At 30.8% G+C, this 43,975-nt stretch carries 33 protein-coding genes and 2 tRNA genes (1 of these 35 only partly in view); 25 read left to right on the top strand and 10 right to left on the bottom strand.

The features are described from left to right. Positions 1-152 precede the first annotated feature (152 nt). Entirely contained in the window at positions 153-2,588 is a 2,436-nt protein-coding gene (locus tag ITB9_RS07455) for a helix-turn-helix domain-containing protein (RefSeq protein WP_054851735.1), read from the top strand. A 56-nt stretch (positions 2,589-2,644) separates the two neighbouring features. Here the strand turns inward: ITB9_RS07455 and ITB9_RS07450 are convergent, their stop codons facing one another. After that, entirely contained in the window at positions 2,645-3,787 is a 1,143-nt protein-coding gene (locus ITB9_RS07450) for an acyl-CoA dehydrogenase (RefSeq protein ID WP_054851734.1), read from the bottom strand. A gap of 93 nt (positions 3,788-3,880) precedes the next feature. On the opposite strand from ITB9_RS07450, the gene ITB9_RS07445 reads away from it, so the two are divergent. The 9 genes from ITB9_RS07445 to ITB9_RS07405 all read left to right on the top strand — a co-directional run bounded on the left by ITB9_RS07445 (position 3,881) and on the right by ITB9_RS07405 (position 13,976). After that, a complete protein-coding gene (locus ITB9_RS07445; protein ID WP_054851733.1) occupies positions 3,881-4,951 on the top strand; it encodes an anhydro-N-acetylmuramic acid kinase in 1,071 nt (356 codons plus the stop codon). Between the two features lie 220 nt (positions 4,952-5,171). Next, positions 5,172-6,398 carry a Glu/Leu/Phe/Val dehydrogenase dimerization domain-containing protein gene (locus ITB9_RS07440; protein WP_054851732.1) on the top strand — a complete coding sequence of 409 codons (1,227 nt, stop codon included), beginning with the start codon at positions 5,172-5,174 and terminating at the stop codon, positions 6,396-6,398. A gap of 12 nt (positions 6,399-6,410) precedes the next feature. After that, complete coding sequence (gene nhaB / locus ITB9_RS07435) at positions 6,411-7,883, top strand: sodium/proton antiporter NhaB (RefSeq protein ID WP_054851731.1); 1,473 nt, start codon at positions 6,411-6,413, stop codon at positions 7,881-7,883. 44 nt (positions 7,884-7,927) lie between these two features. After that, complete coding sequence (locus ITB9_RS07430; protein ID WP_028289171.1) at positions 7,928-8,629, top strand: MotA/TolQ/ExbB proton channel family protein; 702 nt, start codon at positions 7,928-7,930, stop codon at positions 8,627-8,629. A gap of 1 nt (position 8,630) precedes the next feature. Continuing rightward, a complete protein-coding gene (locus ITB9_RS07425) occupies positions 8,631-9,023 on the top strand; it encodes a biopolymer transporter ExbD (protein WP_028289172.1) in 393 nt (130 codons plus the stop codon). Between the two features lies 1 nt (position 9,024). Next, the gene (locus ITB9_RS07420) at positions 9,025-9,912 is read left to right on the top strand and encodes a hypothetical protein (RefSeq protein WP_054851730.1); all 888 of its coding nucleotides are present in this window, start codon (positions 9,025-9,027) and stop codon (positions 9,910-9,912) included. A 6-nt stretch (positions 9,913-9,918) separates the two neighbouring features. Further along, positions 9,919-11,136, top strand: a complete 1,218-nt coding sequence (locus ITB9_RS07415; protein ID WP_054851729.1) for a folylpolyglutamate synthase/dihydrofolate synthase family protein — start codon at positions 9,919-9,921, stop codon at positions 11,134-11,136. Positions 11,137-11,183: 47 nt separating this feature from the next. Continuing rightward, positions 11,184-11,477: a hypothetical protein gene (locus ITB9_RS07410; RefSeq protein ID WP_028289175.1), complete on the top strand. Its 294-nt coding sequence runs from the start codon at positions 11,184-11,186 to the stop codon at positions 11,475-11,477. A gap of 6 nt (positions 11,478-11,483) precedes the next feature. Next, entirely contained in the window at positions 11,484-13,976 is a 2,493-nt protein-coding gene (locus ITB9_RS07405; protein WP_054851728.1) for an Hsp70 family protein, read from the top strand. Positions 13,977-13,980: 4 nt separating this feature from the next. On the opposite strand, the gene ITB9_RS07400 is transcribed toward ITB9_RS07405, so the two are convergent. After that, on the bottom strand, positions 13,981-15,672 hold the full coding sequence (locus tag ITB9_RS07400) for a hypothetical protein (protein WP_054851727.1): 1,692 nt from the start codon (positions 15,670-15,672) through the stop codon (positions 13,981-13,983). 168 nt (positions 15,673-15,840) lie between these two features. Between ITB9_RS07400 and ITB9_RS07395 the strand changes: the two genes are divergently transcribed. Further along, a tRNA-Val gene (locus tag ITB9_RS07395) sits at positions 15,841-15,915 on the top strand. Positions 15,916-15,999: 84 nt separating this feature from the next. Continuing rightward, positions 16,000-16,074, top strand: a tRNA-Val gene (locus tag ITB9_RS07390). 37 nt (positions 16,075-16,111) lie between these two features. Here ITB9_RS07390 and murF read toward each other — a convergent pair. Next, positions 16,112-17,389, bottom strand: coding sequence for a UDP-N-acetylmuramoyl-tripeptide--D-alanyl-D-alanine ligase (murF, locus tag ITB9_RS07385; RefSeq protein WP_054851726.1), 1,278 nt, complete (start codon positions 17,387-17,389; stop codon positions 16,112-16,114). A gap of 66 nt (positions 17,390-17,455) precedes the next feature. Continuing rightward, entirely contained in the window at positions 17,456-19,132 is a 1,677-nt protein-coding gene (gene gldJ, locus ITB9_RS07380; protein ID WP_054851739.1) for a gliding motility lipoprotein GldJ, read from the bottom strand. 274 nt (positions 19,133-19,406) lie between these two features. Here gldJ and porU point away from each other — a divergent pair, with 274 nt between their 5' ends. The 8 genes from porU (at position 19,407) to ctlX (ending at position 30,651) form a co-directional block, all read left to right on the top strand. Next, complete coding sequence (porU, locus tag ITB9_RS07375) at positions 19,407-23,297, top strand: type IX secretion system sortase PorU (protein ID WP_054851725.1); 3,891 nt, start codon at positions 19,407-19,409, stop codon at positions 23,295-23,297. Positions 23,298-23,330: 33 nt separating this feature from the next. Then, on the top strand, positions 23,331-24,569 hold the full coding sequence (gene porV, locus ITB9_RS07370) for a type IX secretion system outer membrane channel protein PorV (protein ID WP_028606910.1): 1,239 nt from the start codon (positions 23,331-23,333) through the stop codon (positions 24,567-24,569). A gap of 79 nt (positions 24,570-24,648) precedes the next feature. Next, positions 24,649-25,131, top strand: coding sequence for a cytidine deaminase (gene cdd / locus ITB9_RS07365; protein WP_028289182.1), 483 nt, complete (start codon positions 24,649-24,651; stop codon positions 25,129-25,131). A 98-nt stretch (positions 25,132-25,229) separates the two neighbouring features. Beyond that, positions 25,230-26,231 carry a pyruvate dehydrogenase (acetyl-transferring) E1 component subunit alpha gene (gene pdhA / locus ITB9_RS07360; protein WP_028289183.1) on the top strand — a complete coding sequence of 334 codons (1,002 nt, stop codon included), beginning with the start codon at positions 25,230-25,232 and terminating at the stop codon, positions 26,229-26,231. 3 nt (positions 26,232-26,234) lie between these two features. Next, positions 26,235-27,857, top strand: a complete 1,623-nt coding sequence (locus ITB9_RS07355) for a pyruvate dehydrogenase complex dihydrolipoamide acetyltransferase (RefSeq protein ID WP_054851724.1) — start codon at positions 26,235-26,237, stop codon at positions 27,855-27,857. Positions 27,858-27,950: 93 nt separating this feature from the next. Then, positions 27,951-28,910 (top strand): M28 family peptidase, encoded by a 960-nt coding sequence (locus ITB9_RS07350; protein ID WP_054851723.1) that lies wholly within the window; start codon positions 27,951-27,953, stop codon positions 28,908-28,910. Beyond that, complete coding sequence (locus ITB9_RS07345) at positions 28,900-29,586, top strand: SDR family oxidoreductase (RefSeq protein WP_054851722.1); 687 nt, start codon at positions 28,900-28,902, stop codon at positions 29,584-29,586. Before ITB9_RS07350 ends, ITB9_RS07345 begins: the two co-directional genes overlap by 11 nt. 132 nt (positions 29,587-29,718) lie before the next feature. Continuing rightward, a complete protein-coding gene (gene ctlX / locus ITB9_RS07340) occupies positions 29,719-30,651 on the top strand; it encodes a citrulline utilization hydrolase CtlX (RefSeq protein WP_054851721.1) in 933 nt (310 codons plus the stop codon). Here the strand turns inward: ctlX and ITB9_RS07335 are convergent. Further along, positions 30,584-32,716, bottom strand: a complete 2,133-nt coding sequence (locus ITB9_RS07335) for a tetratricopeptide repeat-containing sensor histidine kinase (protein ID WP_082396107.1) — start codon at positions 32,714-32,716, stop codon at positions 30,584-30,586. The two genes, ctlX and ITB9_RS07335, sit on opposite strands and share 68 nt — an antisense overlap. Positions 32,717-33,060: 344 nt before the next feature. Between ITB9_RS07335 and argS the strand changes: the two genes are divergently transcribed. Beyond that, positions 33,061-34,845, top strand: a complete 1,785-nt coding sequence (gene argS / locus ITB9_RS07330; RefSeq protein ID WP_054851720.1) for an arginine--tRNA ligase — start codon at positions 33,061-33,063, stop codon at positions 34,843-34,845. A gap of 84 nt (positions 34,846-34,929) precedes the next feature. Here the strand turns inward: argS and ITB9_RS07325 are convergent, their stop codons facing one another. The 5 genes from ITB9_RS07325 to ITB9_RS07305 all read right to left on the bottom strand — a co-directional run bounded on the left by ITB9_RS07325 (position 34,930) and on the right by ITB9_RS07305 (position 40,583). Next, the gene (locus ITB9_RS07325; protein WP_054851719.1) at positions 34,930-35,268 is read right to left on the bottom strand and encodes a hypothetical protein; all 339 of its coding nucleotides are present in this window, start codon (positions 35,266-35,268) and stop codon (positions 34,930-34,932) included. Between the two features lie 71 nt (positions 35,269-35,339). After that, on the bottom strand, positions 35,340-36,410 hold the full coding sequence (locus ITB9_RS07320) for a hypothetical protein (RefSeq protein ID WP_054851718.1): 1,071 nt from the start codon (positions 36,408-36,410) through the stop codon (positions 35,340-35,342). Positions 36,411-36,576: 166 nt separating this feature from the next. Next, positions 36,577-39,081 carry a TonB-dependent receptor gene (locus tag ITB9_RS07315; RefSeq protein ID WP_261975581.1) on the bottom strand — a complete coding sequence of 835 codons (2,505 nt, stop codon included), beginning with the start codon at positions 39,079-39,081 and terminating at the stop codon, positions 36,577-36,579. Between the two features lie 19 nt (positions 39,082-39,100). Beyond that, positions 39,101-40,015 (bottom strand): FecR family protein, encoded by a 915-nt coding sequence (locus ITB9_RS07310; protein ID WP_054851716.1) that lies wholly within the window; start codon positions 40,013-40,015, stop codon positions 39,101-39,103. A gap of 52 nt (positions 40,016-40,067) precedes the next feature. After that, complete coding sequence (locus ITB9_RS07305) at positions 40,068-40,583, bottom strand: RNA polymerase sigma factor (RefSeq protein ID WP_054851715.1); 516 nt, start codon at positions 40,581-40,583, stop codon at positions 40,068-40,070. Between the two features lie 347 nt (positions 40,584-40,930). Here ITB9_RS07305 and ITB9_RS07300 point away from each other — a divergent pair, with 347 nt between their 5' ends. The 4 genes from ITB9_RS07300 to ITB9_RS07285 all read left to right on the top strand — a co-directional run. Beyond that, the gene (locus ITB9_RS07300; RefSeq protein WP_054851714.1) at positions 40,931-41,989 is read left to right on the top strand and encodes a hypothetical protein; all 1,059 of its coding nucleotides are present in this window, start codon (positions 40,931-40,933) and stop codon (positions 41,987-41,989) included. 94 nt (positions 41,990-42,083) lie between these two features. Then, positions 42,084-42,851, top strand: coding sequence for a hypothetical protein (locus ITB9_RS07295; protein ID WP_054851713.1), 768 nt, complete (start codon positions 42,084-42,086; stop codon positions 42,849-42,851). A 43-nt stretch (positions 42,852-42,894) separates the two neighbouring features. Further along, positions 42,895-43,488: a porin family protein gene (locus tag ITB9_RS07290; protein ID WP_054851712.1), complete on the top strand. Its 594-nt coding sequence runs from the start codon at positions 42,895-42,897 to the stop codon at positions 43,486-43,488. 484 nt (positions 43,489-43,972) lie between these two features. Next, positions 43,973-43,975, top strand: the 5' portion of a protein-coding gene (locus ITB9_RS07285) for a glucan 1,4-alpha-maltotetraohydrolase domain-containing protein (protein ID WP_054851711.1). It continues 2,100 nt past the right edge of the window; the window shows 3 of its 2,103 coding nt (coding positions 1-3); the start codon lies at positions 43,973-43,975; the stop codon falls past the right edge of the window.

Below are 43,975 nucleotides of genomic sequence, written 5' to 3'. Positions count from 1 at the left end.
GTATACTTTATGGGAAGAGTCGGATAACTAGGTTTAATATATTAAGAACTCTTTTTTAGTGTGTTTTTTTTACTTGTCTGATTATAATTTAGTGTGTATCTCTTTATTTATAGAATAGCATTATTTATATTACCCTACATTATTAATCTTCAATGGAAATCAATAAAGACTTAATTCTAGCTAATAATTTTGTTAATAATACTGATAGAAATATTTTTCTAACAGGAAAAGCTGGTACTGGTAAAACAACTTTTCTTCATAAATTAAAACGTGATTCATTAAAAAGAATAGTGATTGTTGCCCCAACAGGTGTTGCAGCAATAAATGCTAAAGGTGTTACTATTTATTCATTTTTTCAATTACCTTTTGGACCTATATTACCTAATGATGATTTAAATACCCCTTCAGGTTTTAAAAGAAAGTTTAGTAAAACTAAAATCAATATTATTAAGTCTATGGATTTATTAATAATTGATGAAATTAGTATGGTTAGAGCTGATCTTCTTGATGGAATTGATAAAACCTTAAGACGGTTTAGAGATAGAAAAGTTGTATTTGGAGGTGTACAAGTTTTAATGATAGGAGATTTACAACAATTATCTCCTGTTGTAAAAGACAATGATTGGCATTTATTAAAACAATTTTATAAAAATCCTTTTTTCTTTAGTAGTTATGCTTATCAAGGATGTCAACCAATTTCTGTTGAACTAAAACATATTTATAGACAAGATAATCCTAAGTTTATTGATATCTTAAATGAAATAAGGACTAATACTTTATCAAAAGCTTCAACTGACGAATTAAATAAACGTTACAATCCTAATTTTATACCATCTGATAATGATGGTTATATTTCATTAACAACACATAATAACAAAGCTGAACAAGTTAATAATTCAGCTTTAGCTAATTTAAAAGGAAAAGAAAAAACCTATAATGCTAAAATAGAAGGTAAGTTTCCTGAATTCTCTTATCCTAATAAAGATAAATTAGTTTTAAAGGTCGGAGCTCAAGTCATGTTTGTTAAAAATGATAGCTCAATCGAAAAACGTTACTTTAATGGTAAAATAGGTAAAGTTATATTATTAGATAAGGATGAAGTTGTCATTAAATGTCCTGATGATGAATTTAATATAATTACAAAACCTGAAGTTTGGGATAACATTAATTATAATGTAGATCCAGAAACTAAAGCAATTACCGAAAACAAAATAGGTTCTTATACCCAAATGCCATTACGTTTAGCTTGGTCAATTACTATACATAAAAGTCAAGGTTTAACTTTTGATAAAGCTATCATTGATGCCGAAGGAGCTTTTGCACATGGTCAGACTTATGTTGCTTTAAGTAGATGTAAGTCATTAGAAGGCTTGGTACTAAAAAGTAAAATTACTTCTAACCAAATTATTAGTGATAATAACGTAATTCAATTTAACAAAGAAGCTGAAGCTAATCAGCCTACAGAGTTAATTTTAAATCAATCTAAATCTAGTTATCAATTAGGTTTAATTTCTGAGATTTTCAATTTTTACAAATTTTTATATCCTGTTAATCGAATTTTAGATATTTACTATAAAAACATTGGAAGTTTTCAAGGTAATATAGAAGCTCCTTTAATAACTATTAAGGATACTGTTGCTTCTTTATTAAAAGTCGCAAATGGTTTTAAAGCTCAATTGTCTGAGTTAACCTCTAAGGCTTTACTTCCAGAATCAAACGATCAAATCCAAGAAAGATTTATTAAAGCTATTAATTATTTTAAATCACAAACAGATTCTAAGATTATAGATACCTATAAAACATTTAATTTTTCAACTGATAATAAAAATTTAGAAAAAGATTTTAATAAACAATTAGATACGGTTGAAGAGTTAATTGCTATCAAAACGCTTTATTTTTCAAATTTTAATAAAGGCTTCAAAGTAAACACATTCTTGGAATTACGAGCTAAGTCTGTTTTCTTAACTAAAGAAAAACCAAAAAAATCAAGAACATCTGTTATTGATGGAACTACCAATGTCGAGTTATTTGAGCTTTTAAGAGAATTAAGAAACACAATAGCTGAGAGAGAAGATTTAATACATTTTCAAATTTTTACTCAAAAGTCATTATACGAAATGTGTGAAACCCTACCAACTAATAAAACAGAGTTACTTAATGTTAATGGTTTTGGAAAAACTAGAGTTGAAAAATACGGAAAAGAAATACTAAAAGTTATTATTGATTATTGTAATGAAAATGATATAGAAACTTCAAAAGCTATTGAAGTCTTTGACAAACCAAAACCTAAAAGAAAAAAAGGAGATACAATGTTGACTTCTTTACAGCTTTTTAAAGCTGGTAAATCAGTCGAGCAAATTGCTTTTGAGCGTGATTTAAATGTTAATACTATAATTGGTCATTTGGCTAGCTTTATAGCAACAGGTGAGGTTAAAATAACTGATTTAATATCAGAAAAACATTATAAAGAACTTAAAGCCATTATACCAAAGCATAAATTTGAGAATCTATCCGATTTAAAACATCAAATTGATGATAAGTATACTTATGGAGAAATAAGATTAGTTTTAGACGAAATTTCAAAATAAAAAAAGGCTTTAAATTTAATTTAAAGCCTTTTTAGTTTTCTAGTTATAATTAAAGATTACCCTTTAATAACACCTCTAGAAATCACTATTTTTTGTATTTCAGAAGTACCTTCATAAATCTGTGTGATTTTTGCATCACGCATTAAACGCTCTACATGGTATTCTTTTACAAAACCATTTCCACCATGTATTTGCACAGCTTCAACCGTTTGTTCCATTGCAACTTTACTAGCATATAATTTAGCCATAGCACTAGACATGTCATAGTTGTTACCTTGGTCTTTATCCCAAGCAGCTTTCATGACTAACATACGTGCAGCTTCAATTTCAGTATACATATCAGCTAATTTAAATGCAATAGCTTGATGGTTACAAATTTCTGTACCAAAAGCTTTACGCTCTTTACTGTATTTTAATGCTAACTCATATGCACCAGATGCAATACCTAAAGCTTGTGCAGCAATACCAATACGCCCACCAGATAAAGTTTTCATTGCAAATTTAAATCCAAATCCATCTTCACCAATACGGTTTTCTTTTGGTACTTTAACGTCGTTAAATTGTAAAGTATGTGTATCACTTCCTCTAATTCCTAATTTATCTTCTTTAGGTCCAATGTCAAAACCAGGAGTTCCTTTTTCAACAATAAAAGCATTAATACCTTTATGTCCTTTTTCCCTATCTGTTTGTGCAATTACTAAGTATACATCACTACGTCCACCATTAGTAATCCAGTTTTTTGTACCATTAATAATATAGTGATCACCTTTATCAATAGCAGTAGTTTTTTGTGATGTTGCATCACTACCAGCTTCAGGTTCACTTAAACAAAATGCTCCTATAGATTCTCCTGAAGCTAATTTTGTTAAATACTTTTGTTTTTGTTCTTCTGAACCAAAAGCTTCAAGACCATAGCAAACTAAAGAGTTATTAACTGACACCATTACAGAAGCTGAGGCATCAATTTTTGATAATTCTTCCATAATTAATACGTAAGAAATAGCATCCATACCACTTCCTCCATACTTAGGGTCTACCATAATTCCCATAAAACCTAGAGCTCCCATTTTTCGTACTAATTCGTCCGGAAACGTTTGTGCGTTATCACGCTCGATAACTCCTGGTAATAATTCTGTTTGTGCAAAATCGCGAGCTGCATCGCGAATCATGATATGTTCTTCAGTTAGGCTAAAATCCATAATTTATATAAGATTGTTGATTTAATAAAAATTGTACGCAAAGATAAGTTTTTATTAGCATTTTTTCAATCGATATAGTTATTTTTACAGGATATGATTAAAGACAAGTTTTGCGTAATTGGTGTGATGTCTGGTACCTCTTTAGATGGTATAGATCTAGCTTTAATTTCATTTAAAAAAGAAACCGACTGGAGCTTCAAAATCAATAAAGCAACAACCATTGCTTATTCTCAAGATTGGACTAATAGACTAAAAGGCTTAACAGATTTAGATCATTCAAAATTAGACAGTTTAGATCAAGAATATACTGCATATTTAGCTAACATAATTAATCAATTTATTCAAGAAAATAACATAAAAACTATAGATGCAGTATGCTCTCATGGTCATACAGCCTTGCATCAACCGGATTTAGGATATACGTTACAAATAGGAAACTTACCTAAGTTAGCAACATTAATTAAGCAAAATGTTGTGTGTGATTTTAGAGTTCAGGATGTTAAGTTAGGAGGTCAAGGTGCTCCTTTGGTACCTATTGGTGATCAATTATTATTTAATCAATACACTTGGTGTTTAAATTTGGGTGGATTTGCTAATATTTCCTGTCAAGCAGAAAACCAACGCATAGCATTTGATATTTGTCCAGTAAATATAGTACTTAATAAATACGTCAACAGTTTAGGTTTAAGTTTTGACAACAAAGGAAGCATTGCCAGAAACGGAAACATTTGTCAACCTCTGTTAGAACAGTTAAATGACTTACCATTTTATGCACAAAAGCATCCAAAATCTTTAGGATTGGAATGGGTAAAGACAAACATTTTTCCGTTAATAGATAGTTATAATTTAAAGACTGAAGACATTTTGCACACCTACGTTAAACACTGTGCACAACAAATAGCAGCAATAATAAACCAAACAGATAAAGCATCGGTATTAACAACAGGAGGTGGTGTTTTTAATTCGTTTTTAATAGAAGAAATTCAAGTATTAACATCAAATAAAATTGTTATACCTTCAACAAAAATAATAGAGTTTAAGGAAGCCTTAATTTTTGCCTTTCTTGGTGTATTACGCTTGTTAAATCAAAATAATTGTTTAAAATCCGTAACAGGAGCTTCAAAAGACCACTCCTCAGGTAATATTTATAAAATCAATCCATAATTATCATTAGTTATGCTATGTGTTTAGAGCTCAGAAGCCCTAAAATGTTAACATTAAATTATCATAATAAAAATGGTTTAACTATTAAAATGCATTTTTTGTTTTTTTATATTTGTTGAACTAATAAAATCTAATACTTCTTAAGATGAATCAACTTTAGCTACCTTAATATTATTCTCCGATTTAAAAGAAAATATTAAAGTTGAAACCAAAATCAATAATGAAAGACTTATTAAAAATTTACGAAAATAAAGAACCAGAAATTATATTTAACTGGAAAGATTCCGAAACTGAAGCAGAAGGATGGACTGTAATAAACTCGCTAAGAGGTGGAGCAGCAGGAGGAGGAACCAGAATGCGCAAAGGATTAGACATGAATGAAGTGTTGTCTTTAGCAAAAACAATGGAAGTTAAATTTACTGTTTCAGGACCAGCAATTGGAGGTGCAAAATCAGGAATAAATTTTGATCCAAAAGACCCAAGAAAAAAAGGCGTTTTAGAGCGTTGGTATAAAGCAGTATCACCATTACTTAAAAGTTATTATGGTACTGGAGGAGACTTAAATGTAGACGAAATACATGAAGTAATTCCAATTACAGAAGAATCTGGAGTTTGGCATCCACAAGAAGGTGTTTTTAACGGACACTTTAAACCAACAGAAGCAGATAAAATAAACCGTATCGGACAATTACGTCAAGGTGTTATAAAAGTGTTAGAAAACACTAATTTTTCTCCAGATGTTGCAAAAAAATATACTGTAGCAGACATGATTACAGGTTATGGTGTTGCAGAAGCTGTAAAACATTATTATGATATTTATGGAGGAAGTGTAAAAGGAAAACGTGCAGTTGTACAAGGTTTTGGAAACGTTGGATCTGCAGCAGCTTATTACTTAGCTCAAATGGGAGCAAAAGTAGTTGGTATTATTGATATCTCTGGAGGAGTTATTAATGAAGACGGATTTTCTTTTGAAGACATAAAAGATTTCTTCTTAACTAAAAACGGAAACACATTATCAACAGATAATATGATTCCTTTTGCCGAAATGAATGAGCGTGTTTGGTCATTAGAAACCGAAATTTTTGCACCTTGTGCAGCCTCAAGATTAATAACACAAGATCAAATAGATCAAATGATAAACACAGGTTTAGAAGTTGTATCATGTGGTGCAAATGTACCTTTTGCTGATAAAGAAATTTTCTTTGGATCAATTATGGAACAAACCGATGAGCGTGTAAGTCTTATACCAGATTTTATTTCAAACTGTGGTATGGCTCGTGTATTTGCCTACTTTATGGAACGTAAAGTACAAATGACAGATGAAGCTATCTTTAATGATACTTCTAATATTATCAAAAAAGCTATACAAAACGTACATGCTAAAAATACTTCTAAAAAAGAAATTAGCAAAACTGCTTTTGAAATAGCACTAAAACAACTTATTTAAAATATAATTAATATGTTCAAGAATTTTTTAGGGAATAGCCCAAAATGGTTTAAACTAACCATGATTAGTTTTTTAATTTTTAACATTTTTTCTTTTTTCGTATTAGGAAAAACTGTGACTTCATGGCTTTTTATTGCTGAGTTTATTTTTACTCTAGCTATGGCATTAAAATGTTATCCATTACAATCTGGTGGATTATTAGCAATAGAGGTTATTGCTTTAGGGTTAACATCTCCTGAAAATGCGTATCATGAAGTTGATCAAAATTTAGAAGTAATCCTACTTTTAGTATTCATGGTAGCTGGTATTTATTTCATGAAGCCATTACTGATGTTTATCTTTAGTAAAGTATTTACTAAAATAAAATCTAAAGTAGTTTTATCTCTATTATTTGTATTTCTATCAGCAGTTTTATCAGCCTTTTTAGATGCTTTAACAGTAACAGCAGTATTAATTAGTGTAGCTGTTGGGTTTTATGGTGTTTATCACAAAATTCATTCTAGTGAAGCAGATTATGACTCAAGTGGAGTAAAAGATAGAGAAGAATTAAGTGGAGAAACTCTAGAACAATTTAGAAGTTTTTTAAGAAGTTTAATCATGCATGGAGTTGTAGGTACAGCTTTAGGTGGTGTTTGTACTTTGGTTGGTGAGCCTCAAAACTTATTGATTGGAGAAAGATTAGGATGGGACTTTATTGAGTTTTTCATTCAAATGGCTCCAATAACTATTCCTGTATTAATTGCTGGTTTATTAACAACTATAATATTAGAGCTAACAGGATCTTTTGGTTTTGGTGAAAAATTACCTCCTGTTGTAGCTGGAATTATCGAAAATTATACAATTGAAGAAGACAGAAACAGAACAGATAAGCAAAAATATGCACTTATAGTTCAAGGTGTAGCAGCTGTATTATTAATCATGGGATTAGCATTACATATCGCTCCTGTTGGATTTATTGGATTAGCTTTAATTATTTTCCAAACTGCATTTATGGGTATTATTGATGAGCACCAATTAGGACATGCTTTTGAAGAAGCATTACCATTTACAGGTCTGCTTGTTGTGTTTTTTGTAATTGTAGCCATGATACATGACCAACATTTATTTAGTCCTATTATTAATTGGGCTTTAAAACAAGATCCAGCTGCACAACCAGGTTTATTTTATTTAGCTAACGGTTTCCTGTCTGCAATTAGTGATAATGTATTTGTTGCAACGGTATATATAGGAGAAGTTCAAGAAGCATTTAAAAGTGGAGCAATTGATAGAGAGCATTTCGAAAAATTAGCAATTGCTATTAACACAGGTACAAATCTACCAAGTGTAGCAACGCCAAACGGTCAAGCAGCATTCTTATTTTTATTAACTTCAGCATTAGCACCATTAATCAATTTATCTTACGGTAAAATGGTAAAAATGGCATTACCATATACAATTGTATTAGGTGTGTTAGGTTATATAATGGTAAAAATTGTTTTAGTATAATTTAATTAAAAGATTAGCGTTAGATATTTAAGTAAAAACATAATATGATAAGCACATTAATTCAAGACACTGCTCAAGCGGTAGATCCATTAACAGAAGGAGAACCAGTTGAAAAAACATTATCAATAATCGAGTTAATAACAACAGGTGGTACTGCAGGTATGATTATTATCGCATTACTATTTGTGTTATTAGTCATGGCAGTTTACATTTATTTTGAAAGAATCTTTGCTATAAAGGATGCTTCAAAAATTGATTCTAATTTTATGAATCAAATTAAAGATTACGTTAGTAATGGTAAAATCGAGTCAGCTCAAAATTTATGCACAACTGTAGATTCACCTGTATCTAGATTAATTAGCAAAGGGGTTTCTAGAATTGGAAAACCTTTAGACGATATTAATACAGCTATTGAAAATGCAGGACGACTAGAAATTTATAGTTTAGAAAAAAATGTAAGTGTACTAGCAACTATATCTGGAGCTGCACCAATGATTGGTTTCCTTGGGACAGTAATAGGTATGATTTTATCTATTTTTGAAATTGCTAATTCTGGTGGTTCTATAGACATAAAGACACTAGCAGATGGTTTATATACAGCAATGACAACAACTGTTGGTGGTTTAATTGTAGGTATTGTAGCTTACATTGCATACAACCATTTAGTTGTTAAAACAGATAAAGTTGTATATCAAATGGAAGCTAACTCGCTTGAATTTTTAGATTTATTAAACGAACCTAGTTAATATGCGTTTAAGAGGAAGAAATAAAGTAACACCAGAATTTAACATGTCGTCTATGACAGACATCGTGTTCTTACTGCTTATCTTTTTTATGATTGCATCAACTTTAGTCTCGGCAGAAGCTATTGATTTATTATTACCTAAATCATCAAGCAAAACCACACAGACTAAAAACGTATCTGTAAGCGTTGATAAAAACGTTAACTATTATGTAGATATGAAGCAAGTATCTAAAGATAAATTAGAAGCAGAAGTACTAGCAAAAGTTGGTAATGTAGACTCTCCAACTATTACTATAAGATCAGATGAAAGTGTAGAAATGCAACATGTCGTGTTTATCATGGATATTGCAAACCGAAATAAAATCAAATCGTCATTGGCAGTAAAAGCACAATAAGATGAAATATTTAAAAACCAAACACGAAAAGAACTCAGCAAAAATAACAGCATTAATTATGTTGATATTACTATTGCTTCTATTTGTAGTTGGTCAAAATTATATGGATCCACCAGAAGAATATGGTGTTGCCATTAACTTTGGAGGTTCTTCTGGAGGTGGAGGAGGTGCGCCAGCTCAAGCAGCTGCACCAACTAAAACACAACCAGAAGAGACTAAACCTCAAGAAGAAGTACAGCAACAGGAAGCTGCTGCTGCACCAACGTCAAAAGAAGACGTCATTACACAAGAAGATGAAGACGCTGTTGCAATTAAAAAACAGCAAGAACAAGCTAAAAAGGAAAACGATGCTATAGCCAAAGCTAAAGCAGACCAATTAGCTAAAGAACAAGCTGCAAAAGCAGCTAAAGCTGCTGCAGAAGCTGCAGAAAAAAAGAGACAAGATGAGATTAGAAAAGCTAATGACGCTTTAATTAACGGAATTAGTAATTCAGAAAATGCATCTGATTCTAATAATAACGGTCCAGGAAATGGACCAGGAAATGGTTCAGGATCAGGTAACTCTTATGGACCAAGTAAATTTGGTGATGGTACAGGAAAAGGAAGTGGTAATGGTGTAGGTTATGGTTTAAATGGAAGAGGTAAGCCTAGATTTAACACTATTGTTCAGGACTGTAACGAGTCTGGACTTGTAGTAGTGCAAATTGAAGTTGACCGTTCCGGTAAAGTAGTAAAAGCAGTTCCAGGAGTTAAAGGAACCAAAAACACTGCTGCTTGTTTATTAGAACCTGCTCGTAAAATAGCATTAACTCATAAATGGGCTCCAGACAGTAATGCTCCAGAACGTCAAATAGGATTTGTAAGTATCAATTTTAAATTAGGTCAATAAACTATCATGACTTATTTAGAGACTGTAAATTGGATGTTTTCTCAACTTCCAATGTATCAAAAGCAAGGTCAAACAGCATTTAAAAAAGACTTATCTAACACTATTAATTTAGCTAATCACCTTAATAATCCACAACATAAGTTTAAATCTTTACATGTAGCTGGTACTAATGGTAAAGGCTCTAGTAGTCACCTGTTAGCATCTGTACTTCAGGAAGCTGGTTATAAAGTTGGATTATATACTTCACCACATTTAAAAGATTTTAGAGAGCGCATTAAAATTAATGGCAAAGAAGTTAGCAAGCAATTTGTTATTGATTTTATAGAAGAAAACAAATCTTTTTTTGAAGATAATTCATTGTCTTTTTTTGAAATGACAGTAGGTATGGCTTTTGACTATTTTGCAAAACAAAAAGTTGATTTTGCAGTTATTGAAGTCGGTTTAGGAGGTCGTTTAGATTCAACAAATATTATTATTCCTGAGGTCTCATTAATAACTAATATAGGATTAGATCATGTGCAGTTTTTGGGTGATACTTTAAGTTTAATAGCTTCAGAAAAAGCAGGTATTATAAAATCAAATATCCCTGTTGTTATTAGCGAAACACAACCAGAAACTCAAGATGTTTTTAACGCTTTCGCGGAAAAAAATAGCAGTCCAATCTATTTTGCAGATCAATTAATTACCAAAACGTTTACAACAGATTTAAAAGGAAGCTATCAATCCAAGAATATAAAAGGTGTTGTACAAACCGTAAACCTACTAAATAAAAAAGGATATAAAATATCTGAAGATAACATTGTTAACGGATTACTTCATTCGGTAAAAAATACAGGTTTAAAAGGACGTTGGCAGACATTAAATACAGCTCCTAAAGTTATTTGTGATACGGCTCATAATAAAGAAGGTTTAACTTTAGCAATGCAGCAGTTATTACAAGAAAAATACTCTAATCTTCATGTTGTATTTGGAGTGGTTAATGACAAAGATTTGGTTTCCATTTTGCCTTTATTACCAAAACACGCAACATATTATTTTTGCAAGCCAAACGTCCCAAGAGGTTTGGATGCTAGTGTGTTAATGCAATCTTTTTTGGATAATGGATTTAGTGGTAAGCCTTACGCTTCTGTAGAAGAAGCATACAATACAGCATTAAATACAGCTTCGGTTGATGACGTAATTTATATTGGAGGAAGTACTTTTGTGGTTGCCGAAGTGGTTTAATTTCATATAAATTGTATCTTACACTTTCATTTAATTCATCATAAAAAATGTTAGAGATAATCAATCAAGTGTTTTCTATTCAATTAAAAAGTAATAAAGAAAATTTAACAGTTTTCAATAGAAATATTGATAGGATTAATCATGAATTTGAAACTTTGGGTTACCATATTATTAATCCAATTGGTCAAACATACCGAAACGAAATGACTGACGTTGAAGCCAATATTACTGGTGATTTTAATGGACAAATGAAAATTGTTAAAGTGCTAAAACCTATAGTTTATAAAAAAACTGATAACCAAAATAGTTTAGTACAAAAAGGAATTGTAATTGTAGAATAACACCCAATGAAGACCATTAACTTAGCTATTGATTTAGGTACCACAAACAGCTTAATTGCTAATTATAATAATGGTGCTGTTAAAATATATAATAACCCTTTAGGTTTAAAACAAACTTTACCTTCATGTGTTGCTTTTAGAGGTAATCGCACAATTATTGGAGATAAAGCTTTAGATTATTTAGAGAAGGATGCAGAAAATGTTTGCATGCTTTTTAAACGTAAAATGGGTACACAAGAAACTTATTTTATACCGTCTATTAACAAAGAAATGTCTCCAATAGACTTATCTTCTTTAATTTTAAAAGAATTAAAAAACTTTGTTACAGATACGGATCAACTACAAACTGCTGTAATAACAATTCCAGCATCTTTTGATACGATACAATCTAACGCAACTAAAAAAGCAGGTTATTTAGCAGGTTTTAAAGAAGTTGTTTTGTTGCAAGAACCTATTGCAGCATGTTTAGCTTTTGCAAATCAGTCTAATTTGGATATAGAAACATCTAAAAATTGGATTGTTTATGATTTTGGTGGAGGAACTTTTGATGTGGCTTTAGTTGAAGTCAATGACAGAGAATTGAAGGTTATAGATAATGAAGGTGATAATTTTTTAGGAGGAGCAGATTTTGATAATCTTATAGTCGAAAAAATAATTGTTCCAAAAATTGAGGCCAACGCTAATATTACTAACCTTTGGAAAGATATTAAATCTAAATCAAGTCAATATAAAGGCTTGTATTTTGAGTTGCTTAAAAAAGCTGAAGAAGCTAAAAAAGAATTATCTGTTTATCCTGAAACAGAAATAGAGATAGATATTGATATTGATATTAAGGATGATAATATATTTGAACAGATTATAATAACTAGAGCAGAGTTTGAAGCTGTTATTACTCCTAAGGTTGAGCAAACCATTACGTTTATTAAAAAAGTAATTTCTCAAAATCAATTATTAAACTCACAAATAGAACGTTTAATATTAATTGGAGGTAGTACTTATGTGCCTTTAATTAAACAACGCATTAAAGAAGAAACTGGTATTTTAGTAGATTCTAGTATAGATCCAACATCTGCAGTTGTAGATGGAGCAGCTTACTTTGCTGGATCTAAACCTACAACTATTGTAACTGAAGAAACTATTGTAGTAGAAGAGGAGAGTAGTATTGACACTCAGATTTTTTATGAGCAAAACACTAGAGATTTAGAAGAGTTAATCACATGTAAAGTTTCTGGGACAGATTTAAAATATAGAGTAACAAGAACGGATGGTGGTTATGATTCTGGAATAAAAATAATTGAAAATGGTGGCTTTGCCGAGTTTGTACCGCTTTTAAAAGGACAATTAAACCAATTTAAAATACAGGTTTTAGATCAACAGTTAAATCCTTTAAAAACCATCAATACAATAGCTATAAATCAAGGAAGTTATAACGTTTTAGGTCAACCGCTACCTATAGATATTTGTATGGAAATTGATGATATTGATGCTTCGGTTACTAGATTAGAACAGATTTTTAGAAAAGGAAGTATTCTTCCACTAAAGAAAAAAATATATAAAACAGCATCAAAAACCATATTAAAAGATTCTGATGCTAATCTAATAATTAATATTGTTGAAGGGCAATCCAAAGGTTTACCAAGTTCTGGTTTAAGCATTGGTTATATCGAGTTTTCTGGAAAAGACCTTGAAGAAGATTTAATAAAAGGAACTGATATAGAAATAGAATTAGAGATTACAGAGTCTAGAGATTTAAAAATAAATGTCTATTTGCAAGCTTGTGATCAAGAATTTAAAAATGTTTTTAGCCAGTCAGAACGCACTATAAGTATTTCTAAAATAAACATGGAAATTAATGCTGTTTTATCTGATGTAGAATACCTTATCAAAGAACAAGTTGAAGAAGAAAATTTTGAGTATTCTAATAAGTTAGAACAATTAAGAGTTGGTTTAATTGAAATTCAGATTGAAACAACGTTATTAAATGATGATGATGTTTCTGATAAAAAATATCAATTAGACGATCAAAAGCGTAAGCTTATACAAACCTTTGATACGCTAACTAGAAACAAGGTTATAGCTCTAGAAATTGAAGAGTATAACATTTCTAAATATAGTTTAGAATGGGAAGTTAATAAAGAAGAAAACGAAAAATACAGACCTAAATATCTAAAGGTTATTGCTAACGAAAAAGAAGTCATTAATTCTGGTGATAAATATTTAATTAGAGCTAAAATAAAAGAATTAGACGTATTGTTTAATTCAATTATCCAGTCTAGTGATGAGAATTTTATATCCTATTTTTTTGGTCTAAAATACACTTCAGGATTTACTGATACTAAAAAAGCAGATAAGTTAATGAAGCAAGGTGATGAAGCTATTGAGCGTAAAGATTATAAATCTTTAAAACATATTGTTTATGCATTATATGCTTTACTGCCAGATAGAGAAAAAGAGAAGCAAAAACAATTTAAAGATGATAGTAAAACAGGTTTAAGATAACTATTTAGTTGTATTTATTTTTATACCATTTTGTATATATGTAATCAATATTTAAGGCCTCAAGTTCTAGCTTATTGGTTTTAATATGATCACGTAAAAAAGTGTCAATAGTTGTTTTATTAGTCTTAAAATCTTTATTAAATTTTACTTCTTGACTAAAAGGTAAAATGTTAATTTCTGTATTTGTTCCGGTTTCAAATGTTTTTACTTTGTATAATTTAGATAGCTCAGTTTGTGTTTTAAAATGAGAGAATCGTCCAGGAGAAAAATATTGACCTGTATAAAATAATAACGAGTCTCCTTGTTTAATATTGATATACCTTGTTTCTTCATTAGGTATATAGATAGTTTGATCTATACCTTGGGTTAGCCTAAAAACAACAAGATCTTTATTAGTATTGTTTTTAAGTAAACTATAATTATTTACTCTATTTTCTGAAGATTCAATAGTGTTAAATGTTTTTGGATAGGCATTTGTAAATGCAGTTATAGGTGTGGTTGGTTTTGGATTTTTTTCTTGATCTTCTCGTTTTGTTTTCAGCTTTAAGCTGTAAATAAATCTTATATGATTTTTTGATTTATACCTATTACCATATATGTTTGGTAATGTTATAGTTTTAATAGTGTTGTTATTTTTTAAGATTACGGTTTCTTCTATATTGTTATTTTTAAAATTATTTGAACCTAAAGTTTGCTGCTCTAATTGTTTTTTTTCTTGAATTTTACGAATAGCCTCTAAAATATTTTTATTGTTTTCGTTTGTGTTACCAATATTAATTCTATCATATTGATCATAATAGTTAGAAGGACTACTGCTATCACTTCTAAAAACTTTAGTTGCTATTCTAACCATTAAAATTAAAAACACTATAATGCTCCATATTCCAACACCTGTTCCTGATTTTGTTTTTTGAGATTTTCCAGTTTTGAATGCGTAAGGTTTAGCTGTTGCTGCATTTGATATTAAAACATCTTTTAGCATGTAGTTAGAAATTTCTAACTCTCCAAAAGCGACCATAGCTTTAGCAGTAAAGATAAAAGTAGAATTGTTAGTGTTTTTTCTTTTAGAATTATAGATATCAATTACAACTGAATTCAACTCGTTTATATCATCTTCAAATGAATTTGGATATTGACTTAAGCACTTAATAAAATTACGATTTGTGATATAAGCAACAGGATAATGTTTGTCTTCTAATTTTCCTTCTTCCATATAAACTTTAGCATAGTTTAGTTTAGAACTAAAAAAGCTAATAATCATTTGCTCTATTTCTTCGGTGAAAAGTCTTTGACTTAGAACAATATTAATTAGTAGTATATATTTTCCTTTATTTAAGGTTTCAGCTAAAAAAGATTTAATGTGTGCTTTTAAATAAGGCGCTAAAAATTGTTTTAAACTATCATTATTAGCAATGGACTCATGATGTATTTTAATTGAACTCTGAGGAATGTTACTATAGTCACCAGTTATTATTTGCTTTAACCATTGGTGTTTTTCTACAAAAATGTGATGTTTTCTAATCGTTTCGTCTTTTAGCTCATCTATCATAGAAGCTAATTGACCTAAATTACTGCTGTTTTCCAAGACAGCTTTAGCTTTTAATTGCTTTTGTAATCGTATTATTTTATTATTATCTAAGTCTGATATTGCCTCAATATCTAAATTTAGTTGGTCTATAATGGATATGTAGTTCAAATTGAGTAGCTATTTGAATTCAAAAATATTAAATTATTTATAATTTTTAGTTTTGTTATTAACTATATATTAATGAGTTAATTTTTTATTCGAAAAAAAAGTTATTTTTTTTGAATAAAAGGTTTTGAGAAATCAAAAAGTAATGTATATTTGCACACCTAATATTTAGGGCGCGTAGCTCAGTTGGTTCAGAGCACTTGGTTTACACCCAAGGGGTCAGGGGTTCGAATCCCTTCGCGCCCACAAAATCTCCGAAACCCCGTTTCGGATTTTTATTTTAAATTTGGTGATATATAAAAGTAATGTATATTTTCATCTAAATATTTAGGGCGACTAGCTCAGTTGGTTCAGAGCACTTGGTTTACACCCAAGGGGTCAGGGGTTCGAATCCCTTGTCGCCCACAAAAAAATCCGAAACTTTTGTTTCGGATTTTTATATTTATAATAGTTTTAAAACTCTTTCTAAAGCCATTCCTCTAGAACCTTTAATTAAAACATAACTGTTTGTAATAGGTTTATAATGGGTTTTAAAATCTTCAAAAGAGCGATATTGTTTTACCTTATTATTTTCAGTTTTAGTTTTTATAAAGTTTTCTCCAATAAGTATAACTTCATCTATATTTAAGTGATTTGCTAGGTTTGCTATATTTTGATGCTCGGTATCTGCAGAGGCGCCTAATTCAAACATATCTCCTAAAATAGCAATTTTATTTTTTTCATTTTGATTATTTAGATTTTGTAACGCAACTTCCATACTTGATGGATTTGCATTGTAGGCATCCATTATAATAGTATTAGTATCCTTTTTTATAATTTGTGACCTGTTGTTTGTTGGTACATAATCTTGAATTGCAGCTTTAATATCATTAATTGAAACATCAAAATACTTTCCTATTAGTGTTGCAACACTTAGGTTAGTAATATTATAGTCACCTATTAAATTTGATTGTATGGTTGTGTTTTCAGCCTTAAAATTTACAAAGGGATTTGCTTTTAATAAATTTATTAAATAATAATCAGTATCTTTTTGGCTATATCCTTTACTGTTTTTATACTGACTTAGTTTCTCTTTTTGAATATTATCATCGGCATTAAAAAATATAGTTTTGTTGTTAGAAGTTAAGTAGTCATATAATTCACTTTTACCTTCAATTACTCCTTCAACACCACCAAATCCTTCTAAGTGCGCTTTACCAAAATTAGTTATATAACCAAAATCAGGTTGAGCAATTTGACATAAAAATTCAATTTCTTTTTTATGATTAGCTCCCATTTCTACAATACCAATTTCTGTTGTGTTGGTCATAGATAATAGTGTAAGAGGTACACCAATATGATTATTTAAATTACCAATTGTAGCAGTGGTTTTATACTTTTTGCTAAGTACAGTATTAATAAGTTCTTTAGTTGTTGTTTTTCCATTGCTTCCCGTTAAAGAAATAATTTTCAAACCTAATTGTTGTCTATGGTAGGTTGCTAGCTTTTGAAGCGTTATAAGCGTGTTTGAAACTAATATAGTCTTGTCTGATCTATGATAATCTTCATCATCTATAATAGCGTATTTAGCACCTTTTTGTAATGCTTCGTTAGCAAAAGTATTACCATTAAAGTTTTCTCCGCTTAAAGCGAAAAACATATCATTAGTTTCAACGTTTCTAGTATCAGTGTTTACTGCTTTACAATCCAAAAACAGTTGGTATAGTTCATCTATTTTCATGAAATAAAAGTATAAAAAAAGTCCTAACAAATGTTAGGACTTTTTAATATTTAAACTAAATAGTTTTTAGTTTTTTGATTTTCTTTGACCTTTAGATTTAGATCCTACTCTAGACATAGCACATCTAAAACCAATGTAGTCTGTAGCCATGTTTTGTGGGTAATATCTTCTTTGTGCTGGATCTAACCAGTACTCTCTATCTTTCCATGATCCACCTTTGTAAACTCTAACTTCATCATTAATTAAAGAAGTACGTTTGTTTGATTTGTCATACTCTCTAATCATGTTTCCAGAAGAATCCATTTGGATGTTATGCTTTGGTGCATTGTACATTTTTCTAGTAGATACATCTTCAGAAGTTTCTTCTTCATCATAACCAAATCTATCTGCATAGTATCTAGAAGATTGTGTGTCACCATCTCTAAAGTTACGGTTATCACTTCTGTCAAAGTTTGTTCTTAAGTAAGTTTCTTCTTCATCAATAGGTTGTGTAGCAATCTCACCTGGTAAATCTCTTGGTACTACTTTTCCGTTTGGTAAAGTATCAAATACAATCTCATCAGTAGTAACAATTTTTACTGTACCATCGTCATTTATTGCATTTTTAGTATAAACATTTCCTCTGTAGTAGTTAAAGTCATTAAACTCGTCATCAACTATTGGTCTGTAAACATCGGCAACCCATTCTGCAACGTTACCAGCCATATCGTAAAGACCGTAATCATTTGGAGCATAAGATTTAACTTGACCAGTAATATCTGCACCATCGTCAGACCATCCTGCAATTCCACCGTAATCACCTTTACCTTGTTTAAAGTTTGCTAATTGATCTCCTTTTATTTTACGACTTCCAGAACGTGTGTACTGTCCATCCCAAGGGTATTTTTTACGACCTCTATAAACGTTGTAGCTTCTAATTTCAGATAATCCTAAAGCAGCATATTCCCATTCAGTTTCAGTAGGAAGTCTGTATTTAGGAGAAATTAATCCAGTTTCTCTTGATGCATAAACGTTAATTTCGTCACCAGCAGCATTAGTTTGTGGCTTAAGATTTCCTCCTTTTAAAATATCTTCATTACCTCCAAAAGATTGGTTTGGCGAGTTTATATAAGTGTCAGTACTAAAGTTTGCGTCTGCTGTAGCTTCTAGATTACTCCCTTCTTTAAGGTAACCATCTCTTTGTAAAGAAAGTTCGTTTACACGATCTGTTCTCCAGTTAGCAAATTCAACTGCTTGAATCCAACTAACACCAACCACAGGATATTCTCCATAACCTGGATGACGCAAATAGTTGTCAGTCATAACTTCATTATAACCTAAACGGTTTCTCCATACTAGTGTATCTGGTAAAACACCATTATAGATTGCTCTAAAGTTTTCTTCTTCTGGTGGATAAGTTCTTTTAATCCAATCTAAATATTCAAGGTACATTTTGTTTGTAACCTCAGTTTCGTCCATATAGAAAGACTGAACGTGTTGTTGATTTGGAGTGTTATTCCAATCATGCATAACATCGTCTTGTACTCTTCCCATAGTAAAAGTTCCTCCTTCTACAAATACTAATCCAGGAGCAGTTTCTTGCTCTTTAAAATTAGTGTTGTATTGAAACCCACCGTCTTTAGAATTAATTTGCCATCCTGTAGCCCTAGAGGTGTTAGAGCCACTTCCAGACCTCTTACAACCAACCAAGGTTAACGCAACTGCTACAGTTAATAATAACCTTGATACAATTATTTTCTTCATATTAATACGTTTAAGTAATCTAATAATGTTATTTTTTGGAGACGCAATATAAGAATTAAACCCAAGAAAACAAGTAAAAATGTCTTTTTTGAATATTTTTTTTTGCACTTCATCCTATTTTTTTTACTTTACAACGATACAGAAATTACTTTTTGTCGTTGTTTTGAAACATTATAACGTGCGTTTTTTCATTTTATTATTGTAATTTTGACTTGTTTTTATGAAATTATTAAGAAATAAATAATATCGTACAAAATTAGACGTTAGTATTGCAATGAAAAAGATATTATTTCTGTTGGTTGTGCTTAACTGCCTGCCATTATTTTCTCAAGATAAAAAAGTAAGCATAGTTTGGAATAGTCCTCAAACATTTGCTGCGGATAGTTACAAATTAACTTTACCTTCCTTTAGTCCTTCTAAAAATTTTTCGTTTGATTTGGATAAGGGTATTCAGTTTGTTGAACAATGGAAAACCAATGGCTTAGTTAATGAAAATTCATTAATTATAAGTAATCCTGTATTTGTTTCTATTTCCAAGTCAGATTTAAAAAGTTTAAATGTAAATACTATTCCTGCAAGTATTAATGCAACATTAAAAAATGCAATTGCTAGAGACGTTAAGTACGCTGTTTTAACTTTAAGTCCTATTATTAAAGTTGGGAGCACTTATAAAAAATTAGTGTCATTTAATTATAGTTACAACACAAATGGTATCTCAAATCGTATTAGCAACATACAAACCATTACAAATTCAGTTTTAAGCACTGGTAGTTGGTATAAGTTTGAAGTAGAGCGCTCTGGAGTTTTTAAAATTTCTAAATCTTTTTTAAATCAAATGGGTATTAATGCAGATGCTGTTGACCCAAGGACAATAAAGATTTTTGGTAATGGTGGAAAAATGATGCCTTTTGCAAATAATGCTAACTTTCCTTTTGATCCTACAGAAAATGCAATAAAAGTTATTGGTGAAGATGATGGTGTTTTTAATAATGAAGATTATATATTATTCTATGCACAAGGACCAACTGCAGATGTAGACGTTTCTTATATCAATACAAATATTAATCCATATAGTAATAAAACAGTTTATTACATAAATATTAGTTCTGGATTGGGTAAGCGAATCCAGAATTTTATACAACCAACAACAGCTGCAACACTCGTGGTTGATACCTTTCAGGATTATAAGTTTCATGAAGTTGATGAAACAAATATAATTTTTGTAGGTAGACGCTGGTTTGGAGAAAATTTTAGTGTTGAAAGCACTCAAAGTTTTAATTTTGAGTTTCCAAACTTAGTCACTTCAGATCCTATTAATATTAAGGTTGTTACAGCAACAACGTCTTCTAATGCTACTAGTTTTGGTATAAGTGTAAATACCAATTCAATTGGTAACATAGCGTTGTCTCAGACTAATTCTGCTGACGGAGTATATGTTACAGGAGGAACTTTTCAAGATAATACTTTAGTCACTAGTGATGATGTTAATGTGACTCTGGATTATAACAATCAAGGTAATCCTAGTGCAACAGCATATTTAGATTATATTGGTATTGAGGCTACTAGAAGTTTAACTTTTAATGGTAATCAATTTCATTTTAAAAATCAATCCACTACAGTAAACACTACAGGTGTTGCTAATTATAATTTATCTAATGCAGCTCAGGTACAAGAGGTTTGGGATGTAACAAATATATATGATGTTGAAACAATACCTAATACTAATCAAGATAATGTGTTAAGTTTTAATGCTCCAATGGGAGATTTAAAAACCTTTGTCACTGTTAGTTCTCAAAACTATTTTCAACCTATTTTATCTCAAAATAGTCGTGTTAACAATATTAATTTAAAAGGTACAATTTTTCAGAATGCTCAAGGGGTTTTTCAAGACATTGACTATTTAATGTTAACTACAAGGTCACATTTAGGTCAAGCCCAACGATTAGCTCAGATTAATAGAGATAAGAAAAATTTAAACGTTAAAGTTGTCATTTTAGATGAAATTTATACTGAGTTTTCTTCTGGTAATCCTGATATAGCTGGTATACGTAATTTTGTTAAGTACGTGTACGATAATGCTAGTACTCCGGAAAACCGAGTAAAATACCTTTGCATTTTTGGTGATTCATCTTTTGATTACAAGGGTCGTATTGCTAGCAATACATATAATTTTCCAACTTGGAATGCTTATAGTAGTTTTAATTTATCAAGTTCATTTATATCTGACGACTTTTATGCTTATGTTGACGATAACGAAGGAACTTTAGATGTCTTTAATAACGCTAATAAATTGGATATAGCTGTTGGAAGAGTCTTGGCTGATACACCTTTAAGAGCAAGTCAAATGGTTGATAAGGTTGAAACGTATTATTCCAAAGAGGCTTTAGGTAGCTGGCGAAACAATTTTGTAGTTGTATCCGATGATGTTGATGAGGCTTGGGAAGCTACTTTGCAAGAAACAACAGATGAAATTGGTGATGAGGTAACCGCATTTAAGCCTTTTATTAATGTAACAAAAATTCATTCGGATTCGTATCAGCAAGAAGCTTCAGCTGGAGGAGATCGCTATCCTGAAGTTAAAGAAGCTATGACAAACGCAATCGAGAGAGGTGCAATTATGGTTAACTATTTTGGTCATGGTGGAGAAGACGGTTTGGCTTTTGAGCGTATTTTTCAGAATACAGATGCAGAAGCCTTGAATAATGATTGTAAATTAAATCTGTTTGTAACTGTAACCTGTGAGTTTACAAGATTTGATAATCCACTAAGGATTACTGCTGGCGAATTTATTTATTGGAATAAAGATGCTGGTTCCATTGGTCTAATAACCACTACTAGACAAATTTTTGTTACTGTAGGTAAAGACTTCAATAAAATATTAAAAGAGTATTTGTTTTCATACAGTACTAATGATACTTATAGTGATTATGAATATCCTTCAATAGCCGAAGCTTTAAGATTAGCAAAAAACGATCCTGATTTTTCAAATGCACAAAAAAGTTTAGCATTTTATATTGGTGATCCTGCTTTGCAACTTACCTTTCCTCAGCCAGATATTAGATTAACTAAAGTTAATGATGTATCAGTAACACAAGAAACAGATGTCTTACAAGCTTTAAGTTATGCTAAATTAGAAGGTGTTGTTGTAGATGTAAACGGAAATACACTAACAGATTATAATGGTGTTTTAACAACAACTATTTATGACAAGCAAATTGAACGTGAAACATTAGCTAATGACAATACAACTGATGCTAATGGAATAATTAAGTTAAATTATACAACTTTAGGCTCTATAGTTTTTAGAGGTCAAGCTACAGTAACTAACGGACAATGGGAAATTGATTTTATAGTTCCGAAAGATATTGGTATACCTGTAGGAACCGGAAAGGTTAGTTTTTACGCTACTCAAGAAAACTCTTTAGAAGATAAAACAGGAGCAAGCGTAGAAACGTTAAAGATTGGAGGTATTAATCCAAATGCAGCAGAGGACAATATTGGACCAACAATTCAGTTATACATGAATGACGAAGCATTTGTTTCAGGAGGTATAACAAACGAATCGCCTTTACTTTTAGCTAAATTTGAAGACGATAACGGAATAAACACTGCAAGTGGTATAGGTCATGATATTGTTGCTATTTTAGATGGAGACGAAGTTAATCCATATGTGTTAAACGATTATTACCTTACAGATGTTGATGATTATACAAAGGGAAGTTTAGATTTTCCTTTCAGAGATTTAGAGCCTGGTTTGCATACTCTAAATTTAAAAGCTTGGGATGTGTATAATAATTCGGCTACAGCCGAAATACAATTTGTTGTTTATAATGAAAATGAAAGTTTGGTCATAAATAACGTACTAAATTACCCAAATCCATTTGTTAATTATACCGAGTTTTGGTTTAGTCATAATAGTTCAGAAGTTTTAGATATTTCAGTACAAATATTTACTGTGTCAGGTAAATTGGTAAGAACATTAAATGGACAAACAGCTTTAGCTGGAGGAAAAAACATAAAATCTACATCTCGAGATATTGTATGGGATGGACGCGATGATTTTGGAGATAAAATAGGAAAAGGGACTTATATTTATAAGCTAAAAGTGCACTCACAAAGCACTAATAAAACAGTAGAAAAAATAGAGAAACTTGTAATCCTCTAATAATAAATTATATTTGTTAACTAAAATTGATACATGAAAAATAAAATATTAATAGCTACAGTCTTACTTTTATCTTTGAAAAGTATGGCTCAAACAACTGTGATTCCAAATAGTCCAGACTCTAGAGTTATAACTACAGGTATTCCTTTTGCACTTATAGCTCCAGATGCTAGAGCTGCTGGTTTAGGTGATATGGGTGTTGCAACTTCTCCAGATGGATATTCTCAATTTTGGAATGCTTCTAAAAATGCGTTTAATACTAATAAATCTGCAGTAACATTAAGTTATACTCCATACTTAAGTAAATTAGTTAATGATATAGGATTAGCTTCAGTATCTTACTTTAATCGTATCGATGAAAATAGTGCTTTTGGTGTAGGGTTTAGATACTTTTCATTAGGTGAAATTGAATTTGTTCAAGACGAATTTTCTACACCTTTAATTCAAAAGCCAAATGAATTTACAATAGATGTATCTTATTCCTTAAGATTAAGTGATCAATTTGGAATGGCTATAGGCTTAAGATATTTAAGATCAGATTTAAAATTGCAAACAGATAATGTTGATGCAACTGCAGCTAGTAGTTTTGGAGCAGATATTACTGGTTATTACCAAAGTGAAGAGGAAGCTTACAGTGATTTTAATGGTCGTTGGAGAGGTGGATTTGCAATTCAGAATTTAGGTCCAAAGTTTAAGTATGATGAAGAAGGTCAAGAAAACTTCCAGCCAACTAACTTAAGATTAGGAGGAGGATTTGATTTTATATTAGACCAATATAATACAGTAGCAGTTACAGCTGAGTTTTCTAAATTATTAGTACCAACTCCACCAGAATTAGGAACAGAATATAATTACACAGACAATAATGGTAATGGTGTTTATGATGAAGATGTTGATGATTTAGGAGATACAGTTGCTTCAAATGTGATTATCTCAGGACAAGATCCTGATGTACCATTTTTATCTGGTGTATTTCAGTCTTTTGGAGATGCGCCAGGAGGTTTTAAAGAAGAGTTACAAGAGTTTACTTATGCTTTAGGTGCTGAGTATACTTACCAAGATTCTTTTGCTTTCAGAGCAGGATATTTTAATGAGCATGAAACTAAAGGAGCTCGTAAGTTTTTTGCTTTAGGTGCAGGTTTTAAGTATAATGTTATTAATGTAGACTTATCTTATTTATTCTCAGCCTCTCAAGTGCAAAGTCCTTTGGAGAGTACTCTGCGTTTTTCTTTAACGTTTAACTTAGGAGCAGGAACTTATACAGAATATTAAAACAAATTATAATAAAGATCAAAAAACTATTGTGAAAGCAATAGTTTTTTTGTCTAAAATAGTTGCGTATATTTAAATTATGAATGAAGTAAAAATAGAAACCACATTACAAGTTTTTGATAGTATTACCGAGTTACCTCAGGATATACAAACTTTAATGGACAAAGCTTCCGAAGCACGTAATAAAGCTTATGCACCATACTCTAAATTTAATGTTGGAGCTGCCTTATTGTTAGATAATAACGAAGTTGTTACAGGTAGCAATCAAGAAAATGCGTCTTACCCATCAGGATTATGTGCAGAACGTACAGCAATATATTATGCAGGAGCACAATTTCCTGAAGCAAAATTTTTGAAAATGGCAATCATTGCTGGTTCTCAGATCAATCCTACAACAGAACCTATTCCTCCTTGTGGAGCATGCAGACAAGCTATTGCAGAGTACGAAGTAAAACAAGAGCAACCAATAGAGTTGTATTTTATGGGAGAAACAGGTAAAGTGGTGCGATCAAATTCGTTAGCAAATATTTTACCTCTTGTTTTTGATAAATCAGCATTATAACTAAATCGATTTCGTAACAAAATAACTATTTTCAGTTTTTTCATTACTAACTAATGTGTTACTTTTGTTATACGAAAAAAATAATACAAACGTCACCAATGCAAAAAGTAACAAAAGAAACGTATATAAAATGGTATGAAGACATGCTGTTTTGGAGAAAGTTTGAAGACAAGCTTGCAGCAGTCTACATTCAACAAAAGGTTAGAGGTTTCCTTCACTTGTATAATGGGCAAGAAGCTGTTTTAGCAGGCGCTTTACATGCAATGGATTTAACCAAGGATAAAATGATTACAGCTTACCGTAATCACGTACAGCCAATAGGTATGGGTGTTGATCCTAAACGTGTCATGGCAGAATTATATGGTAAAGCTACAGGTACCTCAAAAGGACTAGGTGGTTCAATGCATATCTTCTCTAAAGAACACCGTTTTTATGGAGGACATGGTATTGTAGGAGGTCAAATTCCTTTAGGTGCAGGTATCGCTTTTGGTGATAAATACCACAATGTAGATGGTGTAACTATCTGTTGTTTTGGTGATGGTGCAGCACGTCAAGGGTCATTACATGAGTCTTTTAACTTAGCAATGCTTTGGAAGTTGCCAGTAGTTTTTGTTTGTGAAAACAACGGATACGCAATGGGTACTTCAGTTGAGCGTACTGCAAACCATACAGATATTTGGAAGTTAGGTTTAGGTTACGAGATGCCTTGTGGACCAGTTGATGGAATGAATCCTATTAAAGTAGCTGAAGCTTTTGACGAAGCTATACAACGTGCACGTCGTGGTGATGGTCCAACATTCTTGGAAGTAAAAACCTACCGTTACAGAGGACACTCTATGTCTGATGCGCAACACTACAGAACTAAAGACGAAGTAGAAGAATACAAAAAACTAGATCCAATTACACAAGTTAAAAATGTAATTCTAGAAAAAGAATATCTTACAGAAGACGAAATCAAAGTTATTGATAAACGTGTCAAAGCTAATGTAGCTGAATGTGAGAAATTTGCTGAAGAGTCTCCATATCCTGAAAAGAATGTGATGTACGATGCAGTATACGAGCAAGAAGATTATCCATTTATAGACCATAAAATCAAATAAAATATGGCTGAAATTATAAATATGCCACGTCTTAGTGACACCATGGAAGAAGGGACTGTTGCTGCTTGGTTAAAAAAAGTTGGAGATAAAATTGAAGAAGGTGATATCTTAGCTGAAATTGAAACTGATAAAGCAACCATGGAATTTGAGTCTTTTCATGAAGGGACTTTACTTCATATTGGTGTACAAGAAGGAGAAACTACTGAGGTAGATAAACTTTTAGCTATTATTGGTGAAGAAGGTGAAGATATTTCTGGTTTATTAGACGGAAGTACTAAAGAAGCTTCTGCAGATGCAACTGAAACATCAAGTGATGAATCTGCATCTAATGATGATACTTCAGAAGCTTCAACTTCTCAAGAGATTCCTGAAGGAGTAACTGTTGTTACTATGCCAAGGTTAAGTGATACTATGGAAGAAGGTACAGTTGCCTTATGGTTAAAAAATGTTGGAGATGTAGTTGAAGAAGGTGACATCCTTGCAGAGATTGAAACAGATAAAGCAACCATGGAGTTTGAATCTTTTCAATCAGGTACTTTATTATACGTAGGTTTAAACGAAGGTGATTCTGCCAAAGTAGATTCATTATTAGCAATTATTGGACCAGAAGGTACTGATGTTGCTGACATAGCTAAAAACTTTACTGTTGGTGGTGAAGCACCTAAAAAGGAAGAGGCTCCAAAACAAGACGCTAAAGTAGAAGCTTCTAAACAAGACACTATAACAGAATCTGCTCCTAAAGCAGAGACTACTACAAATACAACAGGACGTATTTTTGCTTCTCCATTAGCTAAAAAAATGGCGGAAGAAAAAGGGATTAATTTATCTCAAGTTAATGGTTCTGGAGAAAATGGACGTATTGTTAAACGTGATATAGAAAACTTCTCTCCAGTTGGATCTACACAATCCTCTGCTCCAGTAGCTAAATTTGTTGCTACAGGTCAAGAAGATTTTGACGAAAAACCAAACTCGCAAATGCGTAAAGCAATTGCTAAAAACTTAGCTAAATCTAAATTTACAGCACCTCATTATTATTTAAATGTGGAGTTTGATATGGATAACGCTATGGCATTTAGAGCGCAATATAACTCTATTCCAGATACTAAAATTTCATTTAACGATATGATTGTTAAAGCTTGTGCTTTAGCATTACGTCAACATCCTCAAGTTAACTCTCAGTGGTTTGATGATAAAATGAAATTAAACAATCACGTACATATTGGTGTAGCAGTAGCTGTAGAAGACGGTTTATTAGTCCCAGTTGTTAAGTTTGCTAATGAGCAGTCTTTACCTCAAATTGGTGCAGCTGTAAGAGATTTTGCTGGTCGTGCTAGAAAAAAGAAATTATCTTTAGATGAGATGGAAGGTAGTACATTTACTATCTCTAACTTAGGTATGTTTGGTATAGAAAGTTTTACTTCTATAATAAATCAACCTAACTCTGCGATACTTTCGGTTGGAGCAATTGTTCAAAAACCTGTAGTAAAAAATGGTCAAGTTGTACCAGGTAATACTATGAAGTTAACCTTAGCTTGTGATCACAGAACAGTGGATGGAGCTACAGGAGCACAATTTTTACAAACATTAAAAGGTTTTATTGAAAACCCAGTGACGATGCTAGTATAATATTTTCGCTATAGCGGAAATAAAAACATATAAAATCCCATTTCAATATAATTGATTTGGGATTTTTTTATCTTTAAACATAAATAAATTCACATGAAAAAAATCATACTATTAAGTGCTGTTTTGCTAGTTGTTAGCGCTTGTAAAACAAAAGTAAGCAATCCAGAAACTCAAAAAGATTACACTTTAACGACTCAAGAAGTAACCAATATGGTTAGTATTTTGGCATCAGATGATTTACAAGGTCGTGATGTAGGTACAGCAGGTATTGCAGAAGCAGCTAATTATGTTGAGACTAATTTTAAATCTGCAGGATTAAAACCTTATTTTAATAGTTTTAGAGATGTATTTCAAGTAGGCGATTTAGAGGCTTTTAATGTAGTTGGTTTTTTAGAAGGTCAAGATGAAAAGTTAAAAAACGAATTTGTAGTTATTGGTGCTCATTATGACCATATTGGACAAAGTAAAACTGTTGCAAACGATAGTATTGCAAATGGAGCTAATGATAATGCAGCAGGAACAGCTGGTGTGATTGCATTAGCCAAATACTTTGGAGCTAAAAAAGCAAATAAGCGTAGTGTGTTGTTTGTAACATTTTCTGCTGAAGAAAAAGGTTTACTTGGTTCTAAGCATATCGCTAAACGCTTAAAAGAAGCTGATATTGATTTATATACAATGATTAATTTAGAAATGATTGGTGTGCCTTTTAAAGACAGAGATTATCAAGCCTTTATTACAGGTTTCGAAAAGTCTAATTTAGCTGAGGTTATCAATAAACATGCTGGAAGTAAATTAATTGGTGCTTCAGATGTTGCTAAAAAATATGGTTTGTTTAAACGATCTGATAATTATGCATTTTTTACAGAGTTTAATGTGCCATCACATACAATTTCATCTTGCGATTTAACTAATTTTGATTATTATCACCACGTTGATGATGAGGTAGATAAATTAGATTATACTTTTATGACTAGTCTAATAAATAATCTTGGACCTGTTTTAGAAAAAGTTGTTAATGCATCTGAAAAAGAAATTATTTTAAATGAAAACTAAAAATATAATAATCACAGGAACCAGTAGAGGTATTGGTTTTGAATTAGTCAAACTATTAATTGGTCAAGGACACAATGTATTAGCATTATCTAGAAATGCTGAACCTATTGAAGCTTTAAAATTAAAAAATACGACAGCCTTACCTTTTGATTTGTCTATAAAAGACGACTATTCTAAGGTAGAAGCGTTTATCCAAAACAATTGGAAACATGTTGATGTTTTAATAAATAATGCAGGAGCAATAGTTAATAAGCCTTTTGCTGAAACCAGTATGAAGGATTTTGAAAATGTTTACAAAACTAACGTTTTTGGTGTTGCTCAAATGACCAAAATAGTATTACCTTTTATGAATAAAGATAGTCATGTCTTAACCATTAGCTCAATGGGAGGCGTACAAGGTAGTATGAAATTTGCAGGCTTATCTGCATACAGTTCTAGTAAAGGAGCGGTAATAACTTTAACCGAGTTGCTTGCCGAAGAGTATAAAGAACATGGACCTTCGTTTAATGTTTTAGCCTTAGGAGCTGTTCAAACCGAAATGTTAGAAGAGGCTTTTCCTGGTTACCAAGCTCCTAATACTCCAGAGCAAATGGCAAATTATATAGCAAATTTTGCTTTAACAGGTCATCAGTTTTATAATGGTAAATTATTGCAAGTGTCTAACTCCACACCATAAACTTTAAAATGGTTGATTTATTAATTTAAATTAATCCATAAAGTTTAAAGGCATATTACTACGCGTAATTAATTCACTTTTTTTAAATGAATTTAATATTTAATTGAATTATTTTTGCCGAAATATTTAACCATGAAACAAACAACAAATACCATATTAATGATTCGTCCTGTTAATTTCAGAATGAATGAAGAAACTGCTGTAAATAATTATTTTCAAGAAGAAATTGATTTAAAAAATGCAGAAATAAACGAAAAGGCTACTTTAGAATTTGATGCTTTTGTAGAAAAGCTTAAAGCTGTAGGAGTTAATGTTATTGTTGAAAATGATGATAAAGCATTGAATACTCCAGACTCAGTTTTTCCTAATAATTGGGTGAGTTTTCATGAAAATGGAGATGTAGCAATGTATCCAATGTTTGCAGAAAACAGAAGACGTGAAAGACGCGAAGCTATTTTTTTAAGATTAGAAAAAGAAGGTTTTAAAATTAAAGATATTATAGATTATACTTCAGCTGAAGAAGAAGGTTATTTTCTTGAAGGTACAGGAAGTATTTTATTAGATCGTGTTAATAGTATTGCTTATTGCGCTTTATCACCTCGTGCTGATGAGGAATTGTTTATTGAGTTTTGTGAAGATTTTGAATACACACCTGTCGTTTTTACAGCAAATCAAACGGTAGATGGTAAACGTTTGCCTATTTATCATACTAATGTTATGATGTGTTTAGCAGAAACTTTTGCTGTGATATGTTTAGAAACAATTGATAATAAAAAGGAACGTAAGCAAGTTGTTTCTAATTTAGAAAAAACAGGAAAAAAAGTGATAACCATTACTGAAAAACAAATGCATCAATTTGCTGGCAATATGTTACAAGTAAGAGGTCAAGATGATGCTTTGTATTTGGTTATGAGTCAAGCTGCTCATGATAGCCTATCTAAATCACAAAAAGACTTGATTGAGGCACATTGCCCAATATTATCTAGTGCACTAACGACTATTGAGACTTGTGGAGGTGGAAGTGCTCGCTGTATGATGGCTGAGGTGTTTCTTCCAAAGGCTTAGTTAAATTATTAACTAGATTATTAGTTTTATTCTTAGGGAGTTCTATATAAAAAGTACTCCCTAAATTTAAAGTACTTTCTACCCATATTCTACCTTGGTTTAATTCTACTAACTCTCTACAAATAGTTAAACCTAAACCAGTACCTTTTTCTTTATTAGTTCCTCTAGTAGAAAACGTATTATTTCCAAATAGTTTCTCTTGATTTTCTTTGCTAATACCAACACCTGTATCAGATATACTTAAAATAGATTTATCGCTATTAATTTGATTTGAAATAGATATACTGTCGCCATGATTACAAAATTTAACTGCATTGGCTAAAAGGTTTTGTATAACAATTTCTACCATACTTCTGTCTGCAAAAACAAAATCACATAAAGTATTATCTAATAATGTGATGCCTTTAGATTCAAGTTTTTGATCCATTAGTTTTACTTTTTCAAGGAATACTTCTTTAATGTCAAATAAAGACGGTTCTGGCTCTAAAGATTGCATTTGAGACTTAGACCAATTTAATAAATTAAATAAAAGTAATGAGGCGTTGTTGGCGTTTTCGCTTAATTCAGGAAGCAAGGTTTGAAATTCGTCTTGAGATAATTGTCCTTCTTTTAATAAATCAATAAACCCCTTTGTAGAAGTTAAAGTATCTTTTAAATCATGAGATACAATTGAAAATAGTTTATCCTTTACTTTATTAATGTTTTCTAGATGTTTACTTTGTTCTAAAATAGCCTCATTTTGTAATTCTATTTTCTTGTTTTGTGCCTCAAGTTGTTTCGTATATTTTAAGCGATTTTTTCGCTTTACAAATAGCAATACAAAAAAGGTTAGTACTACAGCAAATGCAGCTAGAAGTGCATAAAAGATAAGTTTAAACTTGTCAAATTTCTTTCTGCTAATAGAATTATTACTTAATTCAGAAGGTTGCGATAAAGCATTGACTTCTATCATAGCTTCTTCAATAGTGTCAACTTCTTTTATAGGATCTTTATCAATTTTTTTAGAGTCTATTTTTTCTTTAAGTCTATAGTATTCACCTTGCCAAACAAAGGCATTATCAAACTTACCGTTAGTAGAATCTAATGTTTTCATTAGCTGGTAATTACGCAAAAGTTCTTGGTCGTTATGTGTAACTCGACTTAAATTAGAAGCTTCAAGTAATTGTGCTTCAGCAGTCCTTAAACGGTTTTGTTTTAAGTTTAATTCTCCAAGACTATTTAAGGCAATTAAAATTTCGTTTTTATTATCTAAACGTCTATTAATGTTTATTGATTCAGCTAGATATCTGGTTGCAGTACGGTAATCGTTATTTTTCAGATATGCGTTACCAAGATGAGGTAATATTAGTGCGCGCAAATTGTGGTCTTTAGAGCTAGCATAACCTAAAGCACTCTCAAAATAGTTAATGGCTAGATTATATTTTTCTTTTTTTAGATATAAGTAGCCTAATTCTTTATTAGTTTCAATTAAGCCAGCGATGCTGTTTGATTTTTTATCTACATTTAGTTTTTTAATATTGAAAGCAATTGCCTTTTCTGTGTTTCCAGCAGTATCGTAAGCTTTGGCAAGACTTTGATAATTTTTTGACAAATCATCATATAGTTCACGTTTTTCTAACTCGCTAATAGCAGCTAATGCATGAGCTAATCCGTCTTTGTAATTTCCATTTTTAATCTCAATTATTCCAAGATTACTATCTATTTGTGCAACAGATATTGAGTCTTCAATATTAGAGAAAAGTACTTTAGCGGTTTTAAAATAATCTATTGCTTTATGTATGTTTCCTTCTTGGGTATGGATTTTAGCTTTGTATAAAATGATATTTGCAAGTCCTTTTTTGTAGTCAATATCTTTTGCAAGCTTTTCACTTTCGTTAACAAATTTCAATGCTTTGCTATATTGTTTGTCTTCAAATAAGTGTTTTATAATATTCAGAGAAGTGTTAACTTTAATCGAATCTGGATTTTGATAAGCTAACTGTATAGTTAAGCGCTCTAGCTCTTCATCTTGAGAAAAACCAAAGGTTAAATTACATAATAAAAATAGGACAAGTAGTCTCTTCATTTAAAAATTTAACTGTACATAAAACGTGACAAATTGCGAATGTCTCAAAATAAACTTTAAAATTTTATGTACTTTCTAAGTTAATTAAATTAAAAGAAGAAAATAGAGGGATTTTCCTTCAAAGCATAAAAGTCAATATTAATAAGTTTAAAACATAATTTTTAAGAGGTAATACCAAAAAATTAGACTAACGGTAAGATTTGTTTTCTTCATGTAATGTAACTGTTTTAAAGTGTTTTAAATACAGGTCATATAACGGTTAGTTAATCTAATATAAAGCCTATCAAAAAATAACAATTTCTTGCAAGAAATACTATATTTGCCTTTTCAAAAAAGTACAATTCATGAGTCTTCAAAACACATTAGAGCAACACATTAAACAAGCGGTTAATACCATTTATAATGCTAATTTAGAAACGGTCGAGTTTCAAGCAACTAGAAAAGAATTTGCTGGAGATATTACAGTAGTCGTGTTTCCTATGTTACGTGTTGTAAAAGGTAATCCAGTCCAAATTGGTCAAGCTATTGGTGAGTATTTAGTCCAAAATGTAGAGCAAGTTGAGGCTTTTAATGTCGTAAAAGGCTTTTTAAATCTTGAAATCTCAGCTTCCTATTTTGTGGATTTTTTCAATACTATAAAACAAAATGTAAATTATGGTTTTGTTGACGCTTCCGCGGAAAATAAAGCTGTTATGGTTGAATACTCTTCACCTAATACAAACAAACCCTTACACTTAGGACATATTAGAAATAACTTATTGGGTTATAGTGTTTCTGAAATTTTGAAAGCTTCAGGTAAAAAAGTTTACAAAACGCAAATTATTAATGATAGAGGTATACATATTTGTAAAAGTATGTTGGCTTGGAAGCGTTTTGGAAACAATGAAACACCAGAGTCTACAGGATTAAAAGGAGATAAATTAGTAGGTAATTACTATGTCAAATTTGATCAAGAATATAAAAAAGAAATAGCAGCTTTAGTAGCCAAAGGAAAAACAGAAGAGGATGCTAAAAAGGAAGCACCTATTTTAACTGAAGCTCAGCAAATGCTTCAAAAATGGGAAGCAGGAGATAAAGAAGTAGTTGCCCTTTGGGAAACAATGAATGGTTGGGTTTATGATGGTTTCAATACGACTTACAAAAACCTTGGTGTTGATTTTGATAACTTATACTATGAAAGTCAAACGTATCTTTTAGGTAAAGAGTTTATTGCAGAAGGTTTAAAATCTGGTGTATTCTTTAAAAAAGAAGATGGATCTGTTTGGTGTGATTTGACAGATGATGGTCTTGACGAGAAAATAGTGCTTCGTTCTGATGGGACAGCAGTTTATATGACTCAAGATATTGGTACAGCTATACAACGTGTAAAAGATTATCCTGATGTTGGAGGTATGGTTTATACTGTTGGTAATGAGCAAGAATACCATTTTCAAGTATTGTTTTTAATTATTAAAAAACTTGGATTTGATTGGGCTAAAAACTTATTTCATTTAAGCTACGGAATGGTAGATTTACCTTCAGGTAAAATGAAGAGTAGAGAAGGTACTGTTGTTGATGCAGATGATTTAATTGTTGAAATGGCTGATACAGCTCAAACCATATCTGAAGATTTAGGCAAATTAGATGGTTATACAGATCAGGAAAAAGCAGAACTATATAAAACAATAGGTTTAGGCGCTTTAAAATATTATATACTAAAAGTAGATCCTAAAAAACGTATTTTGTTTGACCCAAAAGAGTCTATAGACTTTCAAGGTAATACAGGTCCTTTTATACAATATACTTATGCTAGAATACAATCTATTTTACGCAAAGCTAATGAAGATACTAGTGTAACACTTAAGTCTAGTGATGTTGCTTTAGAAGATAAAGAACGAGACTTAATTAAACAATTACAGTTGTTTCCAGAAGTAATACAACTTGCAGCTAATAACCACAGTCCTGCTTTAATAGCTAATTATACTTATGATTTAGTAAAAGCTTTCAATAGTTTTTACCAAAACGTATCAATATTAGGTGCAGAAACACAAAATGAAATTGTATTTAGAGTACAGTTATCTCAAGCTGTAGCTAATACTATTAAAAATGCTTTTAACCTATTAGGAATTGACGTGCCAGAGCGTATGTAGTTACTCTTATTTAGAATATGATATTAAAAACGCTTTCAAGAAATTGAAAGCGTTTATTTATTAATAGATCTACTAATTGCTTCTCTATTTTGAGCTCAAAGCCATATTGGCAAGCCAAAACTGAATAATAAAGCTTCCCCAAAAAACAATAAAAGCAAGCGTTATTTTATTAGCTCTATCATTTTTTGTTAAAGTTTTGTAGTGTTTGCTAATGTCCCATTTAACAATGCCTTTTTTAGCCATTTTTGAGGCTAAATAATATACTGGTGTAATAAATATAAATCCACCAATAACTAAAACTGCTAAGTTTTTAGAGTTACTTAATATTAAAGATAAAGCTAGTATTAGATATAAACCAGTAGCTATAAATGTAAAAGGAAATGAAAAAAATAATATAGTGGATGGAATAATTTTTTCTGGCATTTTTTTATTTACGAGCCATTTTGAAGTACAATAAAATGCTAATAATAATTTTTGAAATATTTGTTTGAACATTAATTTTTAAAATTTGGAGGTAGTTTTATGTTAGGAGCAACATAGGTGTTGTCAATTTTTACGTCATTAAATATTGGAGTTGTTTTTTTAGGAAAATGCTTTATAGGTTTGTTGTTCCAAAGGTCAGAATCACTTCCAAAAGTATTATCAATTCCTTCGCTAATATTAAAAGCATAATCTAAAATACCATATATAGCTAAACCAACAACTACTGCAGGAGCACCAACTGCTGTTGCAGCTATACCTACCACTAAAAGGGTTCCGTCAACGTAAGTGTGTGGTTTAATTTCTGTATCATTAATATAGGCATCACCAACTTCATATATAATTGTACCTGCAGATAGATAAGGTCCAACTTTTGCTACTTTTCCTGCTTTTTTCATAACCTTTTCAGCTCCATGAAATATTTTACCTGCTTTTGCTGGTTTGCCTACGCTTTTTGCAACTTTTGAAATCTTGTAAGCATAATGTCTTTTAAATTCTTTTGGTGTTCTGCTGTACAATTCTGCAAGATCACCTAAACCACTAATGTTTTTTTTAGTTGTTCCGTAAACTTGAGAAGCTAATAACATCCAATCATATTCTTCTTTAGACACATAATCATTTTGTAGTTCTAAATGTATTGGATCAGCTTCTAAAAGTTGTTGGTTTTGTTGGTAAGATTGTAAACTTTCGGTTGAGGTAAACGTAGCATAATCGCTACCATTACTTACAGTTACAGTAAAAGCTCTACTACCACCTAAAGTGGTTGTTCTAAAATCTACACATGCCGTATTTGGTACCAATATCCACTTGTCACCAACAAAGACTTCTTTGTGTGTCATTGAGCTAGTAGAATACCTAATATAATTATTAAAATTAGGAGGCTCTTGGTTTTGAGTTTGTTCTCGAGCAATATCGTCTAAAATTTGAGAAATTTCTTTGTTATGTGCGTTTAAAGACGACTCTAGATAACTACCAAAACTGCGGTTGTTTTGATTGTATACAGATGTTCCCATTTTACATTGCCAAGCAAAGTCTACTTCTTGCTGTAGTACTATTTGTAATGCTTTTAATTTTTCATTTAACATTGTATAATAAGTTATTTAGTAAAACAATTTAAATCATTCGGTATACAAACATAACATTATTTATTTTTAAATGCTATAGGTGTTTTTTGGTTTGTTTGTTGTAACTTATTGAAATACAGTTGTTGGTTTGTTTCTTTTATTAAATAAAGATATTGTGTAAATAGTATTAAAAATTAACGCGTAGACTTACGTTTGGCGTTAGGCCTAAAGACAGGTTGTTAACCTCAATAGTATTGTTGCTATTCTCAGGATCTACTTGATAATATCTATTAATTACATTGTCTTCATTACTTAAGTTACGTACACCTGCTTTTAGACTAATATTAGTTGTGTTGTTAAAATCATAGGTATAACCTAAAGAGGCATCTAAACGTAAAAAATCGTCTACATTTTGGATATTGGGTTGGTCATAATTGACATAATAATTGTTGTTAATTTCAATTGTTGGGTTAGCTTCAAGAGGTTTTGTGTATGGTTGTCCAGAATGCCAAATACCACCTAATGATAATTCTAAGTTTTTTATTATAGAATAATTTATAGCCAAAGAGATAGAGTGTCTAATGTCTACATTATTAGGAAAAACACTAGGTGTAAAGCTTTCAAAAGTATAATTGTTAATACTATAAGTGTAACTTAACCATGTGCTAAATTTATCAGTAGTTTTATTTGCTAAAAACTCTATGCCTTTTGCAGTGTAACTTCCTGTGGCACTCAGATATTGAAAATTATTATAAAAACCTTGATTGCTAGCTGTAATCCCATCAACCGTTTTGTAAAATCCATTAATATCAATATTTAAATTATGTTTACTATAATCAACACCAAATGATGCTTGTTTACTAGTAGATATTGGTATGGTATTATTGTCTGCTAATATCCAGCGTCTATTTTCAACGCCTAAAAAATCATCCTGAAAATCTACAATTTGTGTTGCAGACTGATTTTTAAATTCTCCTTCTAATTTTAAAGCCCATTGATTAGATAGTTTTTGTCTTGCAGTAATACGAGGTTCTATTAATAACTTATCAAATTTCTGAAAATAATTTCCGCGTAGTCCAATCCTTAAAAAGGTATTGTCTTTATGGTATTCTATTTGTGTAAACAATGCATGGTTTAACAGAACATCTTTTTTTGTACGTGAATAAGAAGGGGCAGTTACAGTAGTTTCATTTAATATACCAATCTCGTTAAACTGATAACCATTTAAAAAATTTAAAAACGGAGTAAAACTATAGTTGGTTTTAACCTGTATACTGGTTTCTAATACTTCATTAGCTTGTGTTAAACGTTGCTCTGTTTGGACTCTTAAATCTGAAGCATCTACTGTATATCTAGAGTAGTTACTAGATACGTCTGTGCTAAAGTTTTTTGTCCATTGTGCTTTCCAATGTCCACCATAGCCTAAATTGTCTTGAGCTAAATTACTGGTTTTTGACGTGGTTGTATTATCGCTATCAGTAATAGTTTCGGCATAATCTAAATTGTTATTAATACCAATAATATTAGCTCTAAAACGATGTTTTTTGTTTAAGTCAAAAAGTAGTTTTGCAGTAAAATCATAAAAGACAAAATCAGAAGAAGTTGTGCTGTTTTCAATATTAGAATTGATATTTATATCACTATCCTGAAAACTTCTTTCAAAATAATTATCATAAGTAGGTGTGCTAATCACATCAGTGATAGAACGTCTTCCTGAAACATGCAATGCTAGTTTTTTACTAACAGGAATTTCTAAAAAGGCATCTGCACTAATTAAATTTACACCAGCTCCTCCAGAAAAAGTATCTTCAATTTTATCTTTAGTATACATGCTAATGGTACTTGAAACACCGTCACTGTATTGACTGCTGGTTCCGTTTTTAGTCACAATAACTTTGTTAGTTAAGTTTGGGTTATAAGCAGATATTAACCCAAAAAAGTGACCAGAATGATACATTTTTATACCATCCCAAAGGATTAAATTTTGGTCATTTGTTCCTCCTCTTACATTAATGTTGGCAATACTTTCGTTAACACTTTCAACGCCTGGTAAAGCTTGTATGGACTGTAAAATATCAGGTTCGATTAAACCTGGTAAATTCCCGAATTCTTCTGTGTTTAACACAATACTACCATCTATAAATTTTTGTAAACCTGTAGTTAAGTATTTAGTAATTAAAACTTCGGTTAACATTTGGTTGTCCTCTGTAAGTGTAATTGTTGGACAAGATTGTTGATTGTTAAATAATGTTTTAGCAGAAATTTTTAACGTTTGATAACCTAAATAAGAAATAGAAAGTGTCGCTTTAAGCGGAATTTCGGTCAAGTTAAATTCACCATTATAATTCGTGCTTGTACCTTGATACGTATTATCAATAATAACTGAAGCGCCAATCAGCGCTTCATTGGTTTCTTCCGAAACTAAAGTACCACAAATAGAAATTGTTTTTTCTAACACAGAAACGGTAATATACCGACTATCTATTGTTTTAAAATTTAGTAAGGTATTAGCGTTTAAGTGTTGTAACGTTTGTTCTAAATTTAATTCCCTTTCCGGTTGAGGTATGTTGATGTTTGCAACATCGTCTACAGCATAACTAAATTTTACATCAAATTGCTCTTGAATACTTATTAAGTAATCAGCTAAAGGCAAGCTTTTACTTTGACCAAAACTAATAACAATCCAAAACATTAAACAGTAGGTTAGCCAGTTATTGCCCTTCATATTTATATAAGATAACAGTCGTATTATTAATTTTATAGCTTAATTTTAAAGGTATAGTTATGGCTTGCAACGCAGTGTTTAAGTTGCTGTGTGTAAAGGTACCTGTAAATAATTGTGTTGTATCAATAGCCTCAGCATTAATAGTTACATCATATTGACGTTGTACTTCTGCAATGACTTGTTGTAAGCTAATGTTAGTAAAAGTACTTTCGGCTTTAAGCCAACTAGGAGATGTTGCTTTTGTGTTATCTATTAATTCTATATTATCATTAACAACCTTAAAACCTTTACCTTTTGATAGTTTAATAGTTTTGTTATTATGTGTTACACTAACCAATCCTTCAAAACATACGACTTCAAAATAGTTGTCACGCTCCTTAACATTAAACTGTGTACCTAAAACTTGTACTAAACCTGCAGAAGTATTAACGGTAAATTTTTGTCCTTTTTCAACTTTAAAAAAGGCTTCACCATCTAATGTTAAATCGCGTTTATCATCCCAAGTTTTTGAGTTATAAGATAAGCTAGATTGTGCATTTAATATTACCTCAGAGTTATCAGGTAATTTAAATGTTTGAGTTTGGGCAACTGTTGTTTCAAAATTTTTGGTGTTATTAAAAAAGGCAAAGTATGAGATGCCAAGCATAACAATAAGCATTGCTGCTACCTTAAAAAAGGTTTTAAAGTTTAAGCTAATAACTTTAGCTTCGGTTTTAGTTAATGGACGTTGCTTAAAAGCATTTAACGCTTGTTGTGCATCTACTTTTGGAGCCTCCATTTGTGAGCTATAATGCTTAATTTTTTCTAAAGTTTTAAAATCTTCAGACTGTTTTAAAGCATCAAGTTCTGGTTTGGTTAATTGGTCATCAAACCATTTTAATATGTCGTTTTCTTTTTTCATTGGTATAAGTCCTTCAATCTTAAGACAATTAAGTCTAGTTTTACCCTACTTATTAAATATTTTTTATGTGCTGCTTTAATGTTTTTAAGGCACCAGACATTCGTTTTTCTACTGCTTTTTGTGATATACCAAGTAGTTCTGCTATTTCACGATATTTTTTTCCGTCAATTCTATTTAATAAAAAGACTTCGCGCTGACCGTCTGTTAATAAAGCAATGGCTTGTTGTAACTTGGTTTTAAATTCTTCTTCCTCTAATAAATATTCAGGACTTTGATTATCTCTATCTAAATATGGAGCAGCTTTTGCATAATCCATGACTACTTTATTATGTTTTATAGTATTTAAAAACATATTATTAATGGAGGTAAATAAATAGGTTTTGGCTTTACTAAATTCAATTTTAGCACAATGTTCCCAAATCTTAGAAAACGCATCTTGTACTAAATCTAAAGCTTTAGCATTGTCACCACATTTATAATAAGCAAAGTTGCTAGCTTTTTGCACGTGCTTTAAATAAAAGTCGCTAAAAAACTGGTCCTCACAAAGGTTGTTTTGTCTGTCTGTCATATATCATTTATAGTATTAAAGACAATAATTAAAAATAATTGAAACCAAAAGTAGGGTAAAAAAACTTTGGGTTGTCTTAAGTACATATTAGCCCAAAGATATAAAAATATGAATACCGAAAAAGTTAGTACAATAATAGAAGTCATACTTACAGTAGTACTAATATCAAGCTTTGCAACTATAATTTACACAATAAATCAATTAATTAAAATTTTAGGGTAGGGTAAAATAAAAATCAGTTGTCTTACCTATAGAAAGGCGAAAAAATAGCTTTAAAAAGAAAAATCAAAAAGTATTAAACTACAATTAACAAAAAGAAAAATTAAATTTACAAACCATTAAAAATTATGAAAAACTTAAAATTAATTACAGCACTTTGTCTATTAGCCATCTTTTCATTTACATCTTGTCAAGATGAAATTGATAATGAAAATGGAGACAATCCAAATACAAACACAGCTAACTCACAAACAGCAAGTAACCTTGAGCGTGCTTCTGCTTATGATGGATCATTTGATGACTTTTTAGATGGCGTATCTTGTTCTTCTATTATATTGCCAGTTACAGCAACTGTTAATGGGACTCAGGTAAGTATTATTAGTCAGTCAGATTACCAACAAGTTATTGATATTTTAGCTCAATTTAATAACGATAATGACACAGTAGTATTACAATTCCCGTTTGCAGTAACATTAAGTAATTATACTGAAGTCGTTATAGCTAGCCAGTCTGATTATGACGAAATCATGAATGTTTGTGAAACGTTAGAAGACGCTGGTGAAGACGCTATTTCTTGTATTGACTTTAACTTTCCAATTACAATATTGACTTACAGTTTAGATTTTGAACAAACAGGAAGTGTCGTTGTTGAAACCGAACAACAATTATATACGTACATAAACAGTATAGGAGACGATCAGTTGTTTTCTGTTAACTATCCAATTACAGCAACGGTTGAAGGAGATACATCTCAAACCATATCTATTAATAGTGACGCACAATTACAAGCAGAAATCTCTGATTGTTTAGGTATAGAATCAATCGAAGAGCAAGCTCAAAATGATGCGGATGAGGTTGAAATGATTTTAGTAGATGGTGTTTTTGAAGTGCAGTCTATTATTGAAGCAGGAGTTGATACAGCTGTAGACTTTGCAGAATTCACAATTGATTTTGCCAATGATTTATCAGTTGTAGCCCAAAATGTTGTTAATACAACAATACAAGATGTTCAAGGTACATACGAAGTAACATCACAAACAGAAGTATACGTAAATCTAACGTTTAGTAATAACACAACGTTTAATATTTTAAATCAAAACTGGGTTGTTACAAATTATAGTAGTACATCAATATCATTACAAAGTACAACCAATGCAGCACTAACCTTAGTGTTAACACAAATATAGATAAGTAAATTAAGTGGTTATTAGTTTGTTTAACTTTGCTGTCTCTAAACTTAGAGGCAGCAATTTTAAAATAAGTAAAAAGAAAAATAGTAATATGAAAAAAGTAATGTTTTTAGTTCTGGTTTTGGGTCTGATCTGGTCTTGTAGCAGTGATGATGCTCAAACCGAAACGTTTGACACACCAGAACAAGCCAATCAATTAGCAGTTGGTACCTCTGCAAACGATTTATTATCAGACAATACTTTTACCAGTTTAGTAGTCGAGTTAGTATATGTTGAGGGTTTTGAACCATCACAAACAGCAGTTAATAATTTTGTGTCTTTTTTAGAAGACAGAACATTTAAACCTGACGGAATTACGGTACAAAAAAGAGCTATTTCAACAACAAATCAATCCCCTTACACTAATCAAGAAATTATAGCAATAGAAGATGCCAACCGTACCTTATTTAACAATGATAACCAAATAACAGTTTGGGCATTTTTTGCAGATGGAGAATCTGCAAGTAATACAGATGAAGGTGTTGTATTAGGTACAGCCTATCGCAATACATCATTTGTGATATATCAAGAAACTATTCAAGAGTTAACGTCTGGTACCCTAAGTAATACACGTCCAATTTTAGAAACAACTGTAATAACGCATGAGTTTGGACATATACTTGGACTAACAAATTTAGGCTCAGATTTGCAGTCCGATCACGAAGATTTAGATCATCCTAAACATTGTGATGTCGAGTCATGCTTAATGTATTGGCAAGCCGAATCTGGAAGTAATGTTATGGATATGATTTCTGGAGGCAGTGCACCACAATTAGATGCACAATGTATTGCAGACTTGCAAGCCAATGGTGGAAAATAATTACTAATTATCATTTACAAATAATAACTTAAAATTTAATATTATGAAAAAGCAATATGTAGCAATAGCACTATTTTTTAGTGCATTATTTATAGGTCAAGCACAAGATAATGACTTGAAAAGTAAATCAAACGGAGGATTAAAAGCAGGTTATAATTTAGCTTCAGTACAATATGATGGAGAAGCAGAAACGGGTCAACGTAGTGGTTTTCATGTTGGTTTGTATGGAGAATCTTATTTTACTGAGTTTGCTGCTATACAAATTGAAGTAATGTATTCACAACAAGGTTATGAAATTGAAACAGATGCAGGTATATTCACTCAAAAACTTAATTATATTAATTTACCTTTATTACTAAAATTATATCCTGTCAGCACGTTTTATTTAGAAGCTGGACCGCAAATAGGTTATGCTATTTCTCATAAAGAAACTTATGATGCAAACTTTAATTTATTTGATACCTCACAAGAGTTTGAACCAAATAAATTTGATTACGGAGTTAATTTTGGGGCAGGTTTTAAAACAGAATCTGGTGTTACTCTTGGCGCACGTTACCATTTAGGGTTAGGAGATGTATATGATGAAGGAGAACCTAAAAACAGAGTTTGGCAATTCTCGGTTGGATTTGCTTTTTAACACAACCATATTCCCTTCATAAAAAAAAACGCTCTCAATATTTTGAGAGCGTTTTTTTATATAAACTTGATATAGTCAATTTCAATGTTAAATTCACCTACTTCTTTATCGCTAATAATTAAGGTAATATTAAAAACAATTTTTAATGCCACATAAAAACCCTTACATGTTTCATGTTTTTTTGTACTTGAAAGTTGTTTTCAGACTTTAAAATTAACTAATTATGTATTGTTAGTTTAATTATGTAATCAGTTTTTATGGATTATAAGAATAATGATAATTAACGCGATTATATTTCTGAATAAACAGAATTTTACTAATTAATTATGATTACCTCAATATTTTGGTAAAATTCGTCAATATTCTATGTGTAAATGTTAAATTAATAAAAGTTATTAACTCGAAAACGTTGTAGTTGTTTTAATAATAAATTTAGGGTTGAAAAATTACTATATTATTGATAATTAACCAATAAAATAAAAATATG

The organism is Olleya sp. ITB9 (assembly GCF_001315805.1).
Classification (GTDB): Bacteria; Bacteroidota; Bacteroidia; order Flavobacteriales; family Flavobacteriaceae; genus Olleya; species Olleya sediminilitoris.
Note: the sequence above shows the minus strand (reverse complement) of the source record. Positions and strands in the feature narration are given on the sequence as shown.

Coding starts and splice junctions, on each gene's coding strand:
- ITB9_RS07410 (WP_028289175.1), top strand. CDS start 11,184: ATGTTAGAGATAATCAATCAAGTGTTTTCTATTCAATTAAAAAGTAAT.
- ITB9_RS07445 (WP_054851733.1), top strand. CDS start 3,881: ATGATTAAAGACAAGTTTTGCGTAATTGGTGTGATGTCTGGTACCTCT.
- ITB9_RS07350 (WP_054851723.1), top strand. CDS start 27,951: ATGAAAAAAATCATACTATTAAGTGCTGTTTTGCTAGTTGTTAGCGCT.
- ITB9_RS07335 (WP_082396107.1), bottom strand. CDS start 32,716: ATGAAGAGACTACTTGTCCTATTTTTATTATGTAATTTAACCTTTGGT.
- ITB9_RS07315 (WP_261975581.1), bottom strand. CDS start 39,081: ATGTTTTGGATTGTTATTAGTTTTGGTCAAAGTAAAAGCTTGCCTTTA.
- gldJ (WP_054851739.1), bottom strand. CDS start 19,132: ATGAAGAAAATAATTGTATCAAGGTTATTATTAACTGTAGCAGTTGCG.
- porU (WP_054851725.1), top strand. CDS start 19,407: ATGAAAAAGATATTATTTCTGTTGGTTGTGCTTAACTGCCTGCCATTA.
- ITB9_RS07295 (WP_054851713.1), top strand. CDS start 42,084: ATGAAAAAAGTAATGTTTTTAGTTCTGGTTTTGGGTCTGATCTGGTCT.
- ITB9_RS07440 (WP_054851732.1), top strand. CDS start 5,172: ATGAAAGACTTATTAAAAATTTACGAAAATAAAGAACCAGAAATTATA.
- murF (WP_054851726.1), bottom strand. CDS start 17,389: ATGAAAATAGATGAACTATACCAACTGTTTTTGGATTGTAAAGCAGTA.
- ITB9_RS07325 (WP_054851719.1), bottom strand. CDS start 35,268: ATGCCAGAAAAAATTATTCCATCCACTATATTATTTTTTTCATTTCCT.
- ITB9_RS07345 (WP_054851722.1), top strand. CDS start 28,900: ATGAAAACTAAAAATATAATAATCACAGGAACCAGTAGAGGTATTGGT.
- ITB9_RS07415 (WP_054851729.1), top strand. CDS start 9,919: ATGACTTATTTAGAGACTGTAAATTGGATGTTTTCTCAACTTCCAATG.
- cdd (WP_028289182.1), top strand. CDS start 24,649: ATGAATGAAGTAAAAATAGAAACCACATTACAAGTTTTTGATAGTATT.
- ITB9_RS07300 (WP_054851714.1), top strand. CDS start 40,931: ATGAAAAACTTAAAATTAATTACAGCACTTTGTCTATTAGCCATCTTT.
- ITB9_RS07405 (WP_054851728.1), top strand. CDS start 11,484: ATGAAGACCATTAACTTAGCTATTGATTTAGGTACCACAAACAGCTTA.
- argS (WP_054851720.1), top strand. CDS start 33,061: ATGAGTCTTCAAAACACATTAGAGCAACACATTAAACAAGCGGTTAAT.
- ITB9_RS07425 (WP_028289172.1), top strand. CDS start 8,631: ATGCGTTTAAGAGGAAGAAATAAAGTAACACCAGAATTTAACATGTCG.
- ITB9_RS07420 (WP_054851730.1), top strand. CDS start 9,025: ATGAAATATTTAAAAACCAAACACGAAAAGAACTCAGCAAAAATAACA.
- ITB9_RS07450 (WP_054851734.1), bottom strand. CDS start 3,787: ATGGATTTTAGCCTAACTGAAGAACATATCATGATTCGCGATGCAGCT.
- ITB9_RS07310 (WP_054851716.1), bottom strand. CDS start 40,015: ATGAAAAAAGAAAACGACATATTAAAATGGTTTGATGACCAATTAACC.
- porV (WP_028606910.1), top strand. CDS start 23,331: ATGAAAAATAAAATATTAATAGCTACAGTCTTACTTTTATCTTTGAAA.
- ctlX (WP_054851721.1), top strand. CDS start 29,719: ATGAAACAAACAACAAATACCATATTAATGATTCGTCCTGTTAATTTC.
- ITB9_RS07320 (WP_054851718.1), bottom strand. CDS start 36,410: ATGTTAAATGAAAAATTAAAAGCATTACAAATAGTACTACAGCAAGAA.
- pdhA (WP_028289183.1), top strand. CDS start 25,230: ATGCAAAAAGTAACAAAAGAAACGTATATAAAATGGTATGAAGACATG.
- ITB9_RS07455 (WP_054851735.1), top strand. CDS start 153: ATGGAAATCAATAAAGACTTAATTCTAGCTAATAATTTTGTTAATAAT.
- nhaB (WP_054851731.1), top strand. CDS start 6,411: ATGTTCAAGAATTTTTTAGGGAATAGCCCAAAATGGTTTAAACTAACC.
- ITB9_RS07305 (WP_054851715.1), bottom strand. CDS start 40,583: ATGACAGACAGACAAAACAACCTTTGTGAGGACCAGTTTTTTAGCGAC.
- ITB9_RS07355 (WP_054851724.1), top strand. CDS start 26,235: ATGGCTGAAATTATAAATATGCCACGTCTTAGTGACACCATGGAAGAA.
- ITB9_RS07290 (WP_054851712.1), top strand. CDS start 42,895: ATGAAAAAGCAATATGTAGCAATAGCACTATTTTTTAGTGCATTATTT.
- ITB9_RS07430 (WP_028289171.1), top strand. CDS start 7,928: ATGATAAGCACATTAATTCAAGACACTGCTCAAGCGGTAGATCCATTA.